The organism is Shewanella sp. UCD-FRSSP16_17 (assembly GCF_001675935.1).
Taxonomy (GTDB): domain Bacteria; phylum Pseudomonadota; class Gammaproteobacteria; order Enterobacterales; family Shewanellaceae; genus Shewanella; species Shewanella japonica.
On record NZ_LZFV01000024.1, the window covers coordinates 1 to 57,671 of the forward strand.

The 57,671-nt window shown below is 41.1% G+C and carries 46 protein-coding genes and 1 pseudogene (1 of these 47 running past the window's edge); 34 read left to right on the forward strand and 13 right to left on the reverse strand.

Annotated features, from left to right (window positions below; genetic code table 11):
* The 5 genes from A9267_RS11525 to hemC form a co-directional block, all read right to left on the reverse strand.
* Positions 1-6,064: retention module-containing protein (locus tag A9267_RS11525; protein WP_065109271.1), on the reverse strand; the 6,064-nt coding region annotated here is incomplete at its 3' end.
* A gap of 391 nt (positions 6,065-6,455) precedes the next feature.
* Positions 6,456-7,628 (reverse strand): heme biosynthesis HemY N-terminal domain-containing protein, encoded by a 1,173-nt coding sequence (locus A9267_RS11530; protein ID WP_065109272.1) that lies wholly within the window; start codon positions 7,626-7,628, stop codon positions 6,456-6,458.
* Positions 7,625-8,848, reverse strand: coding sequence for a uroporphyrinogen-III C-methyltransferase (locus tag A9267_RS11535; RefSeq protein ID WP_065109273.1), 1,224 nt, complete (start codon positions 8,846-8,848; stop codon positions 7,625-7,627). Before A9267_RS11535 ends, A9267_RS11530 begins: the two co-directional genes overlap by 4 nt.
* Before the next feature lie 133 nt (positions 8,849-8,981).
* The gene (locus tag A9267_RS11540; protein ID WP_065109274.1) at positions 8,982-9,698 is read right to left on the reverse strand and encodes a uroporphyrinogen-III synthase; all 717 of its coding nucleotides are present in this window, start codon (positions 9,696-9,698) and stop codon (positions 8,982-8,984) included.
* A gap of 16 nt (positions 9,699-9,714) precedes the next feature.
* A complete protein-coding gene (hemC, locus tag A9267_RS11545) occupies positions 9,715-10,644 on the reverse strand; it encodes a hydroxymethylbilane synthase (RefSeq protein WP_065109565.1) in 930 nt (309 codons plus the stop codon).
* Between the two features lie 188 nt (positions 10,645-10,832).
* Between hemC and A9267_RS11550 the strand changes: the two genes are divergently transcribed.
* Positions 10,833-13,328 carry a class I adenylate cyclase gene (locus A9267_RS11550; RefSeq protein WP_231919098.1) on the forward strand — a complete coding sequence of 832 codons (2,496 nt, stop codon included), beginning with the start codon at positions 10,833-10,835 and terminating at the stop codon, positions 13,326-13,328.
* 30 nt (positions 13,329-13,358) lie between these two features.
* Here A9267_RS11550 and cyaY read toward each other — a convergent pair whose 3' ends face one another.
* Complete coding sequence (cyaY, locus tag A9267_RS11555; RefSeq protein WP_055023604.1) at positions 13,359-13,688, reverse strand: iron donor protein CyaY; 330 nt, start codon at positions 13,686-13,688, stop codon at positions 13,359-13,361.
* Positions 13,689-13,756: 68 nt separating this feature from the next.
* Here cyaY and lptM point away from each other — a divergent pair, with 68 nt between their 5' ends.
* From lptM to A9267_RS11605, 10 genes are all read left to right on the forward strand, one after another.
* Positions 13,757-13,954: an LPS translocon maturation chaperone LptM gene (lptM, locus tag A9267_RS11560; protein WP_055023603.1), complete on the forward strand. Its 198-nt coding sequence runs from the start codon at positions 13,757-13,759 to the stop codon at positions 13,952-13,954.
* Between the two features lie 20 nt (positions 13,955-13,974).
* On the forward strand, positions 13,975-15,219 hold the full coding sequence (lysA, locus tag A9267_RS11565; RefSeq protein ID WP_065109275.1) for a diaminopimelate decarboxylase: 1,245 nt from the start codon (positions 13,975-13,977) through the stop codon (positions 15,217-15,219).
* Between the two features lie 45 nt (positions 15,220-15,264).
* Positions 15,265-16,092 carry a diaminopimelate epimerase gene (gene dapF / locus A9267_RS11570; RefSeq protein WP_055023601.1) on the forward strand — a complete coding sequence of 276 codons (828 nt, stop codon included), beginning with the start codon at positions 15,265-15,267 and terminating at the stop codon, positions 16,090-16,092.
* Positions 16,093-16,175: 83 nt separating this feature from the next.
* Positions 16,176-16,784, forward strand: coding sequence for a DUF484 family protein (locus A9267_RS11575; protein WP_055023624.1), 609 nt, complete (start codon positions 16,176-16,178; stop codon positions 16,782-16,784).
* 76 nt (positions 16,785-16,860) lie between these two features.
* A complete protein-coding gene (xerC, locus tag A9267_RS11580) occupies positions 16,861-17,793 on the forward strand; it encodes a tyrosine recombinase XerC (protein WP_065109276.1) in 933 nt (310 codons plus the stop codon).
* Positions 17,793-18,503, forward strand: a complete 711-nt coding sequence (locus A9267_RS11585) for an HAD-IA family hydrolase (RefSeq protein WP_065109277.1) — start codon at positions 17,793-17,795, stop codon at positions 18,501-18,503. The genes xerC and A9267_RS11585 overlap by 1 nt, the downstream gene beginning before the upstream one ends.
* A gap of 308 nt (positions 18,504-18,811) precedes the next feature.
* Positions 18,812-19,189, forward strand: a complete 378-nt coding sequence (locus A9267_RS11590; RefSeq protein ID WP_231919100.1) for a hypothetical protein — start codon at positions 18,812-18,814, stop codon at positions 19,187-19,189.
* Positions 19,190-19,320: 131 nt separating this feature from the next.
* Complete coding sequence (locus tag A9267_RS11595; protein WP_065109279.1) at positions 19,321-20,652, forward strand: TolC family protein; 1,332 nt, start codon at positions 19,321-19,323, stop codon at positions 20,650-20,652.
* Positions 20,653-20,654: 2 nt separating this feature from the next.
* Positions 20,655-21,812, forward strand: a complete 1,158-nt coding sequence (locus tag A9267_RS11600; RefSeq protein WP_065109280.1) for an efflux RND transporter periplasmic adaptor subunit — start codon at positions 20,655-20,657, stop codon at positions 21,810-21,812.
* 12 nt (positions 21,813-21,824) lie between these two features.
* Positions 21,825-24,938 carry an efflux RND transporter permease subunit gene (locus A9267_RS11605; protein WP_065109281.1) on the forward strand — a complete coding sequence of 1,038 codons (3,114 nt, stop codon included), beginning with the start codon at positions 21,825-21,827 and terminating at the stop codon, positions 24,936-24,938.
* A gap of 121 nt (positions 24,939-25,059) precedes the next feature.
* Here A9267_RS11605 and A9267_RS11610 read toward each other — a convergent pair whose 3' ends face one another.
* The 3 genes and pseudogenes from A9267_RS11610 to A9267_RS11620 all read right to left on the reverse strand — a co-directional run bounded on the left by A9267_RS11610 (position 25,060) and on the right by A9267_RS11620 (position 28,322).
* On the reverse strand, positions 25,060-26,247 hold the full coding sequence (locus A9267_RS11610) for an alkane 1-monooxygenase (protein WP_065109282.1): 1,188 nt from the start codon (positions 26,245-26,247) through the stop codon (positions 25,060-25,062).
* A gap of 308 nt (positions 26,248-26,555) precedes the next feature.
* A pseudogene (locus tag A9267_RS11615) lies at positions 26,556-27,071 on the reverse strand (hemerythrin domain-containing protein); the annotation flags it as partial.
* A gap of 111 nt (positions 27,072-27,182) precedes the next feature.
* Positions 27,183-28,322 (reverse strand): Kelch repeat-containing protein, encoded by a 1,140-nt coding sequence (locus A9267_RS11620; RefSeq protein ID WP_082972346.1) that lies wholly within the window; start codon positions 28,320-28,322, stop codon positions 27,183-27,185.
* A 243-nt stretch (positions 28,323-28,565) separates the two neighbouring features.
* On the opposite strand from A9267_RS11620, the gene A9267_RS11625 reads away from it, so the two are divergent.
* The 6 genes from A9267_RS11625 (at position 28,566) to A9267_RS11645 (ending at position 33,711) form a co-directional block, all read left to right on the forward strand.
* The gene (locus tag A9267_RS11625) at positions 28,566-29,300 is read left to right on the forward strand and encodes a PepSY domain-containing protein (RefSeq protein ID WP_231919102.1); all 735 of its coding nucleotides are present in this window, start codon (positions 28,566-28,568) and stop codon (positions 29,298-29,300) included.
* Entirely contained in the window at positions 29,300-30,049 is a 750-nt protein-coding gene (locus A9267_RS11630) for a PepSY domain-containing protein (protein WP_065109284.1), read from the forward strand. Before A9267_RS11625 ends, A9267_RS11630 begins: the two co-directional genes overlap by 1 nt.
* 264 nt (positions 30,050-30,313) lie before the next feature.
* On the forward strand, positions 30,314-31,498 hold the full coding sequence (locus tag A9267_RS11635; protein WP_065109285.1) for an MdtL family multidrug efflux MFS transporter: 1,185 nt from the start codon (positions 30,314-30,316) through the stop codon (positions 31,496-31,498).
* The gene (yidZ, locus tag A9267_RS11640) at positions 31,473-32,432 is read left to right on the forward strand and encodes an HTH-type transcriptional regulator YidZ (RefSeq protein ID WP_065109286.1); all 960 of its coding nucleotides are present in this window, start codon (positions 31,473-31,475) and stop codon (positions 32,430-32,432) included. Before A9267_RS11635 ends, yidZ begins: the two co-directional genes overlap by 26 nt.
* A gap of 267 nt (positions 32,433-32,699) precedes the next feature.
* Positions 32,700-32,930, forward strand: coding sequence for an Arm DNA-binding domain-containing protein (locus tag A9267_RS21785; protein ID WP_156669157.1), 231 nt, complete (start codon positions 32,700-32,702; stop codon positions 32,928-32,930).
* Complete coding sequence (locus A9267_RS11645; protein WP_197495531.1) at positions 32,851-33,711, forward strand: tyrosine-type recombinase/integrase; 861 nt, start codon at positions 32,851-32,853, stop codon at positions 33,709-33,711. The genes A9267_RS21785 and A9267_RS11645 overlap by 80 nt, the downstream gene beginning before the upstream one ends.
* Here A9267_RS11645 and A9267_RS21530 read toward each other — a convergent pair.
* Both A9267_RS21530 and A9267_RS11655 read right to left on the reverse strand, forming a co-directional pair.
* A protein-coding gene (locus A9267_RS21530; RefSeq protein ID WP_156669158.1) for an IS3 family transposase occupies positions 33,620-34,809 on the reverse strand; the annotation gives its coding sequence in 2 pieces (ribosomal slippage) (positions 33,620-34,542 and positions 34,542-34,809; 1,191 coding nt in all). The two genes, A9267_RS11645 and A9267_RS21530, sit on opposite strands and share 92 nt — an antisense overlap.
* A 140-nt stretch (positions 34,810-34,949) precedes the next feature.
* A complete protein-coding gene (locus A9267_RS11655) occupies positions 34,950-38,156 on the reverse strand; it encodes a DUF7151 family protein (protein ID WP_065109289.1) in 3,207 nt (1,068 codons plus the stop codon).
* 626 nt (positions 38,157-38,782) lie between these two features.
* Here A9267_RS11655 and A9267_RS11660 point away from each other — a divergent pair.
* Positions 38,783-40,033 (forward strand): tyrosine-type recombinase/integrase, encoded by a 1,251-nt coding sequence (locus A9267_RS11660; protein ID WP_065109290.1) that lies wholly within the window; start codon positions 38,783-38,785, stop codon positions 40,031-40,033.
* A 50-nt stretch (positions 40,034-40,083) separates the two neighbouring features.
* Here A9267_RS11660 and A9267_RS11665 read toward each other — a convergent pair whose 3' ends face one another.
* A complete protein-coding gene (locus tag A9267_RS11665; protein WP_065109291.1) occupies positions 40,084-40,626 on the reverse strand; it encodes a hypothetical protein in 543 nt (180 codons plus the stop codon).
* Between the two features lie 286 nt (positions 40,627-40,912).
* On the opposite strand from A9267_RS11665, the gene A9267_RS11670 reads away from it, so the two are divergent.
* The 9 genes from A9267_RS11670 to A9267_RS11710 all read left to right on the forward strand — a co-directional run bounded on the left by A9267_RS11670 (position 40,913) and on the right by A9267_RS11710 (position 49,581).
* Positions 40,913-41,644 (forward strand): hypothetical protein, encoded by a 732-nt coding sequence (locus tag A9267_RS11670; protein WP_065109292.1) that lies wholly within the window; start codon positions 40,913-40,915, stop codon positions 41,642-41,644.
* A gap of 104 nt (positions 41,645-41,748) precedes the next feature.
* Positions 41,749-41,958, forward strand: a complete 210-nt coding sequence (locus A9267_RS11675) for a helix-turn-helix transcriptional regulator (RefSeq protein WP_065109293.1) — start codon at positions 41,749-41,751, stop codon at positions 41,956-41,958.
* Between the two features lie 91 nt (positions 41,959-42,049).
* The gene (locus A9267_RS11680; RefSeq protein ID WP_065109294.1) at positions 42,050-42,280 is read left to right on the forward strand and encodes a hypothetical protein; all 231 of its coding nucleotides are present in this window, start codon (positions 42,050-42,052) and stop codon (positions 42,278-42,280) included.
* Positions 42,270-42,839 (forward strand): YagK/YfjJ domain-containing protein, encoded by a 570-nt coding sequence (locus A9267_RS11685; protein WP_065109295.1) that lies wholly within the window; start codon positions 42,270-42,272, stop codon positions 42,837-42,839. Before A9267_RS11680 ends, A9267_RS11685 begins: the two co-directional genes overlap by 11 nt.
* Before the next feature lie 128 nt (positions 42,840-42,967).
* Complete coding sequence (locus tag A9267_RS11690) at positions 42,968-43,735, forward strand: hypothetical protein (protein ID WP_065109296.1); 768 nt, start codon at positions 42,968-42,970, stop codon at positions 43,733-43,735.
* Between the two features lie 135 nt (positions 43,736-43,870).
* Positions 43,871-45,694, forward strand: a complete 1,824-nt coding sequence (locus A9267_RS11695) for a type I restriction-modification system subunit M (protein ID WP_065109297.1) — start codon at positions 43,871-43,873, stop codon at positions 45,692-45,694.
* Positions 45,687-46,979, forward strand: coding sequence for a restriction endonuclease subunit S (locus A9267_RS11700; protein WP_065109298.1), 1,293 nt, complete (start codon positions 45,687-45,689; stop codon positions 46,977-46,979). The genes A9267_RS11695 and A9267_RS11700 overlap by 8 nt, the downstream gene beginning before the upstream one ends.
* Positions 46,980-47,045: 66 nt before the next feature.
* A complete protein-coding gene (locus A9267_RS11705) occupies positions 47,046-48,365 on the forward strand; it encodes a hypothetical protein (RefSeq protein ID WP_065109299.1) in 1,320 nt (439 codons plus the stop codon).
* Positions 48,355-49,581, forward strand: coding sequence for a hypothetical protein (locus A9267_RS11710; RefSeq protein WP_065109300.1), 1,227 nt, complete (start codon positions 48,355-48,357; stop codon positions 49,579-49,581). Before A9267_RS11705 ends, A9267_RS11710 begins: the two co-directional genes overlap by 11 nt.
* Positions 49,582-49,731: 150 nt before the next feature.
* Here the strand turns inward: A9267_RS11710 and A9267_RS21535 are convergent, their stop codons facing one another.
* Positions 49,732-49,893: a hypothetical protein gene (locus A9267_RS21535; RefSeq protein WP_082972347.1), complete on the reverse strand. Its 162-nt coding sequence runs from the start codon at positions 49,891-49,893 to the stop codon at positions 49,732-49,734.
* A 271-nt stretch (positions 49,894-50,164) separates the two neighbouring features.
* On the opposite strand from A9267_RS21535, the gene A9267_RS11715 reads away from it, so the two are divergent.
* The 7 genes from A9267_RS11715 to A9267_RS11745 form a co-directional block, all read left to right on the forward strand.
* Complete coding sequence (locus A9267_RS11715; RefSeq protein WP_065109301.1) at positions 50,165-50,938, forward strand: J domain-containing protein; 774 nt, start codon at positions 50,165-50,167, stop codon at positions 50,936-50,938.
* Positions 50,939-51,135: 197 nt separating this feature from the next.
* The gene (locus A9267_RS11720) at positions 51,136-51,867 is read left to right on the forward strand and encodes a hypothetical protein (RefSeq protein ID WP_065109302.1); all 732 of its coding nucleotides are present in this window, start codon (positions 51,136-51,138) and stop codon (positions 51,865-51,867) included.
* A gap of 13 nt (positions 51,868-51,880) precedes the next feature.
* Positions 51,881-52,522 (forward strand): hypothetical protein, encoded by a 642-nt coding sequence (locus A9267_RS11725; RefSeq protein ID WP_065109303.1) that lies wholly within the window; start codon positions 51,881-51,883, stop codon positions 52,520-52,522.
* On the forward strand, positions 52,523-55,753 hold the full coding sequence (locus A9267_RS11730) for a type I restriction endonuclease subunit R (protein WP_065109304.1): 3,231 nt from the start codon (positions 52,523-52,525) through the stop codon (positions 55,751-55,753).
* A 2-nt stretch (positions 55,754-55,755) separates the two neighbouring features.
* Positions 55,756-56,469 (forward strand): M48 family metallopeptidase, encoded by a 714-nt coding sequence (locus A9267_RS11735; RefSeq protein WP_065109305.1) that lies wholly within the window; start codon positions 55,756-55,758, stop codon positions 56,467-56,469.
* 29 nt (positions 56,470-56,498) lie between these two features.
* The gene (locus A9267_RS11740) at positions 56,499-57,353 is read left to right on the forward strand and encodes a hypothetical protein (protein WP_065109306.1); all 855 of its coding nucleotides are present in this window, start codon (positions 56,499-56,501) and stop codon (positions 57,351-57,353) included.
* Between the two features lie 80 nt (positions 57,354-57,433).
* Positions 57,434-57,671 carry the 5' portion of a hypothetical protein gene (locus tag A9267_RS11745; RefSeq protein ID WP_065109307.1) on the forward strand. Its footprint extends 1,547 nt past the window's final position, so only the first 238 of its 1,785 coding nucleotides appear in the window; the start codon lies at positions 57,434-57,436; its stop codon lies beyond the right edge, outside the window.

Sequence of the window (57,671 nt, forward strand, 5' to 3'; positions counted from 1 at the left end):
ATGTACCAGTGATGTCACCGTTATTATCGCCATCGATGACTAAATCAACGGTGATGTTGCTTGAAAGGGCATCAAGGTTTTCAGTGTCGTTGGCAGACAGGTCGTTACCGTTGCTGTCAGTCGCGGTTGCAAGCACTGTGATGTCGCCATCCACAAGCGTAGATAGGTCAACATTATCGACAGAGTAAGTGCCATCTGCATTTACTGCCACATCGGTGATGGTAATTGCAGTGCCAGCAATATCGGTGATCACTAGAGTGACCGTGCCGCCAGCTGGAATATCTTGTGATGTACCAGTGATGTCACCTTGGTTCGATGCATCGATAACTAAATCGACGGTGATGTTACTTGAAAGGGCATCGAGGTTTTCAGTGTCGTTGGCAGACAGGTCGTTACCGTTTGAATCAGTTGCAGTTGCGACCACTGTGATGTCGCCATCCACAAGTGTAGAGAGGTCAACATTATCAACAGAGTAAGTGCCATCTGCATTAACGGCTACATCTGTGATGGTAATTGCAGTGCCCGCAATATCGGTGATAACCAGAGTGACCGTGCCGCCAGCTGGAATATCTTGTGATGTACCAGTGATGTCACCGTTATTATCGCCATCGATAACTAAATCGACGGTGATGTTACTTGAAAGGGCATCAAGGTTTTCAGTGTCATTGGCAGACAGGTCATTACCGTTTGAATCGGTTGCGGTCGCCACCACTGTGATGTCGCCATCCACAAGCGTTGATAGGTCAACATTATCAACAGAGTAAGTACCGTCCGCGTTTACTGCCACATCTGTGATGGTAATTGCAGTACCCGCAATATCGGTGATCACTAGAGTGACCGTGCCGCCTGCTGGAATATCTTGTGATGTACCAGTGATGTCACCTTGGTTCGATGCATCAATCACTAAGTCTACTGTTAGCTCAGCATCAACAGCATCGAGGTTTTCAGTGTCGTTGGCAGACAGGTCGTTACCGTTGCTGTCGGTTGCAGTTGCGACCACTGTGATGTCGCCATCCACAAGTGTAGATAGGTCAACGTTATCGACAGAGTAAGTGCCATCAGCATTAACAGCCACATCGGTGATGGTAATTGCAGTGCCCGCAATATCGGTGATCACCAGAGTGACCGTGCCGCCAGCTGGAATATCTTGTGATGTACCAGTGATATCACCTTGGTTCGACGCATCAATCACTAAGTCTACTGTTAGCTCAGCATCAACAGCATCAAGGTTTTCAGTGTCGTTGGCTGACAGGTCGTTACCGTTGCTGTCGGTTGCAGTTGCAACAACTGTGATGTCGCCATCCACGAGCGTTGATAGGTCAACATTATCAACAGAGTAAGTGCCATCTGCATTGACTGCCACATCGGTGATGGTAATTGCTGTGCCCGCAATATCGGTGATCACCAGAGTGACCGTGCCGCCAGCTGGAATATCCTGGCTCGTACCAGTGATGTCACCTTGGTTCGATGCATCAATCACTAAGTCTACTGTTAGCTCAGCGTCAACAGCATCAAGGTTTTCAGTGTCATTGGCTGATAAATCATTACCGTTGCTGTCGGTTGAGGTTGCCACCACTGTGATGTCGCCATCCACAAGTGTAGATAGGTCAACATTATCAACAGAGTAAGTGCCGTCAGCGTTTACAGCCACATCGGTGATGGTAATTGCAGTGCCCGCAATATCGGTGATCACCAGAGTGACCGTGCCACCTGCTGGAATATCTTGTGATGTACCAGTGATGTCACCGTTATTATCGCCATCGATGACTAAATCTACGGTCAATTGACCTGCTACAGCATCAATTTCACCATTATCATTTGCTGTCGCTGTATTACCAGCCGCGTCAGTAACAGAAGCTGTAACGGTATAATCGCCTTCAGAAAGTGGTGAAGGGACTTCTACTTGATATGTACCATCTGGATTTACTTCTGCTTCTAGAATTTGTTCATTACCCTCACTATCCGTGACGGTAAGGGTCACAGTGCTGCCAGGAGCTGCATCAGTTGAGCCTATAATTAATGGGGTATTATCACCGGTTCCTTCTGGTGCTGCGACTGTGATGGTTGGTGCAGTTGTATCAACGTCACCCGTATCTTCAGCCATAGCGCCATTACCAGCAGGATCAGATACGCCAGCAACTGCAGTGTAATCTCCCTCAGCTAAAGGTTCTGGTACTTCTACTTCATAGGTCCCTTCAGGAGATACAATCGTTTCTATAATTTGCTCAGTTCCTTCACTATCAGTAACAATGATTGTTACAGTAGTTCCGGGAGCTACATCCGTTGTACCTGTGATAATTGGCGTGTTATCAGATGAGTTGTCAGGTGCGTTAACTGTAATTTCAGGCGCTACGGTATCAATTGCACCTTCATCATTTGCAGTTGCTGTATTACCTGAAGGATCTGTTACAGCAGCATTGACGGTATAATCACCTTCAACTAATGGCTCAACTACATCAACTTCATAACTTCCATCGGGATTGACAATAGCTTCGAGAGTTTGCTCATTTCCTTCAGCATCGACGACTGTAATGATCACAGTACTGCCAGGTGCAGCATCTGTTGTGCCGGTAATTGTAGGGGTTGAATCAAGATTACTATCGGGTGCACTAACAGTGATAGTTGGAGCTGTGGTATCCACAGAACCATTATCATTGTCTGTTGCAGTATTCCCAGCAGGATCTGTGACTTCAGCAACAACGGTATAATCGCCTTCGGCTAAAGGATCATTGACCTCAACTTCAAAGCTACCATCTTCACTGACAATGGCTTCTAAAATTTGCTCATTACCTTCACTGTCTGTAACGACCAAAGTAACAGTGCTACCAGGTTCAGCATCCGTAGTGCCTGAAATAAGTGGCGTGTCATCGTTACTGTTATCTGGTGCAACAACTGAAATAACAGGAGCTGTAGTATCTAGGGTTGCACTATCAGAGCCTTCGGGGCTAATGTTTCCAGCTGAGTCGATAACGGTTGCCACAACTTCAATTGTGTCGCCTTCTTGCGGTGCTGGTAATGTTAAATCTACTGATCCATTATCAATATCTTCTTGAGTTAAGATGATTTCTTGACCATTAACAACCAAGGTGTCACCTGGTTGGGCACCAGTAGTTGTTAAATCTATCGTGACCGAAACTTCAGTGTTACCTGCTAATTCATCTTCACTGATAATACCGTCATTATTGGCATCAGTGTTGATAATGACGCCAGGTGCACCATCTGCAACAGGCGTAACTTCAATGGTTAGAGTTGCGGTGACGTTAGTGTTAGTCGTATAGGTGATAACTGGAACCTGACCATTCCAATCAGTATTAGGAGTGAAGGTATAACTACCATCTTCATTAAGCGTTAATACACCTTCATCTAGCGTGACAGAATCGCCCGCAGAGTAGGTTTGGCCATTAACTTCAAAACTAACGACAGTTAATACATCATCGGTGTCACTATCATTATCAAGAACATTACCTTCTGCAACAGTGTCTTCAGCGATAATGATACTGTCATTTACCACTTCAGTTGGAATGTCGTAATCTTCGGTTGATGTTGCTGTGCCTTTGGCGCCATTATCACCATAGCCATATACAATTCCGTCAATAACAGTATCAGGATCGTTTAATAAATCTTGAGCATCCACTTCCACAGAGAAGGTGCCATCAGATTGCATAATGGCTTGGTATTCCTGACCATTAATGGTCAGCATGATAATACCCGTTGTGATCGATGCATCGGCTGTAACAGTACCAGTAATTGTCACTGTACCTGTAGATTCATCTGGCGTTAATACGTTATCACCAGTAACAGGATCGATATCCAAAGTTATCGCTGTATTATCAGGCGAATCGTTATCATAAATACGCAGGGTGGCTTGGGTATCACCCAGTACGGCATTAGTCACATTAGATAGATTTATTAATGCAAATTCAGGGCTATCTTCAACAATTAAATCATCGGTAATAGGTACTGTAATATAGGCTGTCGTTTCACCAGGAAGGAAAGTGACAGTTCCACTTACGTTAGTAAAATCTTCACCGAACAATGCTGTAAGCTCTTCTGAGCTATAATCCAAGGTAATGGTTTCAGTGCTAGGTTCACTTAATGTTAATGTGAACAGGGCAAATTCCATGCCCTCAACAACTACAGCGTAATCAATATCGACGACAGGTAAGTCAGAGCCTTCTCCATCATTATCAATAATGGCAAATTCTAATTCTTCATCATAAACATTCTCGCCACTAACAATGGCGTTGAAATATTCTGTGGGTTCGATTATTGCGTCATCAAAAATCGGCACGCGGATCATGACACTGTCACTACCTGCTGCGAGTGTGAACCCAAAGATAGGGCGTGCTAAGTCACCACTCGTATCGATTCCTGTTACAGTCATTGTTTGCCAGGTTAAGCCACCATCATTGGAATACTCCAGAGGGACTAAATAATCATCAGCATACTCAGCGATAGGGTAACCAAGCTGTTCGCTTAATAGCTCACTGGTAAATGTAATCGATAAGGCTTGATCATCTTCAAAGGTCAATTCACTGTTTAAGGTGAATTGGTTAAAACCTACATCCTCTAATACATCGGGAATATCAGCTGATAAGTGTGATTTGTACTGATCCTGCGTAGACGAGGTAACGTCTTTAAATACCGTCCAATCTTCAACGCGGTAATCAATACTGAGTCCCTCAAGATCATATTGATCAATGCCTTCATTCAAGATAATCGCGTAGTTACCATCACCTAAATCCTGCAATGTTCCGATATTTTCAAAAGCGGCGCTCAATCTAACATTAGTGACGAGTAAATTTTGATCGACAACTTGTTGCCCAACAGCACCTTCAAGTAAATCATTGACAGAAAAAGTTATTTGGCCATCTAGTTCGTTGTAGTTATAGGTTACTAAGCCACCTGGCACATCGAGTACATCAACAGTACGAGCATCATGCTCATCAGGTGCTCTGTCACCTGCAAGCTCATCAATAGTACCTGCAACATGCTCCATTGCGATGGTTTCAAAAAGGTTTTGTTCGTTTTCTTGGCGTTCGGTATCACGGGTAAAGATGATGCCAAGTTCAGCCAAAACTTGAGAAATCATTTCTTTACCAGCAGTCGCGATATTTAAAGGCTGGCCTGTTGTTGGGTCGATGTAGTTTGCTAAGGCTTCATGAACAGAAAGAAGAATATTGATATTGGTGGCATAGCTATCTTCAATATTAACTAAGCTGTTGGTATTTAACACACCATCATCAACACCATCGGATAAATCATTGTCCAAGGCTTGAAGAAAAATAGCCATGTTCTCAACATAATCCATGTTGGTATCAGACAATAACGTGCCAGCAATATCTTGTAAGAATAGAATGTCGCCCTGAATTACATCTGCACTAAAGGTCGCAATTGTTACGCCACCCAACATGAAGGTGATGGTATCACCCGGCAAGTAAGCAAACGAGCCTGGAGCACCGAAGTCTCCCGTAAAGCCCGATAAACCAGAAGAGGTAGTAAATGACACACCATTGACAAAGTTATCGGTGAATTGAGCAACATTGAAATTATTGTTGTTTAATGCGTTAACGCCTTCATCACCTAACGACAGGTTGGCTGTTAATGTTTCAGGAGCATCGAAAGACGTATCAAAACCAGCAATGGCAATGGTTTCGGCGCCATCACGGGCAAGAGAAGCAAAGTCACTGCCACCTTCGTTACCAGATGCTTCACCCGCAGCGGTCTCTGGTAATTCTTCGGTAGGGTCTTCACCCGAAAGAATTAACGCTTGTAGCGCTTCAATCTCAGCTAATTCTTCTGGGCTCATATCTGTTGAAAATTGAGCCACTGCATCATCAGTGACGTTAGGGTCAGCTTGTTCAGCAATAAGCTCATCACCGTTTAGCACTGTGCCGTCATCAAAAGTGACAACAAATGCTAAATCGCTCGCAAATTGGAGTTCTGCACCAGCAGGAATTTGTTCCCCTGGAAGAATATTTTTGGATTGCCCATTTAACGTGAGAGTGATCTCGCCGTTTGCTGAACTTAAGACACCATTTTTAGTCGTTACAACAGAACTCATATTTAGCTCCAAACCCTATTTTAGCAATGTATTTACATTCGATGCATAAAAAATCACATTGCTATATTTGTCGTTATTTAATTAGCGAGAAAGATTAACCGCAATATAACAATTTTAGCGCTATATGTATGCTTGGTCAATTTTTTGGCGTGGCCTTAAATGCCTTTAAGATAATGAAAATGTTTTAAAATTAAGATTTACTTAGTAAATCAATGCAACTAAGTCATTATGCGGAAATGTGAAGTTTTTAATAACAAAGTGCTAAAAACTGGAATCTACAAGTGTAGTTCATTTTTTATACGATTCAAACTGGCGTTTAGTTTACAAAATAGATAAAAAAACCTGCCAATTGGCAGGTTTTTAAATAGTTAATTATTCGATTTAATGAATATTAGTCAGAACAATTAGCTGCTTTACGGTAGCTTTGTAATGCAGCAGCATTTTCGCCTAATTGCTCCTGCGCTTGGGCTAATGCTAAAAAGTACTCACGCTTAGGTGATATCTGGCAAACACTATGCCAATGATTTTTAACCACTTTAATATCACGTTTTTGTTGAGCTAACTTTGCTAAACAAATTTGATAATCAACATCATGTTCATGACTTTGCTCAAATCGAGCTAATAATTTTCTAATATCTTCATCATCCGCATCGATTATTTTGGGGATGTCAGCTAAAAGTGCTGGATGAAGATCAGTCTTTAAGCTTTTATTGATGATTTTTATGGCGTCTTTTTTACGATCATATTGGCACAGGCCGCGAGCGTAGATACTAATAAGGTGTGGCTGATTACGTTCCGTTTTACTTAGCCAATGCCAGCACTTTTCTAGCTCTTGTTCGCCATGTTGAGACGCTGCCGTTAATAATGCCGTATTGGTTGTGTATTCAACCTCTTCATACTGCTTTTCACTAATAATCTGACGTTTTTTAATCGCCGGTAATAAGATTTTAAGTGCTTGCCAATCATCTTGAAGTTGATAAAGGTCAAGGGCTAGTTTTAATACTGGTGATTTACTTTTACTGGTTGGATTTAATGCATCAAGCTCAGCTCTTGCTTCAGTCAGTTTTCCTTGCTGAATTAGATACCTTGTTTTTGAGGTTTTAACGGCGGTTTTAGCCAAAGGGTCTTTTGCCGCCTCTGCTAAGTATTTATCTCGGCTATCAGTGTTTTTTTGATGATGCGCAGCTCTTGCCGCTGCAAATAAATTGAGCGCAGGTAGCTCCCCTTTAGCAGCACCTTTTGCCATGGCTTTTTCTGCACTAGGCCAATCTTCTTCTGCTAATGCTAACGCGCCTTGAAGCGTGTGCTTCTTCGCAGCTTCTTTACGCCAACGTTCTGGTAAGTAACGGCTATTGATAACAATATTAAGCAAAAATATGATGAGCCATTCAGTTAATTGAAGCGCGCAATAAAAGAGTACTAACCCTAATAAACCAAAGACTAAGCTGGTTTCTATTTGATACTCGCCCGCCGCAATATAGATATAGCCAGTATTGCCAATAATGAATGGGCTAATGCAGAAACCGATTAAAATGATGATGACATAAGCAAGAATTTTAATCATAGCTGTGGTTCCTCTGCTGGAACCAATGAACCATAAGTGATTAATTGCTGTAGCAATCGAGTCGACTCAAAATTGGTGTGCTTCACTTGGTCAATTTTAACTGTAATTAACGCATCAAGTGCCGTCATGGTGTCTTGAGTTAAGTCTTCATCTAAATCGAAATACTGTTGAATCCATGTGCGAGCAAAGCCGATCGATTGACGATAATTTACTTCATCATGTTGATACAGAGCCAACTGAGCCTGTAGTAATTTATTTCTAATATTTTCAATTAAATACCATTGTTGATCTGGTGCTAATAACGGCTCTATATCTGTTGTACGTTTACGGATGGTAATAAAGCCGTCAGTAACTGAATGCCATGTTTTAGCAAGATTACTTTGCCAGTCATCTAACGAGTCTGTAATGACGTGTTGTTCTGCTAAGTCTTCAGCTGACTGCGCTTTGGCACGGTTTAACGGCAAGCTGTCTAACTGATTTAAAATACCATCAATCGTATAGATGGTACCGGCAACATCTGTTGTTTTAATGGCATTCGTTTGAGCTAAATCGTGGGCTAATGCACGTCGAATAGGTAACAAAGCAGGGTCTTTCATTGCTTCAATACGATCATCGGCAGACTTTAGCAATCCGGCTGCAGTTTTAGGGTCATTCTCTAACCATAATTTACGTCCAGCCATTCTCACCAAGTATTCAGCTTCAGATGCCATCCAATGGTTTGGATTTCGTTGAGCTAAGGTTGCAACTCGCTCTTGAAGTTGTTGGTGTGATTTTGCCAACTGATTTTGTTGTTGGTAGGCCAAGGTATCGTTTTGTTGCTGTACTTCTAATTCTGCAATACGACGCTTAGGTTCAATTAACGCTTCAGTCACTTCATTACTGATAGCTTGTGTTTGTTGATACTGAGTTTGTAACTCAATTTTCTGACTTTCGAGTTCAATCAACAATAAATAGCTTATGCCAATGCCTGCAAGAGCGATAATCAGGCAGAGTAAAATACTTAATCTTACCCACCATGAACTCTTATTGTGTTTCGGTTTATCGCTTGGCGCATCAGAATGTATTGAAGATGGCACTTTGCTCGTAGGCAAGTCTGTTGAGTCAGCATCAGTGTGAGAACTAGTTTGATTTTCAGTAACAGAATTGACTTCATTTACAGATTCTGAAGGTGCTTCATTATTTTCTGGAGTAGACGTTGAAGCTTGCTTTTTGTGTTCCATGAGCTGTCCTTGAGTAACTAATTGCGGTTAACAATTAGTGCGACCATTTACTGCGCGACAAAAATGTAGAGTGATAGGGTACAAGTTTGGCAGCATTATACAATATGGCAAATAAGCAAGTTTACTTTATTGTTTAAATAGATAACGCTCGTAAAACAGCTTCAGTGTTCGCGCCGTTAGCATTGGTGACGTGATGAATACCTGCCGTTTTAGCCCTTTGTTCCACTCGATGACTAGGTACTATGATATGACATGATTGCAACCATGCAAATAACTCTTTTGGAACAAGTTTAATTAGATTATCTAGGACTTCGCCACTGGTCACGACGATAGTGTCTATTTGAGCGCTTGCCCAATAGTTGCAAATGTATTGTGAATCGAGTTGTGGCGTGACTCGCTGGTAAACTTCCCAATAGCTGACACTTGCCTGTCTTAGGCTAAGTTGTTCGGCGATGGTTTCTCTACCGCCAACGCCTCTAATGATGACGACTTGTTGTTGAGCGATATCGCTTAACGAGGTTAGCGATAATAATCCTTCACTATCTTGGCTTTCTTCTGGTGCGGTTTCTGCAAATACACCGAGCTCTGCCAGTGCCGCAGCTGTCGCTTTTCCAACAGCGTAATATCGACTTGCAGGAAAATGGTTATTAAGCCTTTCTGCAGCGTACTTTACCGCATTGGTACTGATAAAAATGATGGCATCAGCATCAGAAAGTTGCTGATGAGAGAAAGGGTGTTGAGTTGGAGCAACAGCTAATAAAGGAGTGACAATATAGTCCACTCCCTTTGCATTGAGCTGTTCTATCATTGCTTGATTGCGCCCCTCAGGGCGCGTTAACAAGACTTTCATGTAAGCTTTTGCCTAATTACTTGTTGTAAACAGCATCTAAAATAGTTTTAGCGCCACGGCTAAGTAAGTCATCAGCCAGTGCTTCACCTAAAGCGACAGCATCCGTTTTAGGACCAGATACAGCACCTTCAATGACTTGGCTGCCATCAGGGTTACCCACTAAACCACGTAAGCTTAATCTATCACCTTCGATTTCAGCGTAAGCACCAATAGGTACCTGACAACCACCTTCAAGGCGGGTATTCATAGCACGCTCGGCAAATACACGGTAACGCGTCTCAAGGTGTTCTAGTGGAGCGAGTAATGCTTTAACACGCTCATCATCAGTACGACATTCAATTCCTACAGCGCCTTGACCATTTGCTGGAAGTGAATCTTCTGCTGAGATAAAGCTTGCAATACGTTCATCCAGTTTAAGGCGAATTAAGCCCGCAGCAGCAAGAATAATGGCATCGTAATCACCGCTATCTAATTTAGCTAGACGTGTTCCGACATTACCACGTAAGTCTTTAATCACTAGATCAGGACGAGCGGCACGGATCTGACATTGACGACGTAGGCTTGATGTACCCACTACAGCGCCTTGAGGTAATTCAGCAATGGTTTTGTATGTATTAGATACAAATGCATCACGAGGATCTTCACGCTCACAAATCACTTGCAAACCTAGGCCTTCAGGAAAATCTACCGGTACATCTTTCATTGAATGAACAGCGATGTCTGCACGGTCTTCAAGCATGGCAACTTCCAGCTCTTTTACAAATAACCCTTTACCACCCACTTTAGCCAGAGGCGTATCTAAAATAACGTCTCCTTTAGTGCTCATTGGTAATAACTCAACCGTTAAATCAGAATGAATGCGTTCAAGCTCTGCTTTTACGAATTCAGCTTGCCACATAGCCAGTGGACTTTTACGAGTAGCGATACGAATAACATTTTGAGACATGCCAGAGAGTTCCATCAATAGACTTAATTGCGTCAATGCTAACATTGCCATCGAGCTTATGTAACAAACTGATAGTGATTGTTTGACCTATGCACATAAAATTTTTGTGACGCAGATCTCATTTGCTGGCGTAATTATCCAAAAGTGATAATATGATCATGTTGTTGCTAATTAATTGAGCGCTAATATTGCAAGCAATTGCTTGTCAAATTGGTATCAAAACGATAGTAGATGGTTGCACAGGGATGGAAGCCTTGATTGAAAACAGTTGTCGGCCGGTCAAAATAGCTAATCGATTAAACCTTGTTCGTTACGAACGAGTCAAATCGTTATTGTCACCAAAACAGCAACGCTTATTCGATTTGATTCCTTACCTCATACACCATCATCATCCCCAATTACCCGGTGGCACCTCTGCATTAACCCCATTTGGCGTGAGCGACTTTGCAACCCTTCCAGAAGTCGCGCTCGCGTGTGAAGTATTTGATTTACCCTTTATTGAAACCAACAATAACCAACCAAGTGCCTTTGAAGGTGTTTACTCTATGGGGAGTACTGCCAGTTTTGGCCAGAACCCCAAAAGTGATGTTGATGTATGGTTGGTCTATAAGTCGAGCCTTGGCAATGCTGACTTAGCCCTCATCGCAGACAAAACGGCGGCATTAACGGAGTGGTTTGCTTCATTTGATTTTGAAGTGAATTTTTACTTAGTGCACCCGTTGCAGTTTCGAGAGTGCAGTGCATTTGATAACTGCTTTAGTTCACTCGGTGAAGAGCACAGTGGTAGTACGCAGCACTGGTTATTACTAGAAGAGTTTTATCGTTCGCACATTCGCCTAGCGGGTAAACCTGTGGGGTGGTGGCCTGAAGCTTTAAAAGAACCATCGGTGTTGCATTTAGGTGACGTAAGGTCAATGCCTGCGACTGAGTACTTTGGCGCTTCATTGTGGCAACTGTATAAGGGGTTGAATAAACCTCACAAAGCGCTACTTAAAGTACTGCTACTTGAAACTTATGCGGCGGACTATCCCAAATCTTATTTTATAACTGAACAAATTTGGGAGCAGTGTCTACGTGATGATTTTTCTGATTCGAATGACGCCTATTTGATTCTGTATCAACGTATCGAAAGCTATTTATTAAAACAAAAAGACATTCGTCGATTAGAGATTGTTAGACGTTGTTTTTACCTAAAATGCGGGGTTAATTTAACCAATGCGTGTGTAGGACAAGATTGGCGCCGAGATAAGATGCAGCAACTTGTTGAGCAATGGCATTGGCCATCAAGTTTATTAGAAACCCTAGATAATAGCCAAAACTGGCATTCAGGCCAGCTAAAGTGGTTCAATAAACAATTAAATGAACTCTTATTGAAAAGCTATAAAACGCTACTTGAATTTGCCTCTAAACAAGCGTTAAGCGATCGCTTTAGAGTTGAAGAGTTAGGGATGTTAGCTCGTAAGTTACATACCTATTTTAGTGATGATGAACATCAACTGCTGCCATTAAATAAGTTGTGGAGTCACTCGGTATTCGAGCCGAACATGACCATCATTCACAGCATTAAAGAATCCCGTTATTACCTTTACCGTAAACCACTGAAGTCGGGTCAACTGTTAGGCGAAACCTCAATCATTAAAGCGGATACTCCAACGGCCCTTATTGCTTGGGCGGTGATGAATGATGTGTCCAGAACCACCACTCGTTGGCAAGAATATGGCCGTAAGAAACATCGTTCAGCGTTGCTAACACAACTATCGGCTCATTTAGTGCCACTACTAAATCATAATAATAAAGTCTCAAAAGCTGAATTATGCCAACCTTTTTTCTATAAAAAACTGATTGTGGTGGCCAACGTTGATGGTGACCCTACGCTAAAATGGCAAGGTCAGGAAATCATGGTGGATTACATGAATGGTAATGTTTTTTCTTTAGGGAAAAAGCAGCAAAACATGTTGTCGACTCTGGACGTGATTTCACTGAATAGTTGGGGCGAGTGGCAATGTCATCGCTTTAAAGGCGAGCAAGGCTTATTAGAAGCGCTGTCTTTTGTGGCGCTGGGGCTAAAAGCAACGCCTGAACAAGTCGATATCGAAGTGTTGGTGTGTGCCGAGCGATTAAAGAAGCAAATTCATGATGCACTGTTTAATATTTTTAATCAGTGCGTTAAATATTGCCATGAAGCAAGATCATCGTCGGCAATGATGCACCCAATAAAATTATCCGATAAGCGTTACGGTTTGTATTTTAACTCTATGGGTCTCGTTTATAAGGTGTTGACGGGCGATGAGGTTAAAGTTGCTCCAGTCAAAGTTGAACGTTATAAAAAAGCGCAGTTAAATGCCCCAGTAGCTGTTATTAAGTCTGATCCTTTTCGCAGTATTCCCAGCATTATTAAGCTGTATATCTCAAAAGGGGCAAAACAGTACTTTTTAAGGCAGCGACCAGATGTTCTTGATGTGTTTATTATTGATGAAACTAATCGGCTCACAAAGCGTGAATATGAAGATGTGTCGATGAAAGAATTAGTTGAGAAAGAAAGCCATAGTTTTGCTTTTGAGCGAGATGCCTCTTCATTGCATTATTTCAATGTGCCACAGTTTTTTAAATTAGAACGAATTGATGGCGAGTTGAGTGTGGTGCCATTTGGCGTAGAAATGAATGAACTGAGCTCAGATATTTAAGCTCAGTTCACCTCATTGATAAATTAGCGCTTAAATTGACAAAGCAATGCCGCTTTGTTTTTTAATTGACTCAATAACAAATGGCATAAATACATTATCGTTACGTTCATCAAACCATTTACCATCAACAAGCGCAAAGTGGTAGCCACCAAATCGCGTCGCAATCCATAACTCATGTAAAGGCTCTTGTTTATTGATGACAATTTGCGAACCGTCTTCAAACTCTAGTTGCAACACGTTGCCACTCGCATTGATATCCACATCAGCATCTTGCTCATCAATTGCTGTTTCTATGGCGTTTTCTATCTTGCTAAACATTTCATCTGCCAACTGATGAAATTCAGTATCTGTCATAGCCATGTATTTCAATCCTTGTGCTTTCTAGGTTATGAATGCGATTATAAGGCTATAACTCCCCAGATGCATAGATGTTGAGAAAAATGAGACTGTTTTTATTAGTAATGCTTGTTAGCCTATTCACTATAGGTTGCGGACAAAAAGGCCCTTTATATAAATCTTCTGAAGTGGAAACGAATCAGCAAGAGCGAAAACCGCAAGAGCCTACTACTGAATCAACCCAACAACAGTCTCTCGAGCAAACTCAAGAGCCGACACAAAATAAATAAGATTTACAAGGAAACGCATTTTGGACCATTTTACATATCAACAGGATAGTTTATTTGCTGAAGGTTGTTCTGTTGCTGAACTTGCTAAAATTCACGGCACACCACTATATATCTACTCTAGAGCGACGTTAGAGCGTCATTGGAATGCATTTAACAATGCCGTGGCTAATCATCCCCATCTTATTTGTTATGCGGTAAAAGCCAACTCTAATCTGGCGGTGTTAAATGTACTTGCTAGGCTTGGCAGTGGTTTTGATATTGTCTCTGGTGGTGAATTAGCTCGTGTTATCGCTGCTGGCGGCGACCCGAAAAAAGTTGTTTTCTCGGGGGTGGGTAAAACCATTGCTGAAATGGAACAAGCATTAAACATTGGCATTTATTGTTTCAATGTAGAATCAAGCGCAGAGCTTGAGTTGCTCAATGACGTGGCTGGTAAATTAGGTAAAGTCGCGCCGATATCGTTGCGAGTTAATCCCGATGTCGATGCAGGGACTCATCCATACATTTCGACTGGGCTTAAAGAAAACAAGTTTGGTATTGCAATGGATGAAGCTGAGCAAGTGTTCGCACGTGCACAAGCACTCCCTCATTTAGCGATCAAAGGGGTCGATTGCCATATTGGCTCTCAGCTTACAGAAATGCAGCCATTCTTAGATGCGATGGATAGAATGTTGGCGTTAATTGATCGTCTTGCAGTTAATGGCATCGAAATTAAACATTTTGATGTTGGCGGCGGCTTAGGCGTGCCTTATGATGATGAAACACCGCCACATCCTGACGTATATGCAGCCGCATTACTTGAACGTCTAGGTGATAGACCACTTAAATTAATTTTTGAACCTGGGCGTGCGATTGCGGCTAATGCAGGTATATTTGTCACTGAAGTGCTTTCTTTGAAAGAAAATAGCGATAAGCGCTTTGCCATTGTTGATGGCGCGATGAACGATCTTATTCGCCCATCACTTTATAGCGCTTGGCAAAATATTATTCCTGTTCAGCTCACTTCTGCAGCAAGCTATGAGTATGATGTCGTAGGTCCTGTATGTGAAACAGGTGACTTTTTGGGGAAAAACCGCCAGCTTAATGTTCAGGCTGGAGATTTACTCGCCGTTCGCTCAAGTGGTGCATATGGGTTTGTCATGGCATCAAATTACAATTCTCGCCCTAGAGTTGCTGAAGTCATGGTTGACCAAGACCAGCATCAAGTCATACGCGAGCGTGAAAAATTAGAGCAATTGTGGCAAGGTGAGCACTTACTACCTTAAACTAGTGAAATCAGTTAATTTTTTAGTTCGATAAAGGAAATTCTTTTGATCCAATTCACCAAGATGCATGGGCTGGGTAATGATTTTATGGTGGTTGATGGCGTAACACAGAATGTGTTTTTTTCGCCTGATCAAATTCGCCGTTTAGCCGACCGAAATTTCGGTATTGGCTTTGATCAACTTTTATTAGTTGAGCCTCCGTATGATCCTGATTTAGATTTTCATTATCGAATCTTTAACGCTGATGGCGGTGAAGTGGAACAGTGTGGCAATGGTGCACGCTGTTTTGCCCGCTTTGTACGTAATAAAGGGCTAATTAATAAGTATAAAATTCGTGTCAGTACCAGCTCTGGTAAAATGACACTGCGGCTTGAACGTGATGGAAATGTGACGGTTAATATGGGGGTTCCGGTCACTGAACCGGGGAAAATCCCTTTCAGAGCGAAACGTCCAGAGAAAACCTATTTACTGCAAACCCCTAAGCAAACATTTTTATGTGGCGCAATCTCGATGGGCAATCCTCATTGCGTACTCGAAGTCGATAATGTTGACACCGCCGATGTAGAAGAGATTGGCCAAATGCTGACAAAGCATGAACGTTTCCCGAAAGGCGTGAATGTTGGCTTTATGCAAGTGGTTGATCGTGGCCACATAAAATTAAGAGTGTATGAACGTGGCGCAGCAGAAACATTAGCTTGCGGCACTGGCGCATGCGCTGCTGTAGCTATCGGTATTTTACAGAATAAGTTAGATAGACAGGTCAAAGTTGACCTGCCTGGAGGTCGCCTTACCATTAATTGGGAAGGAGAAGGGAAACCATTGTGGATGACTGGACCTGCTGAACATGTATTTGATGGACAAATTCAGTTATGAACGATGTAACCCGTACTAAAAAACTTCTCGAAGACAATGCTGAATCTGCCGCATTACTTGGCACAGAATTACCATTAGAAGCTATGCCAATTGATGAATTAATGATCCGCGAATACTTGCTTGATAATCCAGAGTTTTTCAATCGTTACCCAGAATTATTACTGGCAATGCGTGTCTCTCACCACGAACGTGGTACGGTTTCTTTAGTCGAGAAACGCCAAGATTTATTGCGTTCTCGAGTCACGCAATTAGAAGAAGAAATTACGTCATTAATGAAAATCGCCACTGAAAACGAAAAGATTTTCAGGTTCAACAGTGCGTTATCGCTGAGTATTTTAAAGTGCGAAGATCTAGGTGAGTTAAGGCAAGTATTGTCTGAGCAGCTAAAAGGGCAGTTTGGATTCACTCATGTTCGTTTAATTACGGTTCACGATATCGACAGTGAATTAGCAAATATTTGGCGTCAACGTATCCAACAAGGTTTTTATTTTGGCCGGCTGACTCAATCTGAATCAAAACGTTTGTTTGGCAGTGAAGTGGGCTCCGTTGCATTAACTAAACTGTCTGATGAAAATGGTCAGGTGATTTTTGGCGTAGCGTCAGCTGATGCTGCTCATTTTCATCCTGAAATGGATCATTTGTTTTTTAAACAAATCAGAGATTTGCTTGATCATATGCTGCCAAAGTTTTAAATCAGTCCCTTATGATTATAGGGGGCACCCCCGTGTTTGTTTGGATAAACGCTATAAAAAGAATGGAGGTAGCATAATGGCACAACAACCGAATTGGTTAGCCAGTTTTGAACGTTACCTTCACTCTGAAAGACAATTGTCTCCTCATACCATTAGAAATTACCGTTACGAACTTGTGCGAGCAGGTGAGATTCTTTTTAAACAGCCTCAAGGGACGTCATTAGAGGCATTTGATGACGGCTGGTTAACTGTCTCAAGAGACGAGCTTCAACGAGTAATATCATCTTTGCATCGCAAAGGATTAAGCCCACGCTCTCTATCATTGTGTTTATCATCGCTTAAACAATTTTTTGAGTTTCTTGTTCGTGAACAAGTGATAAAAACCAATCCAGCTAAAACATTGCATGCTCCTAAACAGGCTAAGCCCTTACCTAAGAACATGGATTTAGACGCCGTCAGCCATTTATTGGATATTGATGCGGATGACCCGTTAAGTAAACGAGATAAAGCCATTATGGAATTGTTTTATTCCAGTGGTTTACGTTTAGCTGAACTTGCAAGTTTAAATGTGGCAGATATCGATTTAAGTCAAAACGAAGTTAAAGTGATGGGTAAAGGCAGTAAGCAGCGCGTGGTGCCGATAGGCAAAATGGCGCTGGCTGCAATCAATGTTTGGTGCGAGTGTCGTCATGATTTGGTCAAAGCTGATACTGGTGATGCTTTGTTTGTTAGTCAGCAAGGCAAGCGATTGTCCCATCGCAGCATCCAACTCAGAATGAAAAAATGGGGCCAAACACAATCTTTATCGGCAAAAGTTCACCCTCATAAATTGCGACATTCCTTTGCAACGCATATGCTTGAATCAAGTGCAGATTTACGAGCCGTGCAAGAACTATTAGGGCACGCTAACTTATCCACTACCCAAATCTATACCAGCCTTGATTTTCAGCATTTAGCAAAGGTCTATGATGGAGCTCACCCTAGGGCCAAAAAAGCTAAGGAGAAATAATGAAACAATATTTGCGACTTAGGCCTTTTAAGGCAATCAGTTTTGACTTAGATGACACCTTGTACCATAACGCGCCCCACATTATTAAAGCAGAATCCGCATTATCATTGTTCATGCAAGAGCACTTTAACGTCCCTGAAGGTTGGGGAATTACTCAGTGGCGAGAACTGAAATCGCAAGTGATAGCTGGCCATGAAGAGCTAGCCCATGATACGACCGCTGCAAGGTATGAAGTGCTACGTCAGGCGCTCATTCAATGGGATTACACTGAGCTAGAAGCCAGCCAAGGTGCGCAACAAGGTTTGGAATGTTTTCGTTTCCATCGTAGTGATTTTAAAGTAGACGATAGTGTTATCACTCTACTGGCAGAGTTAGGGAACCATTATCCGCTGATTGGGATCACCAATGGTAATGTCGATGCTAGTCGTGTTGGGTTAGATGACGTGCTCAAGTTTGTTGTGCATCCCGGACACGGTGTGAAGATGAAACCATACAGTGATTTATTCGATTTGAGTTGCCAACATCTTGAGATACTACATGGGGATTTATTGCATATTGGCGATCATCCAATTAGCGATGTTTTGGGCGCTCGTGCAGCTGGTTGTCAAAGCTTGTGGTTAAATCTGAATCCAAATGAGCAAGGTCAGGCTCGACACATATTACCTCATATTGAAATTGAGCAATTACAAGAAATAAGAAAATTAATTTAATAATTTTAATTAGTTACCTATATTATCGCTTAAGTTAACTAATATGTTTATGGATAAATCATAATCAATATTGTGCGGTCAACGAGGTTTCTGACTCTTTTTATTCCAAATCTGACATTGTGTGGGTAAACCTCATAGTGTTTTATCATTGTTTCGCTTACACTTGCACGTTACAGGTGTTACCAATTCACCTAATTGTTAATAACTTCATACAGGCTATCGTCTAAGCGCTCATGTTAAGTTTTTATCGGAAGCTAAAAACCATCATCACTATGTCTCCAGCTATGCTGGCGCGGGTTTTGTTGATCATGATTTTTGCGATGCAATCCGTGGCAGCGATGTCAGACAACTGTGCGCTAGAGCATCAGGATTGTGGCAATAGTTCAAACGATAACAATAAGGGTCAAGTAACTGAATTAGCAGTTATTAATCATGATGCTCTTGATGTAGATTATCCTCTTGGCTACAGCGATACAGAGTTGTGTGATGATGGCACTGTGGTTATTCATGTTGATGATGATTGTGCTGAGTGTACAGACAATTGCTGCTCTTGTTGCATGACCTTGATGCATCCTACAAACACAATAGCAAATGAACTAGTTCATTCTGATTATGTGGCATTTACGTTTACTTCTACTGCCGCTGAATCCCCATACTTCAGCTTTTTACGACCTCCTCAAGCCTAACCTTTTAATCAAAAATATTATTCTAGTGAGCAAATTTAACCCTTAAATTTGCTCAAGCCTACTGCGTTTTCCTATGACTTAGGAACACTCAGTTAGGGTTATCTTTTGTATTAAATCGAGGCTTATCTTTGATGTTTTATAATACAAGTCGCTTTAAACAGCGTGCTGTGCTGTTTCCTGTTTTATGTTGCAGCTTACTTAGCTTGTCGGTGTTATTACCCGTAACAGTCTATGCTGAACAGAGTGCAGCGCCTGAAAAGTTGACGTTACAAACCGTAATAGAGCGAGTTCAATTACAGCATCCTTCGCTGAAGGTTTTTCAATTTAGACAACAAGCATTAGATGGTGAAGCGCAAACTCAGGCGTTAGCACCAGGGTTCGAGTTAGGTTTCGAACTTGAGAATGTCGCTGGAACAGGCGAATTTCAAGGTGTCGATAGTGCTGAAATGACAGTGTCCTTATCGTCTGTCATCGAGCTAGGCGATAAACTGGATGCGCGTTCAGGCATAGTGACTAAAAAACGTGCCTTACTGGATGCCGAACAGAAAATTGCAGGCTTAGGTATTCTTGCTGAAGCAACGCGTCGTTACATTGATGTGTTAGCTGCGCAATCAAGATTACAACTTGCTGACGATGCACTTGCACTGGCAGAAGAAACATTAACCGTTGTTGAGCTTAGAGCTCAAACAGGTTTGACGCCAGATGCTAAAGTGAAACGAGCGCAAGCCGCTGTGTTTAATAACCAATTAGTTGCCGAAACACAGTTGCATCAACTTGAGTACGCTAAGTTAGCACTCAGTATGATGTGGGGTGAATCTCAGGTGAATTATGCCAGCCTCGAAGGCAGTTTATTTGAGTTTACCGATGACGTGGCATTAACGCCGTTATTTGAAAAAGTGAAATACAGCCCCGCGATTGAGGCGTATTTAACTCAGGCGCAATTGAAGCAAGCTGAGTTGCGTTTTGCTCAGTCGCAATCTAGCACGGATATCAGTTGGTCTGTTGGCGTTAAACAGATGCAACAAACCAATGATACGGCTCTATCAGCAGGGTTTAGTGTGCCTTTATTCAGTGGCGATCGAAATACCGGAGCTGTAATAGCAGCGCAAGCCGCAAAAGATGAGGTATTGATTAATCGAGATATTGCTTTGCGAGAATTGTATGCACAGCTGTATCGCGCTTATGCCAGCCGCAAGCAAGCTATTATGACGGTTAACCGCTTACAAACCCGCATTATCCCTACCTTAACTTTGGCTTTAGAAGATACACAAGTCGCTTACGAGCAGGGGCTCTACAGTTACCTTGATTATTTAACTGCAAGAGAGGAATTATTGTTCTCACGACGAGCAATGATAGACGCTGCGGCATCAGCTTTACGGTTTGGTGTTGATATTGAGCAATTAATTGCCGAACCCTTACCCGCATCTCAGCATTCCTTTTTCCGTGATTTCCAAGGATTTTAACCATGAACCAAAGTATTTCTAATCACTTATTCGCTCGCAGTCTAGCGGTATTGATGGCGTTAGTATTGTCAGTATCAGTCCAGGCGTCTACTGAGCATCAGCATGAAGAACAACATTCAGAATCCAGTCATGGCCATAACGAGTTACATCAAGATGAACATGATCATCAAGAAGGACATAAAGACAGCCATGGCCACAAAGATGAACATGGTCACAAAGATGAACATGGTCACAAAGATGAACATGGTCACGAAGATGAGCATGGTCACAAAGATGAACATGGTCACAAAGATGAACATGGTCACAAAGATGAACATGGTCACGAAGATGAGCATGGCCATGATGAGCATGAAGAAGGGCAAGTGCACATAAGTGCTGAGCAAATGGCTATTTCTGGGATTATGACTGATTCAGCTCAGGCGGGTGAAATCAAAAAAGTACTTACTTTATATGGCCGCACTGTATTACCTGAGCAAAATGTGAGTCATGTTAGTGCACGATTTGCGGGCTTAATCACCAAGTTAACTGTCGAGGTGGGCGATAAAGTACAAGCTGGGCAAAAGATTGCTGAAATTGAGTCTAATGCGAGTTTGAAACGCTATGGGATTACTGCGCCAATTAGTGGTGTCGTAGTAAGTCGTCACGGCAATGTCGGCGAAATGGTAAGTGATAAAGCATTAGTGAGCATTGTCGATAGCAGCCAACTATGGGGAGAGTTCCAAGTCTTTCATAGGCAAAAAAACCGCGTTGCTGTTGGGCAAAAACTCAGCGTGAACTTTGAGCAATTACGGACGACTTCAACGATTCAATACTTGCTAAATCCAATGGGTAATGAGGTGTATTTACGTGCGCGCGTGCCACTCGATAACACTGAAGGGCACTGGACTGTTGGTGCCTTATTATCGGGTGAAGTGACCCTGAGTAAGCACAACGTCGCGTTAGCCATTGATAATCGCGCCATACAAATTATGGAAGGTCAGCAGGTTGTTTTTGTCAGAAATGAAGAAGGCTTTGAAAAACGCATCGTAACATTAGGTAAAAAAGACAGTCAGAAGACAGAGCTGTTATCTGGTTTAGCAGAAGGTGAAGAGTATGCGGTCGAAAAAAGCTTTTTATTAAAAGCCGATCTTGAAAAGTCTAGTGCTGGCCACGTTCACTAAAAGGAGATGCAAATGATTGAATCTGTTTTGCGTCTTGCTATTAGCCGACGCTGGATGATGATGTTTTTAGCGCTGCTGCTAGTTGCTGTGGGGCTTTGGAGTTATCAAAAATTGCCGATTGATGCGGTGCCTGATATTACCAATGTGCAGGTGCAAATCAGTACCCGAGCAGGAGGTTATTCACCGCAAGAAACCGAACAAAGAATCACTTATCCGATTGAAAATGCCTTAATGGGCATACCGAATCTTGCCTATACCCGCTCACTGTCGAGATATGGTTTATCACAAGTGACAGTGGTATTTGATGAGGGCACGGATCTATATTTTGCCCGTAACCTTATTAGTGAACGATTAAATGCAATTAAAGGAAAATTGCCTAGTGATATCGAGCCAGAAATGGGGCCAATCTCTACCGGCCTTGGCGAGATTTTCATGTATACCATTGAAGCCTTACCTGAGGCACAGCAAGCCAATGGCCGTGAATATGATGCGACTGCGTTACGAGAGATCCAAGATTGGATTATCAAACCGCAATTAGCCCAAGTTTCTGGTGTGACAGAAATTAATACCATCGGTGGTTTTGACAAGGAATATCATATTACACCGCATCCAATGAAGATGCTGTCTTATGGCATCGCTTTTGCTGATATTAAATTAGCCATTGAAACCAATAACAGTAACCGTGGTGCAGGTTTTATTGAGCGAGAAGGGCAGCAGCTGACTGTACGTTCAGCGGCGCAACTTGCTTCGATTAATGATATTGAACAAGTTGTTGTTAAGCATATTGATAATGCGCCAGTGTTTATTAGTGATGTTGCCGATGTTGGTATCGGTAAAGCGCTGAGAACGGGCGCTGCAACACGCGATGGTAAAGAAACAGTACTAGGTAGTGCCATGATGCTGGTGGGGGAAAACTCCCGTCAAGTGTCTTTGGCGGTGGCAAGTAAGCTTGAGGATATCAAGGCGTCATTACCTGAAGGGATTAAAGTAGAAGCGGTCTATGACCGCACGACCTTAGTTGATAAAGCAGTCCATACAGTGCAGAAAAACCTCGTTGAAGGCGCATTGCTCGTCATTGTGGTGCTATTCATCCTACTTGGTAACGCCAGGGCTGCATTAATCACTGCTGCAGTTATTCCATTGGCAATGCTGGCAACGATGACAGGCATGGTGCAAGCAGGTGTTTCGGCAAACTTAATGAGTTTAGGGGCGTTAGATTTTGGCCTTATTGTCGATGGTGCAGTGATTATTGTAGAAAATGCCACACGCCGTTTAGGTCAAGCTCAGGCGCAAAATGGCGGGCAGGTTTTAGCACGTAAACAAAGGTTGCAACTGGTATACGAAGCCACTAACGAAGTGATTCGTCCAAGCTTATTTGGTGTATTGATTATCACTGTGGTGTATATCCCGCTATTTAGTTTAACGGGCGTGGAAGGAAAGATGTTCCATCCTATGGCTGCTACGGTTGTTATGGCGTTATTGGCGGCATTGGTTTTATCGTTAACCCTAGTGCCAGCGGCTGTCGCGTTGTTCATGACGGGTAAAATCAACGAAAAAGAAAGCCGAGTAATGGCATTAAGTAAATCGGTTTATAAGCCACTCCTTTTGCTTGCGATGAAATTACGCTGGTTGGTGTTAAGTGCGGCCTTAGCCTTGGTTGCTTTTTCTATCTGGCTGGCGACGACGTTAGGCTCAGAGTTTATTCCACAGCTTAATGAAGAAGATATATTGCTGCAGGCTATTCGTATTCCAGGTACTGGTTTAGAGCAATCTGTAGAGATGCAATTACTATTGGAAGATCGTATTAAGCACTTTCCAGAAGTCTTAAACGTGTTCTCTAAAATAGGAACGCCTGAGGTGGCGAATGATCCTATGCCGCCCAATATTGCCGACACTTTCATCATGCTAAAACCTCGTAATGAATGGCCTGATCCTAAAATGAGCCATGCAATGTTAGCGGCTGATATTGTGGAGTCTGTTTCGGGGCAACCTGGTAATAATTTTGAGCTAACTCAACCCATTGAGATGCGATTTAATGAGCTCATATCAGGCGTGCGTGCCGATTTGGGGATTAAAGTGGTGGGTGATGACTTACAGCAGTTATTAACTTCAGCTAATGACATTCATGAAGTGCTAGAGAAGATTGACGGTGTGACGGATTTACAAGTCGAGCAAGTGACAGGCTTGCCAATGTTGTCGATTCAACCTGACCGAATGGCGCTTGTTCAATACGGTTTATCAGTACAAGCATTGCAAAATTTTGTGGCGACAGCGATTGGCGGAGATGAGATCGGATTGATTTTTGAAGGCGATCGCCGTTTCAAAATAGTGACTCGATTGCCTGAAAATATCCGTAAAGATGTCGAGCACTTACACAATTTACCAATTGTGATGCCTTCTGGTGAGTTTGTTCCTTTATCAGAAGTCGCCAGTTTATCTATTGCGCCATCGCCAAATCAGATCAGTCGCGAAAATGGTAAACGCCGCATTGTGGTTACTGCAAATGTTCGTGGGCGCGATCTGGGATCTTTTGTTGCTGAAGCCAAGCAAGACATTGCTCAGCAAGTGGATATTCCAGCAGGTTATTGGCTTGAATATGGTGGAACATTTGAACAGCTTGAATCAGCCAGTCAACGATTATCAATTGTGGTGCCTTTGACCTTAGCTATTATCTTAGGTTTATTAGTTATGGCGTTTAGCTCTGTCAAAGATGCGTTGATTATTTTTACTGGTATTCCGCTGGCATTAACTGGTGGGGTCATTTCATTGTGGATAAGAGACATGCCATTGTCTGTTTCTGCTGGTGTAGGCTTTATTGCTTTATCGGGTGTGGCTGTACTTAATGGATTGGTATTACTGAGCTTTATCCGCCAACTTTACCAAGAAAAAGGCGAACTATTAAATGCAATTGTCGATGGTGCTTTGATAAGACTAAGGCCTGTGTTAATGACAGCATTGGTTGCCGGACTGGGCTTTGTGCCGATGGCGCTGAATATTGGTACCGGTGCGGAAGTGCAACGTCCGCTTGCGACAGTGGTTATTGGCGGTATTATTTCATCGACTATTCTCACCTTGTTTGTTTTACCTGCTTTGTATCAATGGATACATGGTAGAGCTAAAGCGTGAAGTCATTAAGTGTATTTACACATGACAAAGCCCAGCRATTGCTGGGCTTTACGATAAGTCTTCATATTAACGGTTTAGCTTTTCCCACATTGCCAGCTGCTTTAATTCAATGCATTGACAGTTAATCGGTAGGATGTTGTATCACCATCTTATATTTCTCAATGAGATGTTGCCGTTTACTGGCAAGCATATTGATTTTACTTGCATCGCCACCAGTGGTTGCTAATAGTCGTATATCCATCACTTTAAACCACAACCAAGGAATATAAGCCAGACCATACATACCAAAGTAGCCGCTTGGCAGTGTCGGTAAGTCATCGAAATGTCGTAATGATTGGTAACTGCGTGTTGCATTGGCGTGATGATCAGAATGACGTTGTAAATGAAACAGTGCCCAGTTGGAGAAAATATGATTACTGTTCCAACTATGATGAGGCTGCGGAGGCTCATAACGACCATTGGGTAGCGTACGTCTTAATAGGCCATAATGCTCAATATAATTTGCCGATGTTAACTGCCACATAGACCAAAAAGCGGAAATGAGCAGATAGGGAATGACTGATACACCTAACCAGATCACCAAACCAATAAATAGCGAAAATGTTAATAGCATGGCCTGCCAAAATTCATTGTGTAAACTCAAGGAGGATTTTCCTGCCTTGTTGAGCCGTAACTTTTCGATTTGGTGAGCACGCATGATGGCTCCAGGGAGCTCTCGCAGTGCAAATCGATAGATGCTTTCTCCCATTTGAGCTGAAGCGGGATCTTCTGGTGTGGCCACATGTTTATGATGACCACGATTATGCTCAATAAAAAAATGACCGTAAGCTGCAGGAGCCAACACAATCTTGGCCAACCATTTGTCTATGTTTTTTCGTTTATGTCCGAGTTCATGGCCAATATTTAACCCATGCCCACCAATGCTGCCTGCCAACAAGGCAACGGCTAAGTATCCGGAATAACTAAGGGAATAATTGGCAACAAACCAAGCACAATAGATGAATGTTGCCAGTACGACAAACACATTTAACCGTGTAATTCGAGCGTAAAATGGGTCGGATTCGAGTGCAGGAATAACTGATTCAGGTGGATTGCTGGTGTCTTCTCCCATGACATAATCAATTAAGGGAAACAACATATAGACCACTGCAAAAAACAACCATAGAAAAATTTCTTGCTGATAGGTTTGATATAGCAAAGGCCCAGCGACAGCAATAGTGGGGATCAATAATGACAGCCACCAAAAGTGACGTTTTTTGTCTATGTATGTTGTGCCGTCTGTGGCAATAAATACCCCAGCTTTTTCCATGCTGACTCTCCAGAACCATTATTACAATAAGCATGGCTTATCGCTTAAACAAGCTGTTTTACTGTTAACCATACTGTTTATTAGTTAAGCACACATTGCTTTGAAGATAAACCGTGAGGTTTTCGCTGTGGTGACAGGCATATTTTGCGGTTATAACGCGTTAGTCAAAGCTGTTATAACGCCTTGAGAAATGAAATTACGCTGGAGCTGTTGAATGGCATTAGTATAAAAGCAAAAAAATGGCTCTGCTGGGGGAGCGAGAGCCAAGGACCTGATGAAACTTTTTACTTAACCAATCGGGTTAAGGTTTAGATTGCGAGTGCTTTTGGAAACAGTAATTCATTTTCAGTATGAATATGTACTTGTAAATCAGCATCAAATTCAGCCAAGGTTTTGTAGCATTTTTGCCAAGTGCTACATGCTCCTTCAGGAACTTGGTAGTTATTGGTGAGTTCGCGTAACTGTTGTAAAACACTGCCAGCATGATCATGTTCATGCTCCATGGCATTAATTGGATTACCAATATGCCCAAAGCAACCATTCACTTCTTCGCCAGCAGCGAGCCTTCTCATCGCAGGGAATAAAATCTGTTCTTCTTTCATTAAATGCGGCATCAAATCAGCAATCAGCGCACCAACTAGCATGGCTAATGGTTTAACCTCTGCATAATCTTCACCATGGGCTTGCACCATTTTTTGCGAGTATTCAACTAGCAGCGGCGCTGTTTCACGCACGTATTGGTGATGCGTTGCTTCTAAATGGTCAATTAAAGCAGGAATAGGCAAAGCTTGTAATTGCTCAAAGCGAGTAGAAGGCATGGTTGCTCCAAAAGATGCAATAAGTTAATACCTGTATTTTAAATGCATCTTTTGGTTGGGCAATCATATTGATGAGTAATTGTTAGTTGGATCACATAATTTTAAGGCGAGTATCTCTTACTGAGTACACTTTTGCCCATTTATTAGTGGGCTCACTAACACCTGTTTACTGACTTGTTGCTTCTCAAGCATGCCACCGATGCGAAGCAACTGATCATGGTGACAAATTAAGCCACGATGATCCATGCTGGGTACATTAAGCGTTACAGGCGTTAACCATTGCATAGATTTAAAATCAAATGTGTATTGAACATTATGAGGGGCGCTCGGGTCGCCGTTATAGCCGATGCCGCTGTAATTGTATGGGTTATTACTGCCAGCCATAAAGATTGCTTGCCCTTCAGATGAATCACTGATTCCTGTGGCAGCCATACGGTAATGTGCAGTGGCTGTTGGTGCTTTATTAAGCTTGGCAGCCTGTTCACTGATCGAATAATGCGGCAATAATTGCCAGCTTATTCTTAAATGATTTTCTGGATTCACTTTACCAAACAAGCACACTGGCGATGATTGATAGTTGCGGCGTTTACCGATATTTGCCTGCACTTTTACACCATCACACAATACGATTTTATTGCCACTCATGGCGACAGCTTGACCAAATACGGCAGGAGCAGGGATAGGGCTTGCTTGCTCCCACGTATCTGTTTTAGTGTCGTAAACTTGAACCAAATTAACATTGCCGTCGTTATGCCAGCCACCAAATAAGTAGATATAACGCTGCTGATAAACGCTGGCAGCAGTGTCATCAACAGCTACAGGCATGTCAGCAATTCGCTGGTAGTGATTGGTTAATATATCGAACTGATAATTATCGACAGTGCTGATCTCTTCATGGTTTTTAGCAACTGTGTAGCCACCAAATACATAAGCTTTTTCATCAATACCGACAGCAATTGATGCGAGGCGACCAGCTAACGGCGCTACAAATGGCACAGGTTTTAATGCTTGCCATTGGGAGTCTGAGGTCGAAAGATTAATGCCCCACACTTTATTATGAACCGCTTGGTAGTCTTTCCCTTCTGCTAATCCTGTAAAGCTAATGAGGTAGTCCCCTTTAGTTGTGGAGACTTTAGCAACGGCATTATTAGATACGCCTTCAGATAACTGCGGGTAACTCGCATAGGCTAATGGCGCGGCGCATATAGCTGTGATAGTCGTTATCACAATCGCACCGAGTTGAGTTAATCGAGTCATTATCAATCCTTTTGATTTTTTATAGTGCACATTTAACCATATTTGCTGACTGATAGTTAACTCAACTGTATCGGGTATAGGGCGAATGATATGGTTTTTCTGTTAATGCGGAATAATTTAAATGCTGCGATGGGGGAATTTTTACGGTAAGTTAGTTTTTGCTAATATCAGTGCCAATATAAAATATAGCTAGCGTTTACGACCAATATAAAAATCACAGTAAAATACAGGCAAATTGTTATTTTGAATCATAAAAAAACGTCTCGAAACATCGTTAACAAAGTGACCTCGGCTCAATTTATTCATCGCTGGTTAATGTTGATTTTGGCTATCCCGATTGTGATTTGGGGCTTTACGGGCAGTTACTTTGTATTGATGGATATTGGTTTTATCCGCAGCGATCATATTACTGTTGAAAAAGCCGCTAAAATTGATTCATCTTCAGTGTCGTATCCTTTATCTAAGCTTTATCAAGATTTCCCTGAGGCTAAAAAAATCACAGTAAAATCACTGCTTCAGCAAACTGTTTATCACGTCACTCTACCAGAAAGAATACTATTAATTAGTGCCCAATCGGGTATGCAACTCGATGCAATAACCCATGAGCAGGCAACAAAGATAGCTCAGTCTTTTCAGCATAATAACGCTATTTCACCTTCAGCCAGCATTGCTGCGGCTAAGTTATTAGTAGAGCAAGCTCCAGCTGAGCTAGCTTCAAGGCATTTGCCTGTTTGGCAGGTGGTGTTTGATGATATGGGCAAAACGACATTATACATATCAGCACAGACAGGTGATGTGGTGACAAAACGTCATGAATATTGGCGTTGGTTTGACCTATTTTGGAAATGGCACATTATGGATTATGACGAAGGAGAAGCGATTGATAATGCATTATTGTTTTACAGCGCAATAGGCTCCTTTATCGCCGTTTTTGCTGGGATTATTTTACTTTGGCAACGCCGAAAGAGGTATTGCTAATGAAGGTGAAAAGTCTCAGACATTGGCTACGAGTCGGTCATTATTGGTTAGGCGTTATCGTGAGCATGCAGCTGCTCATTTGGCTGGGTACAGGTATTTATTTCAATATCACGCCCTATGAAGCGCTTAAAGGTAAGCTGTACTTTAAAACGCCACCACAATTAGAGAAGCAGTCATTTAGCGTTAACGAACTCTTGCCGTTAGCCTCAATATTGGCAAGAGTAAAACCAGTAGAGCAAGTCAGCCTCATTTCATTGAATCAACGCCCCGTATATCTGTTAGATGAGCAAGTACAGCGCTACCAACATGACTGCAAGCAACAAACGCTCATTGATGCTCTGAGCGGCGAGGAAGTGATGATTGATAGCCATCTTGCTGAGCAGTTAGCTAAGCAAACCTACACAGGTAATGGTGAGGTTATCCAAACGCAAAAATTGAGCGCGCCTTTTGATGAGTGGCCCAAAGAATGTAATCCATTGTGGCAAGTCAGCATTAATGATGACTTGAATACCCGAATTTACATTAATGGCGTTAATGGTCGATTGGTTGGCCATAAAAATGACCGCACTGATTTAGCTGATTTGATGTTCAAGCTGCACTTTATGGATTACTTACATCAAGGCAGTTTTAATAATCCCTTTAGTTGGTTTTTTGGTTTGGTGATGCTCATTCTATCGCTAACAGGTCTGTACTGGGTGATTGAAAACCTATTGATGAAACGATATCGAGTCAGGGTTAAGTCGGGTTAGCTTTCTCTGAATGCATTATTTGCATGCATTCTTGGTATGCAGAATTGATTTTCCGAGACCGCAACGTGGCTATCTCATCATTCTCTATAATACTGTTATAGAGTTAACTATCTAATAAGTAAATGATTAAACTCCATAGTAAAGAGTAGTTGAATTTACCGACAAGGCATTGTCCATTTACGACATACCTGTTGTCGCCGAGTTCACTCGCCACTTTACGTATTGCGACATAAACTCATGCCGCTTTGTTCATCTGGAGGCTTTATGTTTCGCTTTTTACTCTGTAGTTTCAGTTTTGTATTGTTATATCCAACGGCTATCGACCTTTATCTTGTCGGTTTGCCTCAAATCGCTGCCGATCTGAGTGCTACTGAATCACAACTTCATACTGCATTTTCAATTTATTTAGGCGGTATGGCTAGCACCATGCTTGTTGCAGGTAAAATCGCGGATCAAATTGGCCGAAAACCTGTGGCTATGGTTGGCGGCTTGATATTTATCATTGCGTCTTTGTTAGCGGGTAATACAGAGCAAATAAATGCATTTTTAGTGGCTCGCTTCTTTCAAGGTGTGGGAGCTGGAGCTTGCTATGTCGCCGCGTTTGCTATCTTACGCGATGCACTTAATGATGATGTAAGAGCAAAAGTGCTATCTATGCTCAACGGCATTATCTGCATTATTCCGGTGATTGCGCCAGTCGTGGGGCATATGATCATGATTTACTCACCTTGGCGCACCTTATTTACTGTGATGGCAGCAATTGGCTTGATTGTATTAATCATGGCAACTTTTGTGCTGCGAGAGACGCTTGATAAATCCAGTGTATCGACAGCGCAGGGAAATACTTCTGAAAGTTTTCTCAATGGCTATTTTATTAAGCGCTTACTGATTACATCGTTAGGGATCACCATCATCCTTAGCTATGTTAACGTCTCGCCTATGGTGATTATGGGCATGCTTGAATGTGACCGAGAAACATACGCCTCCATTATGGCATTTACTGCGCTTACGAGTATGGTCGCATCGTTCGTCACACCATTAGCATTGAACTATTTTAAGCAAAAAACTTTAATGGTTTTTGGGCAGTTGTTACTCTTAGGGTCTGCATTAGGGTTGGTGTGCTGTTACCAATTAAATCTTGAAGCAAGCTATTATATTGCTTCGTTTGCCATGCTATGTATCGCTTTCTCTTTAGGCTTTGGCGTGACAATGAGCCAAGCTTTAGCGCCATTTAGCAAGCGAGCAGCCGTTGCGAGTTCACTACTTTGTGTTAGTCACGTGACTTTCTCGGCGGCATACATTTGGTTAATGGGCATGCTAAACGTGAGTGCGTTGAACATTCTTATCTTTATTTTAATACTCGGTAGTAGCATTAGTATGTTTCTATTATTATTAGAAAAAGCCAATACAACAGCAACTCATAATGAAAAAAGCTCTGTCTCGTCTTGATTTAAACTTATTGTTTACCTTGCAGCTGTTAGTGCAAGAGCGCAGTGTTTCGATGGCAGCCAAAAAGCTCAATGTCACCCCGTCAACGGTGAGTAAGTCGCTGAATAAGCTTAGATATTGGTTTGATGATGCATTGTTTGTGAAAACGCCTTCAGGTCTTGTGCCGACACCGCTGGTAGAAAGCATGGAGCAAGAACTCACTGATTGGCTACAAATGAGTAGCCAATTATTAGGAAAACGAAATGAAGCCACATCAAGTAACGTTCGCTTTGATTTACATGTTGAGTCGCCACTGTTATTAACATTTCTTAATCAACTGCTTATTAAGGTTCATCAGCATTATCCAAATGCCACAGTCAAAACAAATAATTGGGATTATGATTCATTTGAAGCATTAGTCAGTGGCGAGGCGGATATTGCGTTTACTGGGCGAGAGACTCACCCAAGGTCAAAAGAGTCGTTAAACTTACTGCCATACTCAATTGATTTTGAAGTGTTATTTCACGACCATCCCAAAGTATTTTTACGCAATGATCATCCTGCGCTTAAAGAAGATTGGAGCCTAGAAACATTCCTAAAATATTCACATATCAATATCGTGTGGGAGAAGAGTGATAAATGGGCGCTCGATGAGGTATTAATCGAAATGGGTCAGACTCGCACTATTGGCTTAACCCTATCAAGCTTTGAGCAAGCTCTTTATATGGCAGCGCAACCAGAACATCAATTGCTCACCACAGCGCCACAATATTGCGAGAAATATATTGAGCAATTACATCCCAACCTTGTTTCTTTGCCTATCCCTCTAGCTCAAGAGTGGCTTGATCAACTTGTTATTCCATTTACGATGATTTGGCATAAGCGCAATGCCTACAACCCTAAACTGATTTGGCTAAAAGACACGCTCAGAGAGTTAATGAAAGTTGCTAGATAAAGTTAAAAATCGATAAAAACAAAAAAGGCTAATCATTACTGATTAGCCTTTTTAAATACAACAAACTTAAGAATCGCTTCTTAGTTCATGCCGTATCATCTGATTGGGTGTTTTTTTGTTTGTAAGTGTTCGGTGTTGTTCGGGTTTTGTATTTTAAGTTGCTAATTATCATATGGTTACGGATAATGTTGTTCGGGGCTGTTTGTAGGTGTTTTTCTTCGTTAATCAAACGGTGTGTAGCACGGTGTGTAGCAAGTTAGGGTTAGTATGGCGGCTATTAATAAGTTATCAGACACGTTATTACGTAAGATTGTAGGCAAACCCTATGTGGGGAAAACTGTCATTGCAGATGGTGATGGGCTATCTGTTCGTATATCAAAAACAGGCGTAATTGGTTGGGTTTTTAGATACCGACTTGGTGGCCGAGAGACTAACCCTAAGTGGGCTAGTTTGGGTAAATACCCTGAAACGTCAATCAATCAAACAAGCAAGAGCTAAACGAGCTCAGTGTCGAGAATGGTTAGATAATGGCGAAGATCCTGTTATTCAGTTATCACTGGTGAAAGTTAAACGTAAAGAAGCGGTAACAGTTAAAGATGCGCTTGAATATTGGCTGGTGGAATATGCCACAGAGCATCGAAAAAACGTTGATAAGACAAAAGCCCAATTTGAACGCCATTTATACCCCTATATCGGAAAGTATCCTTTAGAGAAAACCACTAAACCGCAATGGTTGGAATGTTTTGACCGAATTAAGAAGGGTATCCCTAATGAACGAAAGGGAGCTCCAGTCGCTGCTGGTCAAGTCTTGCAAGGGGCAAAGCAAGCATTGTTATTTTGTAGAAAAAGAGAGTATGCCACCAGCTACGTTATTGATGACTTAACGACAACAGACGTTGGTAAGAAGCAAAATAAGCGTGATAGGGTGCTTAATGAGGTCGAATTACAAGATGTTATTGATAACGTGAAAACAGCAGCGTTTAAAAATTACTATAGCAATCTAATTTGGTTACTGATTGTATTCGGTGCGCGAAGCCAAGAGATTCGCTTATCAACCTGGAAAGAATGGGATTTTGAAAAAGGGTTATGGACCGTACCGAAAGCCAATAGTAAGACTGCAGAGTTGATTATACGGCCAATACCTAAAAGCCTATATCCATGGCTTAAAAGGCTAAAAGCTGTAGTGGTCAAGTTAAATTGGCCACGGTTTTATAGTTTAGCCAGTATCTTTTCTCTGACTCGTTTGGTGTCAAACCACCATTATGCTGATGCGGCCTAACTTGGCTGTAATAGCCAATAATATATTTCGTGATATCTATCTTAGCTTCACTAAAACTTCGATAACCTATCGTCGGTACCCATTCCGTCTTTAAACTTCTAAAGAATCGTTCCATTGGTGCATTATCCCAACAGTTTCCACGCCGACTCATGCTTTGGGTAATTTGATATCGCCATAGCCGCTGCCTGAATTTTCTGCTTGTATAATGACTACCCTGGTCACTATGAAACATAACGCCATCAGGACGTCCGCGTAACTCATAAGCCATCGTTAATGCTTTGGCCGTTAATTCACTATCTGGTGAATGTGACATCGCCCAACCAATCGCCTTTCTGGCAAATAAATCGATAACAACCGCCAAATAAGCCCAGCGATTGCCAGTCCAAATGTAAGTAACATCGCCGCACCACACTTGGTTTGGTGCTACGACATCAAACTGTCGTTCAAGTAAGTTAGGTATGGCCACATGCTCTTTAGATGCCTTTTTATAAGCATGCTGAGGCAGTTGGCAGCTAACCAACTTAAGCTCTTTCATCAACCTAGTTGCACGATAACGACTGAACTCTATCCCTCGCTGAGTAACAATTTTACTCACCATTCTTGCGCCTGCGGAGCCGCCACTGATGTCGTGTGCTGCTTTTACTTCGGCTCTTAGCTTTAATTGTTCAGCCGATACTGAAGTATCACGGTCAATCCAATATTTATAACTACTACGATGAACGTTAAATACGTTACACAATAATGTGATTGGGTATTTTACTTTATGGCTCTGGTTGAGTTTTTCGATTAATTCGAATTGTTCAGTGAGTCCGACATCAACAGAGCCGTAGCCTTTTTTAGAATTTCCTTTTCTAATTCAATGTGTTTAATCTTTTTCTCAAGCTCGCGTATCTTAAGCTGCTCAGGGGTCATTGGTGTCGCTTTCGGTGCTTTACCTTGGCGTTCTTCTTTTAACTGTTTAACCCATTTACCAATCGTTGAAAAACCAACGTTCATGGCCTTAGCTGCCTCTTCATGGGTGTAACCATGGTCGACTACCAATTGTGCCGTCTCTAATCTAAATTCTGGACTGAAATTTTTACGTGACTTTTTAGCCATTATCTTCACCTAATACTGCTATGAGTCAATCATAACATCCTCTAATTAGGTGGCCAAAATCACCGTACCACTACATGCTTATGCTTTACGGTTTTTAGTTGTTCATTAGATTGAAATCTAGCCGTTATTACCTTGCTACATTACCTTGCTACAATAACGTGATCTAGTGACTCGATATCTAATGACAAGATAGATTTCGAGTCATAGTCAAAGAGTAGTATTTGTCCTGACGAAGTTTTAATCATGTCTCTCATTGCGACGCCTTTGTTCAAATCACCTTTATTAAAATAATCTAGGTCCCCTAAAAGGCTACGTACACCGCTAGTGCGATCAATAGAAAATAATTGTTGGTCTGCATCTACAACGAGAATTCTATTGTTTTCACTGTCAAACGTCATCGCATGAATGTCATAATCTGTTGGATTATCAGCGTTCGGTATACCTGCGTTATCTGAAAGAACAGTAAAAGCAGAACCATCCAGCGGTTTGATTAAAATACGGTTTTCATCAGCGATGATTAATGCATCATTGACGGTATCAAGAGTTGAATCAAATGGATATTCAAAACCATTGTCATCATGCTGCATGAATATTGAAATCGTATTAGTATTAAGTTCATATTGATAAACGTGGGATTCGTCATCATCCAGAATAAATAAGCGGTTATTGACTGCATCAAACTCTAATCCTGCAGCATAAACATCTTCACCTATAGTGCTGCCCACATTTGCATCAATTAGTGTTCTTATTCCTGTGGTGATATCTACAGCGGTGAGTTTGAATTCATCTCCCATCACTAACAAGCGGTTATTATTTTCGTCCAAAACTGCAAAATGGACTTCAATAATTGGATTATTAGCATCAGGGTAGGTTGAGCTAGTTAATAATGATTTAGTACCGGTAGCAATATCAACTTTAAATATTTCCTCATGACTGTCATCTGTTACATAAAGCGTACTGCCGTCGGCACTTTCAACCATTTTAGTGATCGAACTAAAAACAATATCTGTATCGCCAGTATAACCGTGTGTTAAAGGACTACGACTACCGTCAGTGCCATTAATTTGAGTGATAATCTCTCGATCATCATCCCATGTATAGGCGACTTGCTTGTCATCATCCCATCGAATAGAACTGATTTCTTTGAGCGTGAGTTCACCGTCAGGTGTAGAGTCATCAGATAGTGTCGCAAACGCACTTGATACGACATCAATGGTGGTCACTGATACTCTGCCTTTACTGGAAAGTATTCGATCATTGGTTGGGTCGTAAGTGATTGCTCCTGAGGAAGTAAAATTATAAGTATACAAGTCATCAGCGCGGGTGCCGTCTGTCATTGATACAGAAAACAAACCTGAATATAAATCCATGATCCACAGTTTGTTATTATCGTGATCGATTGTCATTGCATAAGGTCTGGCGAAAATATTATCATTATCAGGCACACCTTGACCTGAAAATAAAGTACGTGCGCCAGTGGACAAGTCGATACTTAAAATTCGGTCATCATTGCCAGAACTGTCATACTGCAATGCAAACAGACGATTATTGTCCGCATCTATCGCCATTTCAATAATGCTATTATCACTCACAGGGTAGTCTGTATTTGGAATGACATCATTTGAAAATATTGTTTTTGCCCCTGTCGTTAAACTTACTGCCACGATATGATTTTCAAGAGTGTCAGATATTAATAATCGATCTCGCGCTCTATCAATCACTAAAGCTTGTGGCACAGTAAACTCAATAAAGTCTTCACCAAGATTATCATCAGCGATGATTTTGACCGAACCATCAGTTTTTGAAACGACATAAACAGTGTCATTAGATGAATCAACTAAGAAGATTTCATCACCGCTGTCTTCCACTTTCATGTCATTGACATAACTAATTATTGGACCAACATTTTTTAAGTTGATTGAAGCTGCGCTGTTATTTTCGTTCCCCCATTCATCCTCAACAGCTACAGTGATGGTATTGTCTAGGTGGCTTAATGGAATACTTGCAGTCCAAGTTGCATAATCATCATCGCTGCTGGCATCTACGCCATTAACTTTCACTGAGTCAATGTTACTTACATCAGTACTCGTTCCACGAATGATATAACTGCTTTCAGTCGTTAAACTATTATTTATTGGGAAGGTTATGGTTGCTGTAGGAGCGTCGTAATCATCGTTACCGGAATCAAAATCTTCGCCGTTACAAACGTATTCAGTCACTGATATTTCGTTATTATCGAGTACACCACTTCGGTTTGTATCTAAACCACTATCAATACGTTTTCCTCCTGCGACACAGTTTGCCCCAGCAGCTTCAGTCGTAATTTTGATTAAACTATCGAAACCGTCTGAGCCATCGATACTGTTACAGATAAACTCTGTTGCAGTAATTTCCCCACTGTCTAGAACGCCACTTTGGTTGGTATCAAGACCCGTATCGATACGCATGCCGCCAGCAGTACAGTTTGCTCCAACAGGCTCAGTTGTAATATCAATTAAACTATCAAAACCATCAGAACCATCAGAACCATCAGAACCATCAGAACCATCAGAACCATCAGAACCATCAGCACCGTCAACGCCGTGACAAATATAAGTTGTTAATGTAATTTCATCAGCGCTTAAAGATAAGTCATTATTGGTATCTAATCCCATATCAAGTTTTTGGCCGCCAGCGGGGCATTGGCTACCTGCAGGTTCTATAGTGACATTGATTAAGCTGTTAAAACCATTTGAACCATCAGCTCCGTCGTTGCCATCGGCTCCGTCGTTACCATCAGCTCCGTCGTTGCCATCGGCTCCGTCGTTACCATCAGCTCCGTCGTTGCCATCGGCTCCGTCGTTGCCATCAGCACCGTCTTCGCCATCAGCACCGTTTTCGCCATCAGCACCGTCGTTGCCATCAGCACCGTCGTTGCCATCAGTACCATTCTTACCACTACATATATATCGGGTTTGAGTTCGCTCATTATTTGCTAGTATGCCATCGGCATCAGCGTCTAATCCGGTATATATGGCGATACCACCATTAGCACATGCAGATCCTATATCTAGGGTTTCAGTTTCTAAAAGAGCTGTTAGGCCATCTGAGCCGTTACAAATATATTCTGTTGAGGTTATTTCATCATCATCAAGGTTAGCGTTGCCGTTAATATCGAAACCTAAATTAATCTGGGTTCCTGCTGCATCACAACTATTACTGCTGGTTACTGCGAAACTATTTACAAATACTGCTGATACAGGTTCTTTATCTATTGGTGTTTCATCTATGTCGGGGGTACTGTCGCTGCTCCCGCCACAAGCTGATAAGAATATCGATAAGCTTGCTGCTCCAATCCAATGTTTCATAACATTCCTTAATTGTGGTGATAATGTCGCCGAGCGCCTTAGCTCTAGCTAATTATTTGGCACTGAGTGCCTTATTGTTTATTGTTATGTCGTAACAAATATTATTGGCAGAATAGTGTGCGCTGCCTAAAAAAGATTTAAACGTTAATTAAGTGATCGCTAAAGTTGTTTTGTAAATAAATCAGTTAATTAGCAAAGTAATTGTAACAAATTAATAAAGTTGTTAAAACAAGTTACTAACTAGTTGGATGAGTGATCGAGAGGCGATTTACGCTTTGAATGAACGAGATTGTAGCTATGTATAAAACGGCCAAAAATAAGGATGTTTGAATGGTTACTTGGACCTAATTTAACCTGCTGATGTAAAAGAGTTAATAACAAAAAAGGCTAATCATTACTGATTAGCCTTTTTAAATACAACAAACTTAAGAATCGCTTCTTAGTTCATGCCGTATTAAACAATTTATGATTTTATATGATTTAGTTTGTTTTTTATTGGTTACTATATATATGTTTATATTGATAAATGTGTATTTTGTGTTCGCTATGGTTTCTCAGTGTTTTAGGTTATGCTCGTCTCATTGAGTAGCAAGTTGAGTAGCAACTTGTAATTAGAAGGTGAGATTATGGCCGAAAATAAACTAACAGACCGACAATTAACTAAATACCTAAATAAACCTCAAGAAGGGCAAATAACCCTTGCTGATGGGTTAGGTTTAAGTGCAAGGGTAAGCAAGGTTGGCGGTATTACTTGGTTATTTAGGTTTCGTTTACCTCATGAGAAAAACCAATGCTGGTTGTCTTTAGGCTCTTATCCCTCAATGAGCTTAAAAAATGCAAGGTTAGAACGTGATAAATGCAGAAACTGGGTTGCTAATGGGCGTGACCCCCGTAGTGAATTTAGGTTAGACAGGGAAGGGACTTTTAAACCCATTACCGTAGAAGATGCGTTATCGCATTGGGTAAAGAAATACGCTAGCCGAAAAAGAGTTAATGCGGTTAAACATGAGCAACAGTTTGCTGTATGGATTTTACCTAATGTAGGTGATTTACCTATTTCAGAAATAACTAAGCGGCATTGGCTTGCCTGTTTTGAGGAGCGAGCAGCTAAATACCCCGTAGCGGCAGCATACGTTCTGCGTAATGTACAACAGGCATTAAAGTTCTGTCTAAAGCAAGGTTATGACGTCCATCGTGATATTTTTGATTTAGATACCGACGCGATAGGTGGTGCAAAGCAAGCAAAGCGTTCCAGACGTTTAATTGCTGATGGAAATTGGGAAGAGTTTGAACAACTGGTTAAATGGATTGATGAAGGCAAAATGCTGCCTTATTACCGTAACCTACTTATTATATTGACTAGCTTTGGCTGTAGAACGCAGGAAGTGCGCTTATCAAAAATTAAAGAATGGGATTTAGATAACCTAATTTGGACTGTCCCAGCTGAGCATAATAAAACCAGCGCTAAAGATATCGAAAAGGGAGAAACAGGCGAGATAAAAAGGCCTATCCCTGATGAATTGGTGAGTTTTATCAAGCTGCTGGTGGAAAGTAGCAATAGTGAATATATCTTAGGTGAGCTAAAAGAGTCTGCTGCAGTAAGTGCCTGGGGTGGAACCGTTTGGAAAAAACTTGATCATAAAGAGAAATGGCGATTCCACGATATTAGACGAACCGTTGCAACAGGCATGAGTGATTTAGGTGTTGCGCCTCATATTGTTGAAGCGATACTCGGTCATTCCATTCAAGGTGTTGCTGGTATCTACAACCGAAGTCAGTATTTACCTGAAAAATTAGATGCCTTAAACCTATGGCAAGAAAAGGTCGAATTGTTAAGAAATGGCTCCCTAAAAGTCGTCCCATTTAGAAGAGCATAGGTTAGTTATGGTATTTAAGTTATGCGAACTTGTAATTATCATTTAGTGACTTAATCCTTTTCTATTCTCTGGCCGTTAAAATCGTAATATTTAGAAGGTATTTTTACCTTCAATCTTACTCCATCCTCAGCTGTTAAGTAGCCATTTTGTTTACAGTTAGGATGAGGTAATAAAACTGATTTATTGTTAAGTAACTCTGAAACCTGGTTTGGTGTGTATGCTTGTACATGGTCACTTCCACAAGTTAAACACACTTCTTTGCCTGCTCGAGATTTTACAATATCTAGTCTTAAATGAAGGTCACGTAAGCCTTGTAGAGTTTCTCTGTATGAGCTTGACGCTAACCATTGCAAAACATGTTTAAAATTAGGTAACACTTGTTTTGATAGTTTGATGATATCGTGCTCAATTTTGCACCTACTTTCAACGAGCTCAATTGAACTTATGGTGCAGCATTTGTAACACCAACCCGTCTGGCTTTTAAAATATATTTCATCATCATTGGTTAAATAGAAGTGTGCGCCCCAAGTTACCATACTGTTCACTGTAAATTGGCAACCAGTACAGCTAATATTTTTAGTTGGCATAGACATACATGCCCCCTTTCTTAACTATATGTTTTAAATGATCAAATCATACCCTAGATACTCTTATAAAATCAGTTCAAATGTCAAAAGAATGGTTTAATTAAGTGTGCTAGTTAAAGATGAAGTTTCTACTCAGTGCAACTCTTTAGGTTTCATATTCATATATCGTATATATGCTATATATTGAACGTTATTATTATTCTTTATTTTCAATTATTTATGTTCTATTTGTTGCTTTTTGATTGTGCTTGTTTGTAGTAATCTGAGCTATTTAATCCGAAGAGATTTTACTGTGGCAATAGATACACCTGACGCAAAAGCATCAATTGAAGAACTAGCTAAACGTGTGGCGCTAAAAAAGGAGCGACTTCAGCAAAGTGTAGAACAGCTCGAAAATGAACAATTACTGCAACTTGCAATTGTATTGCAGACTTATGAAGATGTGATAATTAAGTTGTCATCGCGCTCAGGAATCGAGCTACAACCAATTCTCAGTCATACTTTTGCTGAAAACATAAAACTAGCTGAGGAAGAAAAAGAGCATGAATTATTGAGTTCGGCAGATAAAATATATACCGAACACCTAAAGGAAAGGCTTGCAGATTCCTGTCTGCATACAGCGTTATCTGAATCACTCCCTCCAAAGATTATTTCATCATCCGCATTAGCTGATTTAAAAGTGGCTTTCAATGTAATCGAAGCTAAAACCGACGACTTAGGGCAAAGCCTTGGATCTGTTTATAAATCTAAAATGCAAAAGAAAGCAGTCAGTGCATCTAATAGGAAAAATAGAACTAAAAAAATCACAGACTCTACAGTTTTGCTTAGGCGGGCAGCTGTTGAATATTTGACTGCACAAATTGCTGAGGTAGGACGCGAGGCTATCGGTCGAAAGTATTATGCTGATTTAGCAAGAGGACTAAGAAAGCATTGTAAACATGATCATTTTTTTAGCGAAGATAGACCCTATATTAAAGCCATTAAATTTGCGTTAGAAGAACTCGGCATGCAACGGGAAAAATAAAGCAAAATACGCAGAAGGGTCGTAACGGCCTTATTGCCTTTTGATTGTTTCTAGGCGTGATTAAAGTGAGCTTATTGAAACAATAAAGGAAGTAAGGAATCAACATGAAATATATTAAACCATTACCACAACTATTAACTCAGAAACAGGTTTGTGAGTCTTTAAATGTAGGAAGAACATGGCTTTGGCGAGCAGAGACAGAAGGGCGTTATCCAAAAGGAACACGATATAGCAAAAGGTGTGTTAGGTATCACGCAGATCTTCACGAGCAGTTTATTAATGGCACTTGGGGAAAAGCAGCTAATGACGGTTAGTGCTCATTAGTTAGTTTTTTCATAAAAAAGGCTCCGATTATGGGGCCATTTTTATGTCATTCACAGTTTTCTTTCGTTAAGAGATTTAGTCATGGAACCAAAACAACATAAGCATATGAGCTGTTTTAGATTGGTAAAAGAATACAATGAAACGACCAGCAACGTTGTCCAACAACATTTAAAGGTTTATTACCCCTCTTCTTTAAAAGGTGTTTTAACGCATAATCAAACGCTACCTACGCTGCAACCTATATATCAAAAATTAATGCGGGGGTATTTAATAATATCTGTAGTCTTTACAGGGGATAGATATGCATATTAGTCAAACGCCTGTAATCAATTTTAATGGGACTTCATGGTTCGTACATGCCAGACCTTCAGGGATTTATACCGTCATGGCAAAGCGCTTTATTGAACAATTTATCAATATGCTTAGTCACTACAAACGTGTACACGTAATTAGATTTGATCTTCACCAACGTGATTACAATGCTGATAATCAACGTATGACCGTATTTAATCGCAGATTGTTTAAGCGCTTAAAACGACAGTATAAAATAAATAAAATTGGCTATTGCTGGGTCAGGGAGCAAGTTAATGCTGCAGCTCAGCACTATCACTATGCATTATTTCTAGATGGCCGTTGCATCCAATACCCACAAAAGGTTTTAGCATTAGTCGATAAAGTTTGGAGTGATATGGCTGGTTCTAGTTACACCCCAAAGAATTGTTACTATAACGCCACTCGAGGAGATTTTGATGTGATGCGGAAAATAGTTTATCGCATAAGTTACTTTGCTAAAGCAGCTGGAAAAGAAAGCAAACCATTTCAAACCAAAAACTACTCCTGCAGTAGAATAGGTTTTTTAAACAATCAATAGAAATTCAGTGATTGAACAGCCATTCTGTGAAGCATATAAACTTTGTGGCATATGATTACACCCGTAATTCAGTGTGGGTTAAGCTTTAGCATCGTACTATATTCATTCTTTTGGGCTCGAGGTTTTGAATGTCTACGAAAGTGTGTTCTTCATGTTTAAAGCGTATTGATTCGGCTAAATTCCAAACTCATTTGCTCAGTGAATGTGTTGTCAGGCACCCAAATAAAAAACAAGTGCTTGTTGTTGATCGATCTCATTCAAAAAAGGTAAAGGAAGCTAGTTTAGTAACAGCTTCGAATGAGGTTAAGAAGCCTATATGCCCGCACTGTTCAGTGACGCTCAAAGATGAAAATCGATTAGCTATACACTTATCTTCCAAATGCCCTAAAAGCCCTGCTGTGATTTTAAAAAAGAAACAACAAGCAAGAATACAACCTGTTTCCACACCTCCAGTAGCTCGAAAAGATGTAGATAGGCTGACTTATGTTCTAAAAGTAAAAAGTTCAGTAAGCACAGGAAAAGGCAAGCCAATATCAATCTATCCTTGCCCTCTTTGCAAATTGAAATTTGCCTCAAAAGATACGCTCGAACAGCACATGACAAACAGGTGCCCAATGGTTTCTGGTAACAAACCGCTTGTTAAGCTAAAACCAAAGAAGAAAAAGAAATCACCAAAAAAATCGAAACTAAGAGGTAAGAAATTAACCCAGCATGATGCCACAGTTCTCAAACAGGCACTGTCAATTAAAAGTAGTGATCCCGCTATTGCCGCTTTTCTCGAGAAAAACCCAGTAAAGGAACAAATCAGTCACTTTGGTGTACCGCAAGACAAGTACCGCCGCTCGGCATATGGTCGCAGTGGTATGGAGTACGACTCTTGGAGCCGAAATAAGTAACGGCATCAATAAAAGTGCAGTTAAGTTATTAACTGCCTTATTCCTCCATTGCCCCATTAGCAACTACACCGTAGAATCTGATGCAATAATGCATCTGTTATCGATACAGGCTCCAACTTCATTTTGGGTACATCAATGACCAACAAACTCTCTCTACAAACGCTTGAATCTTTCTTGTGGGAAACCGCCGATATCTTGCGTGGCAATATGGACGCGTCTGAATTTAAAGACTACATCTTCGGTATGATGTTCCTTAAGCGCTTATCTGATGCCTTTGATGAAGAACGTGAAAAAGTGATTCAGTATTACCTCGATAAAGGTAAAACACAGGCGCAAGCAGAAGAGTTAGCGGAAGATGAAGATGAGTACGACAATACCTTCTTTATACCTGCCGTTGCCCGTTGGTCAGCACTTAAAGATTTAAAGCACAACATTGGTGAAGGGCTGAATACCGCAGCTGAAGCGATTGAAGAACATAACTCCAGCCTTGAGGGCGTGTTAGTCACTATCGACTTCAATATTAAAAACAAGCTGTCAGATAAGAAGCTGCAAGACCTGTTATCGCACTTTAATCAATACCGTTTACGTAATGCCGACTTTGAGCGCCCTGATATGCTCGGTACGGCTTACGAATATCTGATTAAGATGTTTGCCGACAGTGCTGGTAAAAAAGGCGGTGAGTTCTATACCCCAAGTGAAGTAGTGCAGCTGTTGGTGTCATTGCTAAAACCTCATGCAGGTATGCGTATTTACGACCCAACCTCAGGTTCGGGCGGTATGTTGGTGCAAACTCGTAACTACCTCGCCAGTCACGGTGAGAACGCGGCTAACTTGTCACTGTTCGGACAAGAGATGAACCTGAATACTTGGGCAATCTGTAAGATGAACATGTTCCTACATGGGGTACACAGCGCTGATATTCGTAAAGGTGATACTCTGCGCGAACCTAAGCACACCCAAGGCGGTGAGCTAATGCACTTTGACCGCGTTATTGCTAACCCACCTTTCTCACTTAAAAAGTGGGGTAAGGATGAGTGCGACAATGACGGCTTTGGTCGTTTCCCTTATGGCACACCCCCAAAAGATGCAGGTGATTTAGCCTTCGTACAGCACATGATAGCCAGTACCAATAACGACGGTATGGTTGGTGTGGTCATGCCACATGGGGTGTTATTTCGTGGTTCAAGTGAGAAAGCCATTCGCCAAGGCATATTAGAAGATGACCTACTTGAAGCGGTTGTCGGTCTACCATCAGGCTTGTTCTACGGCACAGGTATTCCAGCGTGTTTGCTGATTATCAATAAGCAAAAGCCTGCCGCGCGTAAAGGCAGGGTGCTGTTTATCAACAGTGAGCTTGAGTTTGAAGAGGGCAAGAACCAAAACAAACTGCGCCCACAAGATATCGCCAAGATAGTCGAGACTTTTGACAATTACACCGAGCTGTCACGCTACTCAAAAGTGGTTGAGTTATCTGAAATCGCCGAGAACGATTACAACCTCAATATTCGCCGCTATGCCGACACCTCGCCACCAGCAGAGATCTTCGATGTGCGCGCCATACTGCACGGTGGCATTCCAGTGCGTGAAGTAGAAGATGAGTACATTCAAGAAGAAATTCTCAAAGGCTTTGATGTCAGTGTGGTGTTTGAGCCTAAAGCTGAAGGCTATTACGGATTTAAAGCCGAAATCGAAACCAAAGAACAGATCCGCCTGCTTGTAGAAAAGAGTGCTGAGAAATGTGTAGAAAACAGCCTTGAGCAAGTAAATTGCGAAAGTAGTGGGCTGACCACCATGGACGGCGGGAATCCCCCTACCTCAGCAGAGAGTGCAGGAGCAATTGTCGGCCAACTAGAGCGCTGGTGGAACAAGTACCAAGTATCGCTGCATCAGCTTGATGCTGAACTAGCGACCGCTGAGCAGGTGATGCAAGGCTACCTGAAGGAGCTGGGTTATGAGTAATCTGGTTCCTGAAGGGTGGGGAACTTTTCAGCTAGGCGACGTTGCTGATGTTCGAGGCCGAATTGGCTGGAAAGGTTATAAAACTACTGATTTAAGAGATAATGGACCTTTAGTTATCGGAGGTACTCAAATATCTAAGGAGCATAAATTAGATTTTCGTAAACCAGTGTATTTATCTCGTGAAAAATATGAGGAGTCCCCTGAGATAATGGTACACCCTGGTGATTTATTGCTTGTTAAAACAGGTAATACGATTGGTAAAATTGCTTTAGTTGGTAATATCGGTGAGGCTTGCATAAACCCTAATACGGTTATATTTAGAATCAAACCACCGTTGAACCAGTATGTGTACCAAGTGTTTACCAGCGAGAAGTATCAAAAGATAATATGGGATTTTGTTGCTGTAGGTGCACAGCCATCAGTAAATCAAGCCAATTTAAAAAGTATTCATTTTCTTACCCCCCCACTCCCTGAACAGCAAAAGATTGCTGCGATTTTGACGTCAGTGGATGAGGTGATTGAAAAGACTCAAGCGCAAATCGATAAGCTTAAAGACCTTAAAACCGCCATGATGCAAACACTGCTCACGAATGGTGTAGGCACTAAGCACCGCACTGGCGATGGAGAGAGTTACACCCCACACACCGAATTCAAAGACTCACCCGTCGGCAGAATCCCCAAGAGCTGGGAGGTTGTAACGCTTGAGAGCCTTGTTAAAGCGGAGAAGAAGATTACATATGGAATAGTTCAGGCAGGTCCACATTGTGAAGGTGGGGTTCCTTATATTAGAGTGTCAGATATGAGTTCAAGGCACTTAACTAGGAAGGGGATGCTTCTAACATCTTCTGACATTGCTAAAAAATATGAGCGTTCAGCTGTTTGTGCTGGTGATATTGTTTATGCGCTTAGAGGGATGATAGGTCATGTGCACATAGTGCCAAGTGAGCTTGAAGGTGCCAACTTAACTCAAGGGACTGCAAGAATATCCCCGAGTGAAGCAATTAATACTAATTACCTTTTATGGGCAATGCGTTCCCCCTATTTAATTTTACAAAATGAGCTTGAAGCAAAGGGCTCAACTTTTAAAGAAGTTACGCTTGCTAGTTTACGGAAAATGCAGATTGCAGTGCCTTCCGACAGTGAGCAACAATTTATTAGTGCAACCCTTTCTAGTATTGAATTAAAGATCTTTGCGGTTGAGGATAAGTTAGAACAATCAAAATCGCTCAAGAAAGCCCTGATGCAAGATCTGCTCACTGGTAAGGTGCGGGTTAAAGTCGATTAACAAGTCGCATAACTTAGCTATTGTAATAAGTCACAAGCCACATTAAGCACAACAGCAAGGATAACCATGAGCAAGGATGCTTTACCGCAACAATCACTATCGGCCTTATTGGATGACTCATTTAAACAGCTTGAATCTGAATATCAAGCAGGTCAGCCAATAGTATTTTCTACTGGATACATCAGTAACCTTTTTTTACCTCCCCCAGATGCAGTGCTTAAACTATTTGGTATTAGCAACCCAATGCTATTAGGCATTGAAGTTGCCGAGCAAGACTTGAACTTACCACTTGAGATTAAATCCAGTAGTCGACACAAGTTAACCACTTCGGGTGTTGGGTTGCCGTCAGTCAAAAAAATGTACCACTGGACAAGAGAATTGTTTAGTCGTGCTGTGACCAAGGGCCCTATTTTTAATGAGCAGGACTTTGTACAAAGCACGCAGGTCAACTCCAATGCATTAGGCTGGTACTCGTTACTCAATAACTCTGAGGATATGAAGAAGGCCAATATATCTGACGGTTTTAATGAGTTTCAACCTCTGCTCACTTTTTTTAGGAAGCGTTGCAAGGCTGATGTTGAGTGCTTTGAGCATATCAAGCAACAAGTTGATAAGCAGGGTGTTAAGTCGATAACCCTAGCTGAAAAATTACAGTTTCAGTCTCCTTTTTGGTTAATGTATTCAGAAGTAGAAAACTCTACATGGGAAGTGTTGATTAAGTTGTTGCTTCAGCATGAGCAGAAACCAATAAAAGATAAAGAGACGGAACTATTAACGTTTAGATGTGTTGTTAGATTACAATTGGATTTTTATCTGGAAGCTATCGCACACTATGAGGCTGGAGTTGTTCTAGCAAAACATGAAAATAAGGATGAGGTCGTTCAACCAAATGGCATGCTGACTAAAGGATTGATGTTGTATGCCGATGGGGTTGGTAAAACGTGTTTTGATGGTTTTTTGACAGAAATGATACGAGTTATAAATAAAATTCACGGTGATACAAGTTGGCGCACTGTAGCTGGTTGCATCGATATTGACGAGTCCGCTGCAACAGGAATGGGCGATAGCCTCAAAGATAGACAATACAATTGTCTGAAAGATTGGAGAAAAGGTAAAAATTTACCTTCATACAGTAAACTACAATGGTTTTTTATCCACTTGTTTGGTCTTGAAGATGCCGAGTTCATTGACATGATGCTTGCTTATAGCAAAATTGCTATAGGCTTAGATAGCTTATTTAATTCAATATGCACCAACTTTAAAGGCGCTCATTTTTCAGAACATGAGCTAGAAGGTATTTTAAAGCAAGTCTTAAAGGACTACCCTTCGTATTACTTACGTTGTATCGAACGTGAACTACAGGAAGTGACTGAAAATGAAGCCTAATAGTGATGGTAAGTATCTTTTTGAATCTATAGATTTTGACAGTCTGTTCTTACCATCGACACAGAGCGTTGCTCAATTGTTAGGTCTCCCTGACAATGCTGCTAAAACAATTCCTTTTTTTGAAAAGCATTATGGTGAACCGCTAAATGTTAGTAGAAGTTCACGTGCCGAAATGACAGGGAAAGGTGTTGCTAAACCGACATTTAAAAAGCTGATTAATTGGTTGACTTTGCTGGCAATTCCAGTGAATAAACTGGTTTATATGCCTGTAATGTTGAAAACAAATCGCGCAATTAAAGTTGGCTCTAATGCTGGACTTTGGTATTCAGCATCGCATGGTTTGAGGCTTTCTTTGGTTTTTAATCGTAATGATAATGAGCTAGTAACAGTATTTGACCTCATTGATTCGAGGGCTGAAGCTGATTACCTAATGCTAAAGTCGCTCAAGAATCAGGTAAAAGAAAAGCGTATTGAAAAAGATAATGCTTTTGCTATTTGGCAAGCTCAATTGCAAACATGGACTGAGCATAGCTTGGTACCAGTGGAGCAACTAGCTTGTTTATCAAGTTTTTCCCAGTCTCCTTCTTACCCCCATTTCTATTCAGAAGAGTATGGCATTGAAGTAGTCAAAGCCGTTTACTACCTCACTTTCGACTTCTACTTGTCAGCCATTGCGCACTATGAGCTTGGAATTTCACTTTACTATATTCGCTGTGGAATAAAAGATGCGAGTGAACCGCATAACAGCATAATTGCATCGGCTATCAACACTTATGTTGTTTCAGATGAGAGGTGTACTTGTTTTGGTGCTATGTTAAATGAGCTACGCACTATGTTGGCTAAAAAAGAGTTAGATTCGAGTTGGCGTGCATTGGCTGCATACATTGATATTGAAGAGTCTGGTGAATGCATAGAGGCGACAAAAGATAAACAATATCGGCAGCTTAAGGATTGGCGCAATGGCAAGAATATGCCATCTGCAAATAAGCTAAAGCAATTTGTATCAAACTTTATGAATGCATTAGGTGGTGATGATATAGAGACAATATTAGCACTTCTTCGTATTGCCAATGGTATAGATGCTTTAGTGGAGAAGCTGTTAAGGCAAGCTAAAGATAAGAAAGTTCTACTAATAATCGCAGAGGTATTATCTGATTACCCAAGATATTTTGAGCATTATAAGCAGAGCGCAATAAAAAGCATGCAAGCGAGTTAACTGGCCTGCATGCTTTGCGTGTTACAGATTAATCCTCAATCTGCTCTTCCCAGTCTTCAGGTCGTTCATCTTCGCCGCGACTGCCCCAATACTCGTCATTATTAGGATTAAGTTGGTTAGCATGGTTATCATCGTCATGTTTTGACATGATTAGTTACCTCCCTGTTTACCATTACCTGAGTTTTTAGCTGCCGCGCTTTGAGCTTTTGCTGCAAAGCTTCCTTTAGCAACATTACCACTAGCTCGCTTTGCTGCTGCACTTTGAATGCGAGCGGCTGCTTCCGGTGTCATTGGGGTTTTGTTAGTACTCATTTTTGTATCTCCAAATTATAAGTGATGTTGGTAGAAGCCTCTGCCAACGCCACGAATAATGCCTGAGTATTTTGTGCTTGCAGTGGGGGGGAAGATGTCCAAATTGCAATTAATTTTTGAATGAGTCGGCATATCTCTAAAGTAAGTGTTTATATGAGGTGTCTAGTGTTGTTAAATGCAGGGTATCTGCTTTCTAGACAGTAACCATTGAGAGCGCTTAATCAATTATTTCCGCAAGGATAAATTTAGTACATTACTTATGGGTATTTAAATGGGAACAGGTCAGAATTATTATGCTGTTTTAGGCATATTGCCCACAGCAGAGTTGGTGGTTATTAAGGCTGCTTATAAGGCAATGATGAAGGTTTATCATCCAGATAAGTACCACGGTTCTAAAGAGTATGCTCACCAGAAGTGTTTAGAAATTAGTGAAGCATATCGAGTACTCAGCGATTTAGGCCAAAAAGCGGAATATGATGCAGGACAAGATTTTTCATTTACTCAAGAAGATGAGTCTGGCACAAATGAGAATTCAAATACGGCATCACATGCTCTTGATGATGATTGGAATATTGCCGCTAAGTATCAACCTAACATCAAATCATTAGAAGCAAGTCTTCGGCGGATCTCAGTTCCACTGGCTTTTTCTTTTAGGGCAAAGCTTCTGGAGGAGAAACTATTTAACGACGCTAAAGAATTAGCAAACCAAATGGAAAATCGCTTTCTCACTACATATTTTGGCACTAATCCTAAAATTAAGCAGTTTGCCATAGCATTATTGGTTGGGGGTCATCGGGGGCCTGCAAAAGAGCTAAATAAAGTCGTCACTGTACTCGGTAGCCAAATTAATGCGGATTCGATTATTAAACAAATTTGTGATGACTTTAAATTAAATATTTACAGCTCAGAGAGTAGTGAAGTAAAAAAAACATCGTCAACAACTTCCTCGAAATCTATGTCAGGCAGTCTGATATCGGGAGTGATAATTGGCGGTACTGGCTTGATAATAATTAGCCTAGCTCTAATTTTTGCCGGTGCTATTTGATTTACTCTTGCCCATGAATTTAATTAAACGTATTGATAGCTGAAACCTCTGCAGATGATGGAAAATAAGTAAACAAAGAAGAGATGGTAATAATTTGAATCTTTTTAAGTTATCTAGAGTTGACTGGCTGTTTCGGTAGGTAACTCAGTGTAGTATCGATAACTAAGTTAAACGGCTGAAATTAAGGGATTAATAATATGCTAAAAGCGATTTTGCACGGTAAGGCAGGGCGCATTGAACATAATGAAGATGAGTCGGTGAGTTGGTCTAGTCTATTTCAGGCCCGTGAAGATTTGCTGACTTCTTCCGTATTTGAGCGCTTTGCCTATTTGTCTGAGGTTGTACAGGCCTGTTTGCTTAAACATTGGTTTAAGACTTATCAGGGTATTCTTCCTGATGGGTTTGGTGAGTTTAAAGGCATTAGCTATTGGCCTCGTTATATTCATGAGCACTCTTCTGGCACTAACCAAGTTGAACCAGATTCTATTTTTCACTTTGATGAGTGCAGTATTATTGTTGAGGTTAAACCACCAGCGGGTGGGGACCAATATTTTGAGCAATGGCAAAAAGAAATTGAGTCGTTTATTCAATCAGAGCAAGGCCAAGATAAACCATTGTACTTTTTGGCTATAGGCCGAATTAGGCAAGCTGATGCAAGAGATTGGGCGATACCTCTTTTGGCAAAAGTGGATAGTTTAAAAGCGGTTGCTGCATTGGAGTGGCCTAGCGTAACCGAGCATATCATTGCTTTAACCAGTGACGATGGCATGGGCGATAAACCGGTAGTGTCTAAGCAAGATAGGTTTATTTTGCAGGATATTTTAGAAGGGTTAAGTCTTTACGGTTTACAGGTATCACCGTTTAAATGGTCACAGCTCAAAGCTGATGTATTTCCCAAATTATCTCTTAATCATGGGCTATTACAATAAGAAAGGAGTCAAAATGAGCAATAGTGAAATGGATGATCTTTTTACACAGGTTAGAACTGCCCATCGGCTACTGGCAGCTTATTACCAACGTTTACTCCCCGTCATAGAAAACATAGCGCTTGAAGCCGATACTGAATTCTATTTTTGGTCGCCTCATCGTTTTTCATCCCCAGGTCAAAGCAATGCAAACCCATTTAAAAAGTGGCAGTGGGATCTACTTCCTGCAGCTGTGACTCGTTATGTTTTTAAGCATGTAAATGACTTAAAAAGAATCACTAAGGGAGATTACATCATTGAGTTTTTGGTTATTAATGATTCTGGGATAAACGATGAAAAAAGTAAAAGCCAACCAGATGCATTAACGTTGAAAGTGGATGTTAAGGAGGCTGAAAGTATTCTAAAACTTGCTGTTTATCGTGCTGTACAGGATGAAGCTTCAGACTTTTATAAGAAGTGGAATTCGATTAGTTATCCTGACTATAGTGATTCGGTAGACGTTAAATTAGACCATCAATTTATCTCAGCAGGCTTTGAAGTGCCTTTAAATTTGTTGATGAGTGATAGTGGTGTTCATTCCGTCAAGGCTAAAATAGATCAATACCTTTTGATAACACAAGAAGCAGTTACTGCGTATAGCGCTGATAGTGGTATTTAAATGCAAAATAATGAATTTGACAAAGTAGAAGCTCCAGCAATTTCACAATTAGTGAGTTTGGGTTGGCAGTATATTCCAGGGAAAATGCTATCTCCTGAGCATGGAAATGCTGAGCGGGTTTACTTGCGAGATGTGGTGTTAGTTAAACGCCTTGAAGTTGCGATAAAGCGGATTAATCCGTGGATAAGTGATGAGAACCTTCGCAAAGTATCCCGTGAGGTGACTCACCCAAATTTTGCAGCGTTAATGGAATATAACCATGCGTTTTATCAAACCCTTGTTAGCTACTTATCGGTTGAACAAGATTTAGGTAAAGGACGAAAAGGGCAAACCGTTAAGCTGGTGGACTTTGAACAACCTGAAAACAACGAATTTATCTGCACTAACCAATTCAAAATTGAAGGTGTTAATCAGCGTATTATTCCTGATATTGTCTGCTTTGTTAATGGCATTCCACTAGCCGTTATTGAATGTAAGTCACCCTATATATCCAGCCCGATGAGCGAAGGTATTAACCAACTTCGTCGCTATGCTAATTTACGTCACAGTGAAGATGATGAAGGCGCTGAAAAGCTGTTTTGGTATAACCAGCTCATGGTATCTAGTTGTCGCGATCAAGCTAAAGTCGGCACTATTAGTTCAAGTGCACAGCATTATGGTGACTGGAAAGATGCTTACCCTTTCAGTGATGAGGAGTTAGCGCAACGATCATTGCAGGACAATGTTGTTGGCTTGAATTCACGAATGAGCATCGAACAACCTGAAGATGCTTTAACCACTGAAGATGAACTTGAGTCGCCAGATGTATTGCAAAAAGTGGCAGAGCCTGCTGCTCAGTATCAACGGTCTTCTTCGCAATATGACAAGTCACCAGCCAACTACGACTCGCTTACTAATGTGACCGCGCAGCAACGGCTCTTAGCTGGCATGTTTAGCAAAACTAACTTCTTAGATATTCTGCAAAACTTTATTTTGTTTGAAACTGATGATGGACGCTTGATTAAGAAAGTGGCTCGTTATCAGCAGTATCGTGCGGTAAATAAGGTTATTGAAAGACTCAAGAGTGGCATTGATAGAAAAGAGAAATCTGGTGTTGTTTGGCATACCCAAGGTAGCGGTAAGTCATTAACCATGGTGATGTTGGCTGTTAAGATGCGCCGAGACCCTGAGTTAAAGCAATACAAACTAGTATTCATTACTGATAGAACTCAGCTTGATTCGCAACTTTCTGACACTTTTCGTGATGCTCAAGGCGAAACGGTTTATAACGCTGGCTCTGTGGCACAGTTAAAAGAATTACTTAAAAAAGACAGCTCTGATCTTGTTACGGCTATGGTGCAGAAGTTTTCAGACTTAGAAAAAGAACAAGCAAAGCAAAAAGGCGTTGCTGCAGGTTTTACCGACCTTAATCCGAGTGACAAGATTATTGTACTTGCAGATGAAGCACATCGAACCCAATTCGGCGGTTTGGCAATGACCATCAATGCGGCATTACCTAATGCGCCTAAGATAGGTTTTACTGGTACGCCATTGCTTAAAACCCAAAAGATGGGACAAGCTTTCGGTGGTTATATCGATGAATACAAGATTAACCAAGCGGTAGAAGATGGCGCTACTGTAAAGCTGTTATATGAAGGGCGAGAAGTGATATCTGAGGTTGCTGGTGAGTCTCTGGACAAACTGTTTGAAGAATACTTTGGTGATTACACTAAAGAAGAACAGCGTGAAATCAAAAAGAAGTATGGTGTTGAGCGTGCTATACGAGAAGCCCCTGCCCGTATTCGTTGGGTGTGTTTAGATTTGATTAAGCATTACAAAGAGCATATTCGTCCAGATGGTTTTAAAGCCATGATTGTAGTGGGTAGCCGTCATGCTGCGGCTATTTTCAAAAAGACCTTAGATGAATTAGGTGCGCCACCTTCAGAAGTAATTATATCGGGTGATCATAATGATGAAGCTTATATTGCTAAGCACACTGATAAGGTGCATCAAAAGCAGGTCATTACAAACTTTAAAAAGCCATTTGGAATCGATAAACAAGGCACGGATGTAAAGAATCGAAAGTTTGATAACACTGCCTTTCTTATCGTAAAAGATATGCTGTTAACAGGCTTTGATGCGCCAATTGCACAGGTAATGTATATCGACCGTAAGCTACAAGATCACACCTTGATGCAAGCCATAGCCCGTGTGAACCGAACCTATAAAGGGAAAAATTGTGGTTATGTTGTCGATTACCACGGCTTAGCAACTTATTTAACCGAAGCATTAGAGTTATTTAGCAGTGAAGATGTTGAGGGGACGATTCAAAGTCTTAAAGATGAAATCCCGAAGCTTAAAGCCAAGCATACCGTTGCGATATCATTTTTTAAAAATGTGAAAAGTGACGATATTGATGATTACGTACTTATTTTAAAAGACGAAACCACTCGTGCTCAGTTTGATATGGCCTTTAAACAATTCGCCAAGCAATTAAATGTGATTCTGCCTGATGCGGCAGCTGCCCCGTTTATTGCTGATATGAAACTATTAGGTAAAATTCATAATGCTGCAAAGACGTTATATCGTGATGCAGGCTTAGATATGCATGAGATAGGCGAGAAGGTTCGTCAGCTGGTGGATGAACATATTCTAAGTACGGGTATCGACCCTAAAATCCCCCCTGTTGATTTGTTAGCCGCCAATTTTAAAGAGAGCATTAAACCTACTAAATCAGATGAATCAAAAGCATCTGAAATTGAAAGTGCCATAAAGCATCACATCACTATTAACCTTGATGAAGACCCTGAGTATTACCGCTCTTTAAGCCTACGTTTACGCGATATTATTGAGAAAACTCGTGGAAAATGGGCGCAACAATGTGAATTACTGTTTGAATTTTCTAGCGATATCGCGAGTACTCATAAACAGGCTGCAGACGATGTTGGTCTGAGTGAAACTGAATATGCTTTTTACGGTATTTTGATCGCTGAAGTCACGCAAGTTAGTGATGGTGATGTGTTAGATGAGTCAGTGCATGATGCGATTAAATCAACAACGCAAACGCTGGTGGCGATGTTTGATGAAGCGACTGAAATTATCGACTTTTTCAGTAAAGAAGATGAAGTAAAACGCATGAAGAAAGAAATTAAGCGAGCAGTACTAGAGCAACCATTTGGTGATAAACCATTAGTGTTAATACTACAAGATCGCTTTATGGAATTAGCTAAGACTAAGTTTGGGAATAAATAACGATGAGTGTTATTAAGCCTGAACAAATTGAGGTTAACGGACTTTATGTTGATGTTATTCGCACCAGTAGAATAAAGACAGCTTCGATTAAAGTTGAAGACGGCTTAGTGTCAATTGTTGTCCCCAAGGCGCTTGATATAGAACGTGTCCACCAGCTGGTGGCAGAAAAGCGTCAATGGATAATACAAAAAATCGCGTTGCATGATGCCTCACTCCCCGCTAGTACGAGAGAGTTTATTTCTGGTGAAGCCTACGCCTATTTAGGCCGTAACTATCGACTAAAGGTTGTTTGTGGTGACTATGTACCCGTTAAGCTTTATCAAGGGCGTTTAGTTGCGACATTACCTGATGGAGCAAAGCGCAGCAACTTAGTACGTGATGCGTTGATTCGCTGGTACAAGCTTAATGCCTTACGCAAGATTAAAGAGAAGGTTAGGCGCTATTCAAAAATAATGGGGTTAGAGCCTAAGTCTGTAGGTATTAAGACGTTTAAAAGCCGCTGGGGGAGCTGTAGCCCTAAAGGCGAACTCGACTTTAATTGGATTATTGTTATGGCACCGAATCGTGTCGTTGATTATGTGGTAATCCATGAGCTATGTCATTTAAAGCAGTTAGACCATTCGCCTAAGTTTTGGAAAGAAGTTGAACGGATAATGCCTGATTACGCTGAGCATAAAGAGTGGCTCAAGGTTAACTCAGGAAGATTAGTTGTGTAGTTTATTTAATCATTTAAGGAATTGTAATTATGCTAATTACAGATTGTATTCCAACGGTAAAGTCGCTTATTGAACAAGGTGCTATATCAGTCTCAGGTCATGATGAATTAATAGAAAAATTTTCTGAGTTCATTTCTCTTAAAGGCTTCCATTTTGATACATCAAAGATCAAATTTGGACCTAACTTAACCCATTTAGAAGATGAAATATATTTAGATTTATTCAAAAAAAATCAAAAAGATAGGGACTCTTATGAGGTTCTATATTCTTTAGATTTTAGCGATAGAATTAGTCTTACAGCCCATTGTCATAGTGAACAGGGCAAAAGTTTACACTTACTGTTTACTGCTGAAAATACTCCCGCCTTAGATAAAAATGCACTTTTTGAAGCCCTTTACCAGTTACTTGATAACTCTCAGTATTTCTTAGTCTGCCAGAAATGCAATCAGCTGGTAGATTCAAAGTTAATAGACATTAGAACAGAGCCTGTTTGTGCTGTGGGTTCGTGTTCAAAAACTTTTAAGCAAGTTTTTGATGTCAGCAAAATCGATAGAATTACTTCTTCTAGGTACGATGAGATTAGAGTCGCAGTGTTTGACGATGAGATTGTCATATTTAATGCAGTTACCTTTTGGCCACATCCACATGAAAGCTTCCCAGGCTTGGATATCAAAGAGACCCTACCTTTATCATCCACGCCAGCAGAAGTCCGCGCTTTAAAAGCCGAAATAGAGGCGGAACAAAAATTTCCTGCCGATTGTTTTTATTGCAAAGAAGAAGTATCAGAAGGTAAAGGCATGGAACTCAGTGATTTTATCAACAAAGAAACTAATGAGGTGATTTGTTATGGATGTGCGACGGAGCACCATAACGTCATATATTAATTGTGTTTAAATGACGTTAGTTATTGTATTCATTAAAACTTAATTCTGTTATCTCAGTAGTAGCTTGTGAAGGAGTAAGTATGAGCTTGAGCAGTCAGTTGTTAGATGGTCAGTGGTTAAAATATGCATATGAAACAAATTGGCTAGGTCGGCAATTTGATATTCTAAATGATGAGAATAAACATTTAGAAGCACATTACTATGATGAGGATACTAAGGAATATAACGCTAATTTTGAGACATTGTATTCAGAAGGTAAGTACTCCGCAGCAGCATTTATTCTTATCCAAACTTGGGATGAGGAAGAAGATACTCGCC

What these genes read in the sequence shown, in the direction of transcription:
- cyaY (WP_055023604.1), bottom strand. Translation starts at nt 13,688, where the DNA reads ATGGCTATGACAGATACTGAATTTCATCAGTTGGCAGATGAAATGTTT.
- A9267_RS11730 (WP_065109304.1), top strand. Translation starts at nt 52,523, where the DNA reads ATGCAAAATAATGAATTTGACAAAGTAGAAGCTCCAGCAATTTCACAA.
- A9267_RS11585 (WP_065109277.1), top strand. Translation starts at nt 17,793, where the DNA reads ATGAAACAATATTTGCGACTTAGGCCTTTTAAGGCAATCAGTTTTGAC.
- A9267_RS11705 (WP_065109299.1), top strand. Translation starts at nt 47,046, where the DNA reads ATGAGCAAGGATGCTTTACCGCAACAATCACTATCGGCCTTATTGGAT.
- A9267_RS11655 (WP_065109289.1), bottom strand. Translation starts at nt 38,156, where the DNA reads ATGAAACATTGGATTGGAGCAGCAAGCTTATCGATATTCTTATCAGCT.
- A9267_RS11620 (WP_082972346.1), bottom strand. Translation starts at nt 28,322, where the DNA reads ATGACTCGATTAACTCAACTCGGTGCGATTGTGATAACGACTATCACA.
- A9267_RS11690 (WP_065109296.1), top strand. Translation starts at nt 42,968, where the DNA reads ATGTCTACGAAAGTGTGTTCTTCATGTTTAAAGCGTATTGATTCGGCT.
- A9267_RS11590 (WP_231919100.1), top strand. Translation starts at nt 18,812, where the DNA reads ATGATTTTTGCGATGCAATCCGTGGCAGCGATGTCAGACAACTGTGCG.
- A9267_RS21535 (WP_082972347.1), bottom strand. Translation starts at nt 49,893, where the DNA reads ATGAGTACTAACAAAACCCCAATGACACCGGAAGCAGCCGCTCGCATT.
- A9267_RS11680 (WP_065109294.1), top strand. Translation starts at nt 42,050, where the DNA reads ATGGAACCAAAACAACATAAGCATATGAGCTGTTTTAGATTGGTAAAA.
- A9267_RS11725 (WP_065109303.1), top strand. Translation starts at nt 51,881, where the DNA reads ATGAGCAATAGTGAAATGGATGATCTTTTTACACAGGTTAGAACTGCC.
- A9267_RS11675 (WP_065109293.1), top strand. Translation starts at nt 41,749, where the DNA reads ATGAAATATATTAAACCATTACCACAACTATTAACTCAGAAACAGGTT.
- A9267_RS11660 (WP_065109290.1), top strand. Translation starts at nt 38,783, where the DNA reads ATGGCCGAAAATAAACTAACAGACCGACAATTAACTAAATACCTAAAT.
- A9267_RS11710 (WP_065109300.1), top strand. Translation starts at nt 48,355, where the DNA reads ATGAAGCCTAATAGTGATGGTAAGTATCTTTTTGAATCTATAGATTTT.
- yidZ (WP_065109286.1), top strand. Translation starts at nt 31,473, where the DNA reads ATGAAAAAAGCTCTGTCTCGTCTTGATTTAAACTTATTGTTTACCTTG.
- A9267_RS11665 (WP_065109291.1), bottom strand. Translation starts at nt 40,626, where the DNA reads ATGTCTATGCCAACTAAAAATATTAGCTGTACTGGTTGCCAATTTACA.
- A9267_RS11540 (WP_065109274.1), bottom strand. Translation starts at nt 9,698, where the DNA reads ATGAAAGTCTTGTTAACGCGCCCTGAGGGGCGCAATCAAGCAATGATA.
- A9267_RS11600 (WP_065109280.1), top strand. Translation starts at nt 20,655, where the DNA reads ATGAACCAAAGTATTTCTAATCACTTATTCGCTCGCAGTCTAGCGGTA.
- xerC (WP_065109276.1), top strand. Translation starts at nt 16,861, where the DNA reads ATGGCACAACAACCGAATTGGTTAGCCAGTTTTGAACGTTACCTTCAC.
- A9267_RS11685 (WP_065109295.1), top strand. Translation starts at nt 42,270, where the DNA reads ATGCATATTAGTCAAACGCCTGTAATCAATTTTAATGGGACTTCATGG.
- A9267_RS11695 (WP_065109297.1), top strand. Translation starts at nt 43,871, where the DNA reads ATGACCAACAAACTCTCTCTACAAACGCTTGAATCTTTCTTGTGGGAA.
- A9267_RS11535 (WP_065109273.1), bottom strand. Translation starts at nt 8,848, where the DNA reads ATGGAACACAAAAAGCAAGCTTCAACGTCTACTCCAGAAAATAATGAA.
- A9267_RS11635 (WP_065109285.1), top strand. Translation starts at nt 30,314, where the DNA reads ATGTTTCGCTTTTTACTCTGTAGTTTCAGTTTTGTATTGTTATATCCA.
- hemC (WP_065109565.1), bottom strand. Translation starts at nt 10,644, where the DNA reads ATGTCTCAAAATGTTATTCGTATCGCTACTCGTAAAAGTCCACTGGCT.
- A9267_RS11630 (WP_065109284.1), top strand. Translation starts at nt 29,300, where the DNA reads ATGAAGGTGAAAAGTCTCAGACATTGGCTACGAGTCGGTCATTATTGG.
- A9267_RS11735 (WP_065109305.1), top strand. Translation starts at nt 55,756, where the DNA reads ATGAGTGTTATTAAGCCTGAACAAATTGAGGTTAACGGACTTTATGTT.
- lptM (WP_055023603.1), top strand. Translation starts at nt 13,757, where the DNA reads ATGTTGAGAAAAATGAGACTGTTTTTATTAGTAATGCTTGTTAGCCTA.
- A9267_RS11720 (WP_065109302.1), top strand. Translation starts at nt 51,136, where the DNA reads ATGCTAAAAGCGATTTTGCACGGTAAGGCAGGGCGCATTGAACATAAT.
- A9267_RS11740 (WP_065109306.1), top strand. Translation starts at nt 56,499, where the DNA reads ATGCTAATTACAGATTGTATTCCAACGGTAAAGTCGCTTATTGAACAA.
- A9267_RS21785 (WP_156669157.1), top strand. Translation starts at nt 32,700, where the DNA reads ATGGCGGCTATTAATAAGTTATCAGACACGTTATTACGTAAGATTGTA.
- A9267_RS11605 (WP_065109281.1), top strand. Translation starts at nt 21,825, where the DNA reads ATGATTGAATCTGTTTTGCGTCTTGCTATTAGCCGACGCTGGATGATG.
- A9267_RS11610 (WP_065109282.1), bottom strand. Translation starts at nt 26,247, where the DNA reads ATGGAAAAAGCTGGGGTATTTATTGCCACAGACGGCACAACATACATA.
- A9267_RS11530 (WP_065109272.1), bottom strand. Translation starts at nt 7,628, where the DNA reads ATGATTAAAATTCTTGCTTATGTCATCATCATTTTAATCGGTTTCTGC.
- A9267_RS11595 (WP_065109279.1), top strand. Translation starts at nt 19,321, where the DNA reads ATGTTTTATAATACAAGTCGCTTTAAACAGCGTGCTGTGCTGTTTCCT.
- A9267_RS11700 (WP_065109298.1), top strand. Translation starts at nt 45,687, where the DNA reads ATGAGTAATCTGGTTCCTGAAGGGTGGGGAACTTTTCAGCTAGGCGAC.
- A9267_RS11715 (WP_065109301.1), top strand. Translation starts at nt 50,165, where the DNA reads ATGGGAACAGGTCAGAATTATTATGCTGTTTTAGGCATATTGCCCACA.
- A9267_RS11575 (WP_055023624.1), top strand. Translation starts at nt 16,176, where the DNA reads ATGCCAATTGATGAATTAATGATCCGCGAATACTTGCTTGATAATCCA.